The 57671-nt window shown below is 60.8% G+C and carries 48 protein-coding genes and 2 pseudogenes (1 of these 50 running past the window's edge); 27 read left to right on the top strand and 23 right to left on the bottom strand.

Going from position 1 to position 57671, the window contains the following annotated elements; all coding sequences use genetic code 11:
• Positions 1–290 (bottom strand): annotated as a pseudogene (locus IFT47_RS24930) (aldo/keto reductase) (it extends 680 nt beyond the left edge of the window).
• Positions 291–742: 452 nt separating this feature from the next.
• On the opposite strand from IFT47_RS24930, the gene IFT47_RS24925 reads away from it, so the two are divergent.
• A complete protein-coding gene (locus IFT47_RS24925) occupies positions 743–1078 on the top strand; it encodes a hypothetical protein (RefSeq protein ID WP_192174754.1) in 336 nt (111 codons plus the stop codon).
• Positions 1079–1157: 79 nt separating this feature from the next.
• Here IFT47_RS24925 and IFT47_RS24920 read toward each other — a convergent pair.
• From IFT47_RS24920 to ku, 3 genes and pseudogenes are all read right to left on the bottom strand, one after another.
• Positions 1158–1325 (bottom strand): annotated as a pseudogene (locus IFT47_RS24920) (carboxymuconolactone decarboxylase family protein); the annotation flags it as partial.
• A gap of 13 nt (positions 1326–1338) precedes the next feature.
• Positions 1339–4014: a DNA ligase D gene (ligD, locus tag IFT47_RS24915; RefSeq protein WP_192174756.1), complete on the bottom strand. Its 2676-nt coding sequence runs from the start codon at positions 4012–4014 to the stop codon at positions 1339–1341.
• A 60-nt stretch (positions 4015–4074) separates the two neighbouring features.
• The gene (gene ku, locus IFT47_RS24910) at positions 4075–4995 is read right to left on the bottom strand and encodes a non-homologous end joining protein Ku (protein ID WP_192174757.1); all 921 of its coding nucleotides are present in this window, start codon (positions 4993–4995) and stop codon (positions 4075–4077) included.
• A gap of 279 nt (positions 4996–5274) precedes the next feature.
• On the opposite strand from ku, the gene IFT47_RS24905 reads away from it, so the two are divergent.
• Entirely contained in the window at positions 5275–6459 is a 1185-nt protein-coding gene (locus IFT47_RS24905) for an MFS transporter (RefSeq protein ID WP_192174758.1), read from the top strand.
• 102 nt (positions 6460–6561) lie between these two features.
• Here IFT47_RS24905 and IFT47_RS24900 read toward each other — a convergent pair whose 3' ends face one another.
• From IFT47_RS24900 to IFT47_RS24850, 11 genes are all read right to left on the bottom strand, one after another.
• A complete protein-coding gene (locus IFT47_RS24900; protein ID WP_172611525.1) occupies positions 6562–6732 on the bottom strand; it encodes a hypothetical protein in 171 nt (56 codons plus the stop codon).
• A 281-nt stretch (positions 6733–7013) separates the two neighbouring features.
• Positions 7014–7712 (bottom strand): N-acetyltransferase, encoded by a 699-nt coding sequence (locus IFT47_RS24895; RefSeq protein WP_244656066.1) that lies wholly within the window; start codon positions 7710–7712, stop codon positions 7014–7016.
• 37 nt (positions 7713–7749) lie between these two features.
• Complete coding sequence (gene metC / locus IFT47_RS24890; RefSeq protein WP_192174759.1) at positions 7750–10491, bottom strand: cystathionine beta-lyase; 2742 nt, start codon at positions 10489–10491, stop codon at positions 7750–7752.
• Between the two features lie 31 nt (positions 10492–10522).
• On the bottom strand, positions 10523–11119 hold the full coding sequence (locus tag IFT47_RS24885; protein WP_192174760.1) for a cysteine dioxygenase family protein: 597 nt from the start codon (positions 11117–11119) through the stop codon (positions 10523–10525).
• Positions 11120–11158: 39 nt separating this feature from the next.
• Positions 11159–11998, bottom strand: coding sequence for an amino acid ABC transporter ATP-binding protein (locus IFT47_RS24880; protein WP_192174761.1), 840 nt, complete (start codon positions 11996–11998; stop codon positions 11159–11161).
• Positions 11985–12773: an amino acid ABC transporter permease gene (locus IFT47_RS24875; RefSeq protein ID WP_192174762.1), complete on the bottom strand. Its 789-nt coding sequence runs from the start codon at positions 12771–12773 to the stop codon at positions 11985–11987. The genes IFT47_RS24880 and IFT47_RS24875 overlap by 14 nt, the downstream gene beginning before the upstream one ends.
• Positions 12763–13497 (bottom strand): amino acid ABC transporter permease, encoded by a 735-nt coding sequence (locus tag IFT47_RS24870; RefSeq protein ID WP_192174763.1) that lies wholly within the window; start codon positions 13495–13497, stop codon positions 12763–12765. Before IFT47_RS24870 ends, IFT47_RS24875 begins: the two co-directional genes overlap by 11 nt.
• On the bottom strand, positions 13494–14711 hold the full coding sequence (locus IFT47_RS24865) for an aminotransferase class I/II-fold pyridoxal phosphate-dependent enzyme (protein ID WP_192174764.1): 1218 nt from the start codon (positions 14709–14711) through the stop codon (positions 13494–13496). The genes IFT47_RS24870 and IFT47_RS24865 overlap by 4 nt, the downstream gene beginning before the upstream one ends.
• Positions 14708–16147: an FAD-binding oxidoreductase gene (locus IFT47_RS24860; RefSeq protein WP_192174765.1), complete on the bottom strand. Its 1440-nt coding sequence runs from the start codon at positions 16145–16147 to the stop codon at positions 14708–14710. The genes IFT47_RS24865 and IFT47_RS24860 overlap by 4 nt, the downstream gene beginning before the upstream one ends.
• 16 nt (positions 16148–16163) lie before the next feature.
• Entirely contained in the window at positions 16164–17012 is an 849-nt protein-coding gene (locus IFT47_RS24855; RefSeq protein ID WP_192174766.1) for a transporter substrate-binding domain-containing protein, read from the bottom strand.
• Between the two features lie 52 nt (positions 17013–17064).
• Positions 17065–17907: a transporter substrate-binding domain-containing protein gene (locus IFT47_RS24850; protein ID WP_192174767.1), complete on the bottom strand. Its 843-nt coding sequence runs from the start codon at positions 17905–17907 to the stop codon at positions 17065–17067.
• Between the two features lie 320 nt (positions 17908–18227).
• Between IFT47_RS24850 and IFT47_RS24845 the strand changes: the two genes are divergently transcribed.
• Positions 18228–19082, top strand: a complete 855-nt coding sequence (locus IFT47_RS24845; RefSeq protein WP_192174768.1) for a LysR substrate-binding domain-containing protein — start codon at positions 18228–18230, stop codon at positions 19080–19082.
• Between the two features lie 23 nt (positions 19083–19105).
• On the opposite strand, the gene IFT47_RS24840 is transcribed toward IFT47_RS24845, so the two are convergent.
• From IFT47_RS24840 to IFT47_RS24830, 3 genes are all read right to left on the bottom strand, one after another.
• Complete coding sequence (locus IFT47_RS24840; RefSeq protein WP_192174769.1) at positions 19106–19828, bottom strand: alpha/beta hydrolase; 723 nt, start codon at positions 19826–19828, stop codon at positions 19106–19108.
• A gap of 127 nt (positions 19829–19955) precedes the next feature.
• Positions 19956–21281 (bottom strand): LLM class flavin-dependent oxidoreductase, encoded by a 1326-nt coding sequence (locus IFT47_RS24835; RefSeq protein WP_192174770.1) that lies wholly within the window; start codon positions 21279–21281, stop codon positions 19956–19958.
• A 15-nt stretch (positions 21282–21296) separates the two neighbouring features.
• Positions 21297–22238 (bottom strand): aliphatic sulfonate ABC transporter substrate-binding protein, encoded by a 942-nt coding sequence (locus tag IFT47_RS24830; protein ID WP_192174771.1) that lies wholly within the window; start codon positions 22236–22238, stop codon positions 21297–21299.
• 208 nt (positions 22239–22446) lie between these two features.
• Between IFT47_RS24830 and IFT47_RS24825 the strand changes: the two genes are divergently transcribed.
• The 4 genes from IFT47_RS24825 to IFT47_RS24810 all read left to right on the top strand — a co-directional run bounded on the left by IFT47_RS24825 (position 22447) and on the right by IFT47_RS24810 (position 29251).
• Positions 22447–22890 carry a hemerythrin domain-containing protein gene (locus IFT47_RS24825; RefSeq protein WP_192174772.1) on the top strand — a complete coding sequence of 148 codons (444 nt, stop codon included), beginning with the start codon at positions 22447–22449 and terminating at the stop codon, positions 22888–22890.
• Positions 22891–23303: 413 nt separating this feature from the next.
• Complete coding sequence (locus IFT47_RS24820) at positions 23304–27809, top strand: RHS repeat-associated core domain-containing protein (RefSeq protein ID WP_192174773.1); 4506 nt, start codon at positions 23304–23306, stop codon at positions 27807–27809.
• 241 nt (positions 27810–28050) lie between these two features.
• Positions 28051–28677: a hypothetical protein gene (locus IFT47_RS24815; protein ID WP_192174774.1), complete on the top strand. Its 627-nt coding sequence runs from the start codon at positions 28051–28053 to the stop codon at positions 28675–28677.
• 100 nt (positions 28678–28777) lie between these two features.
• Positions 28778–29251, top strand: a complete 474-nt coding sequence (locus tag IFT47_RS24810; RefSeq protein ID WP_192174799.1) for a DUF2947 family protein — start codon at positions 28778–28780, stop codon at positions 29249–29251.
• 1412 nt (positions 29252–30663) lie between these two features.
• Here IFT47_RS24810 and IFT47_RS24805 read toward each other — a convergent pair.
• Complete coding sequence (locus IFT47_RS24805) at positions 30664–31662, bottom strand: bile acid:sodium symporter family protein (protein ID WP_192174775.1); 999 nt, start codon at positions 31660–31662, stop codon at positions 30664–30666.
• 220 nt (positions 31663–31882) lie between these two features.
• A complete protein-coding gene (locus IFT47_RS24800) occupies positions 31883–32113 on the bottom strand; it encodes a hypothetical protein (protein WP_192174776.1) in 231 nt (76 codons plus the stop codon).
• Between the two features lie 469 nt (positions 32114–32582).
• On the opposite strand from IFT47_RS24800, the gene IFT47_RS24795 reads away from it, so the two are divergent.
• From IFT47_RS24795 to IFT47_RS24760, 8 genes are all read left to right on the top strand, one after another.
• Positions 32583–33998, top strand: coding sequence for a serralysin family metalloprotease (locus IFT47_RS24795; protein ID WP_192174777.1), 1416 nt, complete (start codon positions 32583–32585; stop codon positions 33996–33998).
• Positions 33999–34113: 115 nt separating this feature from the next.
• Positions 34114–34443 (top strand): AprI/Inh family metalloprotease inhibitor, encoded by a 330-nt coding sequence (locus IFT47_RS24790; protein ID WP_192174778.1) that lies wholly within the window; start codon positions 34114–34116, stop codon positions 34441–34443.
• Positions 34444–34466: 23 nt separating this feature from the next.
• Positions 34467–36254: a type I secretion system permease/ATPase gene (locus IFT47_RS24785; RefSeq protein ID WP_192174779.1), complete on the top strand. Its 1788-nt coding sequence runs from the start codon at positions 34467–34469 to the stop codon at positions 36252–36254.
• Positions 36247–37551 carry an HlyD family type I secretion periplasmic adaptor subunit gene (locus IFT47_RS24780; protein ID WP_192174780.1) on the top strand — a complete coding sequence of 435 codons (1305 nt, stop codon included), beginning with the start codon at positions 36247–36249 and terminating at the stop codon, positions 37549–37551. The genes IFT47_RS24785 and IFT47_RS24780 overlap by 8 nt, the downstream gene beginning before the upstream one ends.
• 13 nt (positions 37552–37564) lie before the next feature.
• Positions 37565–38911: a TolC family outer membrane protein gene (locus tag IFT47_RS24775; protein ID WP_192174781.1), complete on the top strand. Its 1347-nt coding sequence runs from the start codon at positions 37565–37567 to the stop codon at positions 38909–38911.
• Between the two features lie 193 nt (positions 38912–39104).
• Complete coding sequence (locus tag IFT47_RS24770; RefSeq protein WP_192174782.1) at positions 39105–39533, top strand: DUF2231 domain-containing protein; 429 nt, start codon at positions 39105–39107, stop codon at positions 39531–39533.
• On the top strand, positions 39530–40822 hold the full coding sequence (locus IFT47_RS24765; protein WP_192174783.1) for a PQQ-dependent sugar dehydrogenase: 1293 nt from the start codon (positions 39530–39532) through the stop codon (positions 40820–40822). Before IFT47_RS24770 ends, IFT47_RS24765 begins: the two co-directional genes overlap by 4 nt.
• A 145-nt stretch (positions 40823–40967) precedes the next feature.
• Positions 40968–41432, top strand: a complete 465-nt coding sequence (locus IFT47_RS24760; protein ID WP_192174784.1) for a GNAT family N-acetyltransferase — start codon at positions 40968–40970, stop codon at positions 41430–41432.
• Positions 41433–41516: 84 nt separating this feature from the next.
• Here IFT47_RS24760 and IFT47_RS24755 read toward each other — a convergent pair whose 3' ends face one another.
• The 3 genes from IFT47_RS24755 to IFT47_RS24745 form a co-directional block, all read right to left on the bottom strand.
• Positions 41517–42371, bottom strand: a complete 855-nt coding sequence (locus IFT47_RS24755; RefSeq protein ID WP_192174796.1) for a transglycosylase SLT domain-containing protein — start codon at positions 42369–42371, stop codon at positions 41517–41519.
• A 171-nt stretch (positions 42372–42542) separates the two neighbouring features.
• Positions 42543–44951 (bottom strand): type III effector HrpK domain-containing protein, encoded by a 2409-nt coding sequence (locus tag IFT47_RS24750; RefSeq protein WP_192174785.1) that lies wholly within the window; start codon positions 44949–44951, stop codon positions 42543–42545.
• Between the two features lie 235 nt (positions 44952–45186).
• A complete protein-coding gene (locus IFT47_RS24745) occupies positions 45187–45738 on the bottom strand; it encodes an RNA polymerase sigma factor (protein WP_122622931.1) in 552 nt (183 codons plus the stop codon).
• A gap of 270 nt (positions 45739–46008) precedes the next feature.
• On the opposite strand from IFT47_RS24745, the gene sctW reads away from it, so the two are divergent.
• From sctW to sctU, 12 genes are all read left to right on the top strand, one after another.
• Entirely contained in the window at positions 46009–47118 is a 1110-nt protein-coding gene (gene sctW, locus IFT47_RS24740) for a type III secretion system gatekeeper subunit SctW (protein WP_192174786.1), read from the top strand.
• Positions 47118–49253 (top strand): type III secretion system export apparatus subunit SctV, encoded by a 2136-nt coding sequence (gene sctV, locus IFT47_RS24735; protein WP_192174787.1) that lies wholly within the window; start codon positions 47118–47120, stop codon positions 49251–49253. The genes sctW and sctV overlap by 1 nt, the downstream gene beginning before the upstream one ends.
• Positions 49254–49271: 18 nt before the next feature.
• Complete coding sequence (gene sctD, locus IFT47_RS24730) at positions 49272–50258, top strand: type III secretion system inner membrane ring subunit SctD (RefSeq protein ID WP_192174788.1); 987 nt, start codon at positions 49272–49274, stop codon at positions 50256–50258.
• Entirely contained in the window at positions 50255–51604 is a 1350-nt protein-coding gene (locus IFT47_RS24725) for a FliI/YscN family ATPase (RefSeq protein WP_192174789.1), read from the top strand. The genes sctD and IFT47_RS24725 overlap by 4 nt, the downstream gene beginning before the upstream one ends.
• Before the next feature lie 4 nt (positions 51605–51608).
• Positions 51609–52064 (top strand): YscO family type III secretion system apparatus protein, encoded by a 456-nt coding sequence (locus IFT47_RS24720; protein WP_192174790.1) that lies wholly within the window; start codon positions 51609–51611, stop codon positions 52062–52064.
• The gene (locus IFT47_RS24715; protein ID WP_192174791.1) at positions 52061–52618 is read left to right on the top strand and encodes a type III secretion system HrpP C-terminal domain-containing protein; all 558 of its coding nucleotides are present in this window, start codon (positions 52061–52063) and stop codon (positions 52616–52618) included. Before IFT47_RS24720 ends, IFT47_RS24715 begins: the two co-directional genes overlap by 4 nt.
• Positions 52619–52737: 119 nt before the next feature.
• The gene (locus IFT47_RS24710; protein ID WP_192174797.1) at positions 52738–53505 is read left to right on the top strand and encodes a type III secretion system protein; all 768 of its coding nucleotides are present in this window, start codon (positions 52738–52740) and stop codon (positions 53503–53505) included.
• On the top strand, positions 53495–53971 hold the full coding sequence (locus IFT47_RS24705; RefSeq protein WP_192174792.1) for a FliM/FliN family flagellar motor switch protein: 477 nt from the start codon (positions 53495–53497) through the stop codon (positions 53969–53971). Before IFT47_RS24710 ends, IFT47_RS24705 begins: the two co-directional genes overlap by 11 nt.
• Entirely contained in the window at positions 53968–54621 is a 654-nt protein-coding gene (sctR, locus tag IFT47_RS24700; protein WP_065989234.1) for a type III secretion system export apparatus subunit SctR, read from the top strand. The genes IFT47_RS24705 and sctR overlap by 4 nt, the downstream gene beginning before the upstream one ends.
• 7 nt (positions 54622–54628) lie before the next feature.
• Positions 54629–54895 (top strand): type III secretion system export apparatus subunit SctS, encoded by a 267-nt coding sequence (gene sctS, locus IFT47_RS24695; RefSeq protein ID WP_192174798.1) that lies wholly within the window; start codon positions 54629–54631, stop codon positions 54893–54895.
• Positions 54896–55690 (top strand): type III secretion system export apparatus subunit SctT, encoded by a 795-nt coding sequence (sctT, locus tag IFT47_RS24690; protein WP_192174793.1) that lies wholly within the window; start codon positions 54896–54898, stop codon positions 55688–55690.
• On the top strand, positions 55687–56763 hold the full coding sequence (gene sctU, locus IFT47_RS24685) for a type III secretion system export apparatus subunit SctU (RefSeq protein ID WP_192174794.1): 1077 nt from the start codon (positions 55687–55689) through the stop codon (positions 56761–56763). Before sctT ends, sctU begins: the two co-directional genes overlap by 4 nt.
• The last annotated feature ends 908 nt before the right edge of the window (positions 56764–57671 follow it).

The following is a 57671-nucleotide window of genomic DNA, read 5'->3' as shown; positions in this document are numbered from 1 at the left end:
GCGGGCAGCAGTTTGTACGCATCGCTGCCGGGCTCGACATCGAACCCGCGATAGGTGCCAAGGCCGATCATCGGCAACGCTTCGCCGCTGGATGGAATGTCTCGCGTGAGCATGTTCCGCTCTCCTGATTGAACGGGCGATGTGCCGGGGTGTGGCGGTTCGGATGCTGTGGCGTGGACGCCTGCACTTGCATCACCGACCGCTGAGTCAAACACCAGCGCCGCCGACGCACCTGCCGCCAGGGTAAGCAATCGTCTGCGGGTGAGCAGGTGTGGGTCGGTCACGGGCATGTCTCCGGGTCGGGCTGACGTGAGCGCACAGTGAATGGTCGACCCCACGCAGGCGGCCTCGGTTCAAGTCCGCACGACCATCAGCGCAGATCGCGGGTTGGCGCTGGAACTCAATCATTCCTCCTATCGGCCCGGAATGACGCAGAGCGCCTCGGGATGCATTCCCACGCAGAGCGTGGGAACGATCGGACATCAGCGCCTGGAATGGCCTCTTCCCGGCTGAAGCCGGTCCCACTAAACAGCAGCGCGTGCATCCCATGGCATCGGCGGCGCACTGTAGGACCGGCTTTAGCCGGGAAGCTCTTGATCTGCGCAGCGCTTTTGATCTTCACAGTCTGCCTCCGGGCAGACGCTCTTGATCTCGGCAGATACTGCGACCATCTGCGCAGATCGCGGGAACGCTGGGCAGCCCCATGCGTCACAACTCCATCTTGAACACTGGAGGACACAAAATGAAAACCGTTATCACCCTGAACGAACTCGCCAACGCAGACCTGCGCCCCTACACCGAAATCTGGCTGACCTCACCGACCGCCGTTCGCGAACCCCATCACACCGATGACGAACTGTGCCTGTGGCGCGCCAACCAGGTGTTCTCCCACGACATGCTCAGCGAAGGCACCCATGGTCAGAACGTCATGCCGGTCTGGCTGGTGGTTGACGACATTGACGACTCCGAGCAGGTGCTCGAAGTCGAAACACAAGTGCGTGAACGCCTTCTGACCGCAGGGCTTGAAGGGGAGTTTTATCCAGCGGAGGTGGGCGAGCGGACTGACGGGGTCAAGTGATTTAACCGAGTGCGGAAGCGACGCGTAAGGCCGGCAAGCACCCCGCCAGCCTTTGCGTATCGCCGCGAGTTACCGCGATTTATGGCTTCAGCGCGTCATACGCTTCAAGCGCGTGCATCGAATAGATGTACGCAGCGCCCGCATTCAACGAGATCGCGGTAGCCAGGGCGGCGGCGACTTCTTCACGGGTCGCGCCCGCGGCGATGGCGGCTTGGGCATGGCTGGCCAGACACCCGTCACAGCGCGAGTGACTCAACGCTTCACGCCGGCGGCGTGGCGCCCAGACGCTTCCACATCGGTTTGGTCAGGCGCTGTGTGTTCTTGTAACCGGCCCACGGATCCGCTTTCAGCTTGCGCAAACGCTGCTGCAGGTTGGCGATGTTCCACTGCGCCGAGGACTTCACCTCGGTCAGCTCGTCACGGCTGATCGGCACCGACACCGGCAACCCCGGCCGCGCCCTCGCCGAATAGGCCACGACCGTACTGGCACCCCGGCTGTTACGCAGGTAATCGATGAAGATCTTGCCCACCCGGTTCTTCGGCCCGGACGTGGCGGTGAATCGGTCCGGCAGCTCCCGCGACATGAATTGCGCCAGCGCCTTGGCGAAGGCTTTGACCGACTCCCAATCCGCCCGGCGCGCCAGCGGCACGACGATGTGCATGCCCTTGCCGCCGCTGGTCTTGACGTACGCATCCAGGCCCAGCTCGTCGAGGGTCGACAACGTCAGTTGTGTGGCTTCGATCATGCTGCGCCAGGGCAACTGGTCGTCCGGGTCGAGATCCAGGACGAAGTGGTCTGGCAGCTCGATTTGATCGTAGGTCGCGCCCCAGGTGTGCAGTTCGATGGTGCCCATCTGCGCCGCACCGACCAGTGCCTTGACGCTGTCGATCTCCATCAAACGCGCGTGTCCGGGGTCGAGCTTGGGGTCCAACTGCTTGATGTTGGGGATCGCCATGCGCTCGGAATGTTTCTGGAAAAACTGCTCGCCCGCCACGCCTTCGGGGCAGCGCAACAGCGCCACGGGCCGATGGTCGAGGTGCGGCAAAATCCAGTCCGCCACTGATTCGTAATACTGCGCCAGCTCGATCTTGTGCAGGCCGCTCTCCGCGTCGATCACCCGTTCGGGGTGGCTGACCATCACGCCGGCCACGTCGATGCGGTCCTTGCCTGCACGTTTGCTGGCCGGCTTGGGCTTCTCGGCTGAAGGATCGGCGCGGGTCGCGGATTTCTTGCTCCGCGCTTTGGCTTTGGCGGCGCTGGGTTTGAACGGTGCCTTGATGTCTCTCGGCGTCCTGGGGTATTCGTGGACCACTTCACTGGCCGGCTTGTCGCTGCGTAGTGAGACAAACGCCGAGTGACGAATGATGCCGTCACGGGTCCATTCGCCGAACTCGACCTCCGCCACCAAGGTCGGCTTTATCCAGTGCACACCCCGGCCCTGGGCGCTGGTAACCTTCTTCGCCAGCGGCGAGGCGTCCTGTTCCAGCGGCTTCATCTGCTCAAGCACGTCGCCGAGCATCTGCTGATTGAACCCCGTGCCGACCCGACCGGCATACACCAGACCCGCGCCCTCCTCGTTCACCGCCAGCAGCAGCGCGCCAAAACCATTGCGCGCGCCCTGAGGTTTGGTGAAGCCGACGACGACGAACTCCTGGCGCAGCTTGCACTTGAGCTTGATCCAGTCGGCATTGCGTTTGGACTGGTACACGCTGCCGGCGCGCTTGCCGATGACGCCTTCGAGGGACATCAGGCTCGCGCTTTCGATGATGTCGCGATGGCCGGCAGAGAAGGCTTCGGAGAACCGCAGCAGGCCCTTTTTCTGTCGCCCCAGCACTTTCTTCAGCGCCGCACGACGGTCTTCGACCGGCATCTCCCGCAGGTCTTCACCGTTCAGGAACGGCACGTCAAACAGGTAATAAATGATGTCCATGCTGCGGTCGATGTCGAATGCATTCTGCAGCGCCTGAAAGTCCGGCAACCCGGCGTCGTTGAGCACCACCACCTCGCCGTCCAGCCAGGTGTTGTCCAGTTTCAAATCGCCAACGGCTTTGGCCTGCAGCGGCAATCGATCGGTCCAGTCATTGCCGTTGCGGGTAAAGAACTTCACCTCGCCATCGATGATGCGGGTCAGAATCCGATAACCGTCGTACTTGATTTCGTAGAGCCATGTGCCTTCGGGCGGGGTGTCCATGAGCGTCGCCAGCTGCGGCGAGAGCTTGGCCGGCACGCTGCTCTTTTTGGGCGAAGGCGTTTTGGCTTTTTTTTGCACTGGCTTCTTTGCGGGCGTCTTCGCGGCAGAGGTGTCGGCAGCGGGTTCAGATGCCGCCGATTTACGTTTGGCATTCTTGGCCGGCTTGCGTCCTTCGCCCACCGTCGCGCCACTGACTACGCTTGCCGGCTTGTCGGCCACGATGTCGTACTCCTCGCCCGAGCGCACGGCATCGTCCTTTTCATTGATCAACAGCCACTGCTCCTTGTCGCTGTTGCCGGGCAAGCGGGTCCGCACCAGCGCCCAGTCGCCGGTGAGCTTTTCGCCGATCAGGGTGAATTTGAGCTTGCCGGCCTTGTAGGTTTCCTGAGGGTCGCCGTGGGGCTGCCAAATGCCGCGGTCCCAGACGATCACGTCGCCTGCGCCGTATTCGCCCTCAGGAATGCTGCCCTCAAACGTGCCGTAGCCCAGCGGGTGGTCTTCGACGTGCACCGCCAGGCGTTTGTTCTTCGGGTCCAGGCTCGGCCCTTTCGGCACCGCCCAGCTTTTAAGTGTGCCATCCAGTTCAAGGCGAAAATCGTAATGCAGGTTGCGCGCGTCGTGCTTGTGAATGACGAAACTCAGCGCCTTGCCTTTCTTGCTTCGCGTCTTGCCCTCGCTTTCGGCCGGCTCGGACGTGACATCGAAGTTGCGCTTGCGGGTGTATTCACTCACAGGTTTTGTCATGACGATGAACCTCTGCGCATTGGAACGGTGCATCTTTTAACGCTACTACAGGACACGCGTTCAAGAGGCCTTGGTGGTCTTCTTTCGGGGCGGAGCACGGCGCTTCGCCGGCGCATCGTCCTTGGACTCGGCTTTGCTTTTGCTCGCCGGTTTGGCTTTGGCAGGCGCCGCCTTCGCTGCAGTGCCGCGACCGCCCAGGCTGCGCTTGAGCAGTTCGGTCAGATCGATGACATCAGCCGACTTACGCTCAGTGTCGCCAGCATCGGTCTCGACGTTCTCGATCTTGCCTTCGCGGGCCTTGGTTTCCACCAGCGACATGATCTGGTCTTGAAAGGTGTCGCGGTATTCTTCGGCGTCCGGCGTCCACTCGGTGCTCATGTCTTTGATCAGGCGCTTGGCCATGTCCAGCTCGCTCTTGCTGAGCTTGACGTCGGTGGCTTCCTTGGGCAGCTCGAGGCTGTCGAGCCCGCGCACTTCCGAGGGCCAGCGCAGCAGCACGAGCACGATCGCCGACTCCAGCGGCATCACCGCCGCCAGGTGCTGGCTGGTACGAATCACCACATGGGCCAGCGCCACCTTGCCGGTGTCGACCAGCGCCTGGCGCAACAACGCGTAGACCTTTTCGCCGCGCTTGTCGGGGGCGAGAAAGTACGGGGTGTCGATGTGCTGCAGCGGTATCTGGTCGCTGTCGACGAAACCGAAGATGTCGATGGTCTGGGTTGATTTGGGGTGCGCCGAGCGAATTTCGTCCTCGCTGATGACGACGTAACGCCCCTTCTCGTACTGCACGCCCTTGACGATGTTCTCTTTATTGATCTCCTTGCCGGAGACCTTGTTGATGCGCTTATAACCGACCGGGTCCATGCTGCGCTTGTCCAGCCAGTCGAAGTCGACACCCTGGCGGGACGTCGCCGACACCAGCGCCACAGGAATATGCACCAGTCCAAAACTGATCGCGCCTTTCCAGATTGCCCGAGGCATATTTTTATTTCCGATGGGGTGTGAGGGGGGTATGTGTAAGCAGTGACCGAAGCGCACGTGGAAAAGTTTCGGCCGGGCGACCGGAACGTCGCGATTGTCGTGGGCTGCACGGCTTTGGTGCGGGTAAGGCGTCACTCCATAACGTGCGCCGACCAACGCTGCGCCATTCCACTGCCACCCCTTCTTAACGCAACGAAAAAGCGTTAACCTCGCGCCACTCTTTTCTGCACGCCGTACCAGAATCGTTCTGCCGAGCCTGCAACCTCTCCAGGTATTCCCATGACGTCCATTTCTCCCGCGACCCACGGCGCCACCATGACCAAGGGCCTGGCGATGCTGTTCGCGTTCTGCTGCGGCGCGATCGTTGCCAACCTGTATTACGCCCAGCCCATCATTGGCTTGATCGCACCGGACATCGGCCTGTCCGGCACACTCGCCAGCTTCATCGTGTCGCTGACCCAGATCGGCTACGCGCTCGGCCTGTTCTTCCTCGTGCCGCTGGGCGACTTGCTGGAAAACCGTCGCCTGATGATCGTCACCACCGGCGTCGCCATGCTCAGTCTGCTCAGCGCCGCGTTCGCGCAGACGCCCAACCTGTTCCTGATCGCTTCTTTGCTGGTGGGTTTCAGCTCGGTGGCGGTACAGATTCTGGTGCCGCTGGCCGCCAACCTCGCGCCGGAAGAAACACGCGGGCGCGTGGTCGGCAGCATCATGGGCGGCCTGCTGCTGGGGATTCTGCTGGCCAGACCCGCTGCCAGCCTGATCGCCGACCATTTCGGCTGGCGCGCGGTGTTCGGCACGGCCGCCGTGGTGATGCTGCTGATCAGCGTGGTGCTGGCGACCACCATTCCGAAACATCAGCCTGCCCACAGCGCCACGTATGGCCAGTTGCTCAAATCGTTATGGACCCTGCTGCGCAAACAGCCGGTCCTGCGCCAGCGCGCGTTTTATCAGGCGTGCATGTTCGCCACCTTCAGCCTGTTCTGGACCGCCGTGCCGCTGGAACTGGCGCGCGATCACGGCTTGTCGCAAAGCCAGATCGCCCTCTTCGCCCTGGTCGGGGCCATCGGCGCCATCGCCGCGCCCATCGCCGGCCGCCTGGCCGATGCCGGCCACACCCGCGTCGCCAGCCTGTGCGCCATGCTGTTCGCCGCACTGAGCTTTCTGCCCAGCCTGATCGAACCGGCATACGCCGTGATCGGCATGGCATTCACCGGGGTCATCCTCGATTTCTGCGTGCAGATGAACATGGTCCTCGGCCAGCGCGCGGTATACGCCCTCGACGCCAAAAGCCGCAGCCGGCTCAACGCGCTGTACATGACCAGCATCTTCATCGGCGGCGCGATTGGTTCGGTGGTCGCCAGTGCGCTGTATGACCATGGTGGCTGGGTGTGGATTGTGATCGTGGGGAGTGTATTTCCGGTGTTGGCGTTATTAGGGTTTTTGAAGAACTCACGGCCATGAAGAATGGAACACAGCACCTCACGAATGCTGAGGCCATAGGGGTGAGGCGCTGATTGCCGCTCAAGAAAAAACCGCCGATATCGGCGGTTTTCTTTTGAGGAGTCAGCCCCTGAACCCAGCCATCGGGCCAGCTGGTTCAAGGTCTCTTCCAATTTCGATTGCTACGCGCAGAAAATGCAGCTGAGCTTGAGCATACTCCGCAGCACGCTTGTGCGCTTCGGCACTGAATTCCGTCATTTCCCGAATCTTGGCCTTGCGTTTTTTGATGTTCATAAGCACCTCCCTGCTGTGGTCCTGGGGACATCCTAGAACAACAAAACTGACGATGTCGGCGGTTTTCTTTTGAGGAGTCAGCCCCTGAACCCAGCCATCGGGCCGGCGGGTTCAAGCTCTCTTTCAATCTCGAGCGCTCCGCGCAGGAAGTGCATCTGCGAGGGGATTATTTCAACAGCGCGCTTGCGCGCTGAGGCTCGGAACTCAGCGATCGACTGCAGTTTTTCTCTGCGTTTCCTTGTGTTCATGAGCACCTCCCTGCCCTGGTTGAGAAAGTCATATTAGGAACGACCTGCCGAAATGACAAGGCATCCATCCGCATCGAACTGGAAACCCAACCTTTGGTAGTAACTCACCACACCTGGCTCGGGGCTCTCAATCTGGATGACTTCACAGCCCAGCATCCTTGCGTAAACACCTACCGCTAGAAACATCATCCGGGCCACCAGTCCTTTTAGGGGATGGTTCGTGTTCGGCTGCCCCTCGAGCAGGATGACCTTGATCCGCAAACGGCTCCTTCGCGGTGTTGCATAACACAAACCGCAAAGTTCATCGGCGTGCCAAAGGGCGAGATCAAGCCCTCTGGCATCTTTGCGCTTCCACCTCGGTACGTCCCCCCATGGATATGAGCTGCCATACCACCCATGACTGATCTCTATCGCGGCTGAATCTATAGGCGCAAAGCGTATTAACCCTCCATTAACACCCAGCGCGTTTAGCTTGAGCGAGTTGCCAACGGCGTTATTGACCTGCTGGCGCGCCTCCGATTTAAGGATCTGATCACGCAGTTTGGTGTCCTTTCCATGCCTTCCCATCGCCATATTCGTCCAAACCCGAGGCAGCGAATAATGGCGAAAGCATCCGACCAGCATGCGGTACATATTTATCGCGACCGAAATTTTGGCCTTTCGAACGATCAACTCTTTCGGGTTTGCCGCCTGCACGGCCTGGTAAAGACGTTTACGCAGCCGATCCAACATTTGCGGGGCTGGTCACGAATCAAGGCCTATTCGTCGATCAGACAATCGCCTCAAACCCCCTCCGCAAATCCTCAATCAACGCCTCCACATCCTCCAGCCCAATGTGCAGCCTCAGCAACGGATTCAGGGATTTGTCCGAAGCGTTATCACGGTCGCCGACATTCGCAACGATGATCAGGCTTTCGAACCCGCCCCACGACGCGCCCAGGCCGAACAGTTGCAGCGCGTCGATGAAACGTTCCAGATAGCGGGGGTCGGCGTCCGCGAGTTCGAAGGTGAGCAAGCCGTTGCTGCCGCTGAAGTCGCGCTTCCACAGGGCATGGCCCGGATGATGGGGCAGCGCAGGATGGAACACGTTTTTGACCTGCGGCTGTTCCAGGAGCCAGTGCGCGACCTGCAAGGCCTGGCGCTGGTGGACGTCCAACCTTGCCGCCAGGGTGCGGGCGCCGCGCAGCACCAGATAAGCATCGTCCGGGCTCACGGTGTTGCCGAAGGTGTCGGTCATGACGGCCAGACGCTGCCAGACGGCTTGGGTGGTACAGACGCTGCCCATGACCACATCGCTGTGACCGCTCAGGTATTTGGTCAGGGCCATGATGGAAATGTCGGCGCCCAGGGCCAGAGGCCGGTACTGATACCCGGAGCCGTAGGTGTTGTCGACTGCCAGCAAAATCCCTTTCGACTTACACAGCGCAGCAATCGCCGGAAGGTCGCACAGTTCATACAGCAGCGAGCCGGGAACCTCGGTGTAGACCATTCGGGTGTTGGCTTGCAGCTGCTGCGCCAAGCCGCTGCCGTCGGCAGAAAAGTAGCTGTACTGGATACCAAACGGCGCCAGAAATGCTTCGGCGATCTGCCGCACCGGTGAATACACCGCGTCAGTAATCAGCACATGGTCGCCTGGGCGCAGGTAGGCCAGAAATGTCTGCGCAACCGCTGCCAGGCCGGTACCGAACAGGCGAGTGCGGTAACCGCCCTCAAGCTCGGTGATCAGGTCTTCCAGTTCGAACGCGGTCGGGTTACCACGCGCGCCGTAGCTCAGGACACGCTCAGTGTCGCGGCGCTTGCGTGCGTCGCGCATGTCGCCAAGGCTATCGAATAACACGGTGCTCATTCGCGTGACCGGCGGGTTCACGCCGCGCGGCCCGTCGCCCTTTGCGCCTCGGGCGGCATGCACCAGCCGGGTACGAACGCGATCATCCTCCGCGATGGCCGGCAAGGGCTTGAGACTGGCGATCTCCTGCTCGGTCATTTGCCCCAGCAGGCCGATCTCCCAGGCCAGGTAATGCCGGGCCGCCGCTTTGTTGCCCGAATGACGGTCATGGGTGAAAAACAGAAAATCAATGCAGTCCTCGTCAGGCGGATCACCGGCGCTTTCGCTGAGGTTGAAACCTGCCGCCTGCCATGCATTGAAATCCAGCCAGCGCACCGAGCCGCGCAGCTCCTCCGGCAACTCCAGTGCAGCCAGCGCCGCCACGGCCGATTGCTCCGCCACCAGCACGACGGGGCTGCCTTGCCCAACCACATCGGCAGCCAAGCGAGGACGGATCGACCAGCGCGACCCCTCGATATGGCCTTTACGAAACGCCATGCTGCCGCGCAGGTCGATCAGCACGACCGTATTGTCTCGGAGCGCATCTGCCAGTTCGGCAGCGCCCACTTCAGCCAGGGGCGGCAAGACACCGGAGTTGTCGATCGGCAGGTGCAAGCCGCTGTTCAACCCGCCTTCCAGTACATAGGCGTCGTGGCCCAGCTGACGCAGCCAGGCGGCGACGATCGGCGCGCGCACGCCGTCGTTGTCCACCAGCACCAACCGCGCCTGACGCACACCGATGTACAGGTCGGTGCTCTGAATCAACTGCCCACCCGGCGTGTGTTGCGCGCCCGGCAAACTGCCCAGCGCAAATTCTTCCGGGGTACGCACGTCGCACAGAAACAGACTCCGGGATTGGTCGGCAGACCACGCCAGAACCTGCGGCGCATCCACCGCCTGCACCCCGGCGCGCCGGGCGAGATGTTGAGCCGCCTGACGTTGCGCCTCCAGCGAAGCGCCCGGCGGGAAGTTCGGGTATCGGCGCTCGCTGCCATGTTCCAGCGGCAAGTCGGCGAGGTACCAGCCCTGGGTGCCGTTTTCGAGGGCGTAGACCGGATTTCTTACCCCCAGGTCGATCAGCGTCTGCGCGCCGATGATGCTGCGCGTGCGGCCGGCGCAATTGACCACGATGGGCGTGGTGTCATCCGGCACCAGCTCGTTAAGCCGATAGCCCAGCTCGCCATTGGGGCAGCAGACGGAACCGGGAATGGTCATCTTGCGGTATTCATCGAACGGCCGGCCGTCCAGCAACACCAGTGGCGTGCCACTGGCTTGCATCGCCGCCAGCTCGGAGGCGCTGATGTGTGGCGTATGGCGGGCCTCTTCGACCAACTCGCCAAAGGCCTTCGACGGCACGTGTACTCCGGCAAACAGCTCCCGTCCGGCGGCGCGCCAGCCATCGGTGCCGCCCTCAAGAATATGCACGCCGCTATAGCCCAGCGCTTCAAGACGCTGCGCGGCACGTGAGGCGAGGTCGCCATCATTGCGGTCGTAAACCACCAGGCGAACCCGAGGATTGGGGGCCAGGCGATGCACGTCCAGCTCAAGGCGGCTATAAGGCAGATTTACCCCATGAAACAGATGCGCTTCACCGTACTGGCCGTGTTCACGAACATCGAAGACGGCGATTTCCTGCCCGTCGAACAGCCAGGCGTGTAATTGGTGCGGGGTGACTTTCTGGCTCATGACGTTCTCGTGATTCTGTTGTAGAGCGCCATCAGGCGTAGGCCTTGATCGACGGGGCCATTTGCGAGGCGTTGTAATTGAGCACCTTGCCTTCCTGGTTCACGCCATAGCGCCCGTTCAAGGATTCCAGCGGGCGCCCGTACAAGTGGAAATGCAGGGTCGGTTGCTCGCCCTCGACCTTGATGCCGTGCAGGTCTTCACCGAGGAAGCTGATGGGCGTTCCGGGCTGCACCACCACTTCCTTTTCCAGCGCGAGCCGGGCGATTGCCGGATCACTGCCGTCGTCCGTGCGCGCCCACACGTAATTGATCTCCTGCCCCTCGACCGCAACGATCACCGCCCAGGTTTCATGGTTGTGGGGCAGCGTACTTTTGCCCGGCAGCAGTGAGTTCATGTACAGCGTCGGGGTCTCGCCGTCGTCGTTCAGACGGTAGCGGAACGCGGTGTCGCCCTCCCCCGGCACGGGTGCAGGAAAGGTGTCGAAGTTGAACAGATCACGACGCTCCGCCAGTCCCTCGAGTAGCGTAACGATGCTTTTCAATGCCTCGCGATCGACGCCGCGCTGGTGAATCGCGCGTATCTGTTGCAGAAAGGCTTCGACGACTTGGCTGCGGTTCTCGATGCTCATCAGGTGCTCCTTATGTGTGTTCAGGCCAACAGGCCCGGCTCAGACCGACAGGCTGTAACGGCTGATATTGCTCAACAGAAACGGGTCGCCACTGGCGACCGGACGGCGTCCGGCGTCGCCCAGGGCATGGCGCAAAAACGTCTGGGTCCGCTCATGGGTCGGGCGCTGGAAGATGTGTTCGGGGCTGCCGTGCTCGACGATCAGGCCGTTTTCGGTGAAATACACGACATCGCTGATGTCCTCCGCGAAACGCATTTCGTGGGTGACCAGCACGCAGGTCATGCCCTCTTCGGTCAGCTCGCGAATCACCGCCAGCACTTCACCGACGGTCTCCGGGTCGAGGGCCGACGTCACTTCATCGAACAGGATCAGTTCCGGCCTCATCGCCAATGCCCGCGCAATGGCAACGCGTTGCTGCTGACCGCCGGACAGCTGACCCGGATAGGCATCGGCCTTGTGTTCCATGCGCACTTTGGCGAGCAGTTCGTGCGCGTGCTTTTCAGCGTTGGCCGCTGATTCGCCCAGCACTTTGCGCGGCGCGATCACCAGATTTTCCAGCACCGACAAATGCGGGAACAGGTTGTACTGCTGGAACACGAAGCCCACGCGTTTGCGCAGTTCGATGCGCTGCGCCTCGGTCTTGAGCGTGTGCACATCGGTGTCGCCCACGCGGATGCTGCCGCGCTCGGTCTGCAGCAAGCCGGTGATGCAGCGCAGGATGGTCGACTTCCCGGAACCCGAAGGGCCGATGATCGACACCGCCTGGCCGCGCTGCACGTCGAGGTCGATGCCCTTGAGCACTCGATTGCTGCCAAACGACAGGTGAATGTCGCGCAGACTGACCAGGGGTTGTCCGACGCGCGTTTCAGGAGAAGGCATAACGTCGCTCCAGGAATTGAGTGAATCGGGAAATCGGATAGCAGTAGGCGAAAAACAGGGCCAGCACGCTGAAGTAGATCAGCACCGTGAAGCCGGTCCGGTTGACCGTGTTGCTGGCAATCTGCGCGGTGTCGATCAGGTCATGCACACCCACCAGCGAGGCCAGCGCGGTGCCCATGGTGATCACCGCATAGAGGTTCATCCACGGCGGCAACATGCGCTTGAAGCACTGCGGCAGGATGATCGAACGGAAGATCTGACCGCGTGTGAAGGCCAGCGAGCGGGAGGCTTCCCACTGCGTGCCGGGTATCGAACCGATGGCGCCGCGAAAGATTTCCGCGACGTTGGCGCTGGCGGGCAACGCCAGGCCGAGGGTGACTTTCACCCAGTCCGGAAACGAGATCCAGGACGTACCGATGTGCAGCTCGAATGGGAAAACGTAGGTGGTGAAATAGATCAGCACCAGCCAAGGCGCGTTACGAAATACCTGCACCCAGATCTTCGCGGGCAGCCGGGTGATCCACAGCGGCGACACCGCCAGCGCACCCACCAGCAGGCCGAGCACGGAGCCGATGGCAATCGCCAGCAGGCTGATCAGAATGTTCTGGGCAAAGCCCGTCGCCAGCGCTGGCGACCACTCCAGGAGCGCCGCAAACACCGGGCTTTTCGGGGCGCCGAAGACCAGCCAGAGCAGCACCGCGGCCAGCAGCACCAGCGTGCCCGGATGCCGACGCGGCCACCCGGCCGGCACGCCCACAGACGAATCAATGGCCATAACCGGGCATCCTCAATTTGGCTTCGAGGGCACGGCCCACGCAGTTGACGACGAAGCTGAGCAGGCCGAAAAACGCCAGCAGCAGAATCATCAGTTCCAGCACGTTGTCGCTCTGGGTCCAGATCATGATCGAGGCGTAGGTGATGTCGCCTACGGCAATGGCCGACGCCACCGCCGTCATTTTCACCAGATCGATCAGGTTGTTGATCAGCGAAGGGAGCGCAAAACGCATCGCCAGCGGCAGTTGCACGTTCCATAGCAACTGGCGGCTGCTGAAGGCCAGGGAGCTCGCCGCTTCCAGCGTCACGCTCGGCACCGCTTCAATGCCGGCGCGCAAGGCTTCGGCGTGGAACGCGCCCTTGTGCAGGGAGATCACGATGACCACCCAGGCGAACGGCGTCAGCGGGTTCGCAGCGCCAACGGCCTGAGTCAGCAGCATGTTCAGCACCAGGAACGCGCAGTAGAGCTGCACCAGCGTCGGCGTGTTGCGGGTCACTTCGATGAACGCCCGCGCAGGTCTGGCCAGATAGGGCTTGCCGCTGGTCAGCATCGCCGCCAGCCCCACGCCCGCGATCAGGCTACCGATGAGGGTGAACACGCACAGCAAGACGGTGGTCAGCGCGCCATTGACCATCGAACCGCGCTGATAGGCGTCCAGCAAAAAGCTGTAGTTCAGGCCGAACGCGGCCGTCCAGTGCACGAACCCTTCAAGCCAATGACTCATGCCAGCGCCTCGACCCGCAACCGGGCGCAGGCGTTGGCGATGCGCCGTCCAGCCTCGATCACGCTGCTGGTGGCCGTTGCGATGGACAAACGGAACCACGGGGACAGACCGTAAGCACTGCCGGCCACCCCGGCCACGCCCTGCTCCAGCAGGTAATCCACCACGTCGCTGTCGTTAGTCAGGCGCTGGCCATCGGGACGAACGCGTCCCAATAATCCGGCACAGCGGACAAAGACAAAAAATCCACCTTCGGGTAGGAGCACATCAAGGCCGTCTACGTCGGTCAACGCGGCCACCAACAGATCGCGGCGTTGCCGGTAAGCCTGGATCTGGTCCGGCAAGAAACCCAGGCCGCCTTCGAACGCTGCCAATGCCGCCGCCTGCCCCACCGACGAAGCGCCGGACGTGGATTGCGACTGCATGACCGTCATCGCGCCGGTCAGGGCTTGAGGGCCGGCGCCGAAGCCGATGCGCCAGCCGGTCATGGCGTAGGTCTTGGACACCCCGCCGATCAACAGGGCACGGGATTGCAGGTCCGGCGCGACGTTGAGCAGGCTCAGCGCAGACTGACCGTCGAAACGAATGTGCTCGTACAGCTCGTCCAGCAGCACCAGCACGTGGGGATGACGACGCAACACCTCGGCCAGCGCCAGCAGCTCCGCTTCGCTGTACACCGCGCCGCTCGGGTTGCCGGGGCCGTTGAGGATCAGCCAGCGGGTGCGATCGTTGATGTGTTGTTCCATTTGCGCGGGGGTCAGTTTGCAGCCCTGTTCCAGGCCGCATTCGATGAACACCGGCTCGCCGCCGTTGACCCGCACGATGTCCGGAAACGACGGCCAGTAAGGCACCGGCACCAGCACTTCATCGCCCTCGTCCAGGGTCGCGGCGAAGGCGTTGAAGATGACCTGCTTGGCGCCGTTGCCGATGACAATCGAAGGCAGCGCGTAGTCCAACCGGTTCTCTCGCTGCAGCTTGCGCTGAATGGCCTCGCGCAACGCCTTCACACCGGGTGTCGGTGTGTACTTGGTCGCACCGCCATCGATGGCGGCGTACGCGGCCTGCTTGATGTGCTCAGGTGTGTCGAAATCCGGCTCGCCGGTGGTCAGGTCCAGAATGTCGCGACCGGCCTCACGCAAGGCGCTGGCCCGGGATTTGGCCGCCGCGTTGGCGGACAGCGAAACGCGCTGGATACGCTTGGACAAACGAACACTCATGGGGCGGTGCTCCGGCTTTCGACGCTCGCCAGGACCTTGCCTGGATTGAGCAGATTGAGAGGGTCCAGCGCCTGTTTAATGCGGCGCATCAGGTCCAGTTCGACGGCGCTTTTGTATCGCGGCAGCATGCTCAGCTTGCGTTGGCCGATGCCATGCTCGGCGCTGATCGAACCCCCATGCGCATGGGCGCTGTCGTGCACCCGTTGGCTGAGTTCGGAGTAATGGGTCATGTGTGCCTCGACGGTGGAATCGAGTGGGTGGGCGACGTTGTAATGCAGGTTGCCGTCGCCCAGGTGACCGAAGGTGAAATTGCGCACGCCGGGGAAGTGTTGTTGCAGCAAGGCGTCGGTGTGTTCGACGAATTCGACGATGCGCGAAATCGGGATCGAGATGTCGTGCTTCATGTTGCGTCCGGCCCGCTTCTGCGCGTCGCTCATGTTCTCGCGCAGCAGCCACAGCGCCTCGCTCTGGGCCAGACTTTCGGCAATCAGCGCATCAGCCAGCAGGCCCTCTTCGAAGGCGCTGCCCAACACGTCCTCGAACGCCTGACGCGCGTGTGCTTCGCTGTGGTTATCGGACAGTTCCAGCAAAGCGAACCAGGGTTGAGCGGCATTCGAAAACGGCTGCGGACCTTCGGGGAACTGCTCGCGCAACAACGCCAGGCAATCGGCGGTGAGCAGTTCGAATGCGGTCAGGCTGGCACCGAAACCGGCGCGGGCATGGGACAGGAAACTCACCGCCTGGCCCAGCGAATCGAACGCCAGAAACGCAGTGCTTTGCGCTTTGGGCAGCGGAAACAGTTTAAGCGTCGCCGCCGTAATGATGCCTAAGGTGCCTTCGCTGCCGATGTACAGGTCACGCAGGTCGTAACCGGTGTTATCCTTGCGCAGACCCCGCAGCCCGTGCCAGATCTCGCCCTCGGCGGTGACCACTTCCAGGCCCAGGGTCAGCTCGCGGGTGTTGCCGTAACGCAGCACCGCGGTGCCGCCCGCATTGGTACCGAGGTTGCCGCCGATGGTGCAACTGCCCTCCGCGCCCAGGCTGAGGGGAAACAGACGCCCTGCTTCCCGGGCCACCTCCTGAATGTTCTGCAGGATGCAGCCGGCCTCGACAGTGAGCGTGTCGTTGTCGGTATCGATCTGGCGCACGCGATTCAAGCGATCGAGCAGCAACAGCACCGAACGCCCGCTGGCATCCGGGGTTGCCGCGCCCATCAGGCCGGTGTTGCCGCCCTGCACGACAATCGGTGCCATGTGGGCGACACAGGCGCGGACCACCGCCGCGACCTCGTCGGTGTTGGCCGGACGCACGACAGCGAGCGCCCGACCGACGTAGCTGCCCTGCTTGTCGGTCAGTTGCGCCGCAGATTCGGCGCCCGGCCGCACATGGCTGGCGCCGATCAGTTGCTGCAACGTCTGGAACAGATCGCTGTTCATCGCTGGCCTCCTGGGGTCATTTGGTGGCAAGCGGCGCTGCGTTGCGGAACTGTTCGTGCAGGTCACGCAGGGCTTGAGAGGGGGCCATGCCAGTGCGTTCGCCGAGTTCGATCAGCCAGCCGCTGCGGTGCCAGTCGCGAATGATCGCGTCGATTTTTGCCTCGGTATCGTGCTCGCCCTTGCGCACCCAGATCACCGATTTCGACGGGATCAGGTCGTTGGCCAGCGGGAGGTTGTAGTCGGCCCACTCCGGATCATCCAGCAGCGCGCGCATGGTCGGACTGACGTGCACGGCGGCCACGCAGCCGTTGCCACGCAGGGACAACAGCGACTCGGACTGGCTGCGGAACGCTTTGATTTCAGCGCCGTAGGTTTCCTGCAATGGCTTGATGAAGTTGCTGCCCTGAGACACGCAAACCGGCTTGCCCTTGAGGTCCTCCCATTTGCTGATGCCCGCGCCCTTGCGGATCAGCGCGGCGCCACCGACTTCTTCGTAGGGCGTCGGCGCGTAGTCGAGAATCTCGGCGCGCTCATCGGTGTACTGCATGTTGGCGATCAGGATGTCGACCTTGCCCTGCTGCAGAAACTGCACGCGGTTGGGGGCCAGCACGGAAACGGTTTCGACTTCGACGCCGAGCTTCTGCGCGATCCCCTTGGCCAGCTCGACGTTGTAGCCCAGGTGCTCGCCGGTCTTCGGATCGATGGTGCCGAACGGCGGGCCGCTGAGGATCACGCCGATGCTGATTTTGTGGCGCTGATTGATCTTGTCCAGCGTCGCGTCGGCGTGGGCCAGGGTCGCCCCCATTGCCAGGCCGATCGAGAGGCCAATAGCGGACAGGGTCTTGCCGATGGAAAAGCTGCTCATGAACGAATGCCTTGTAGGAAACCTGAAAAACCGGGCGAAAAAGAGCAGCAACTCAGGCGCCCGCGGCCTGGAACTTGTCGTGCAGCTCGACCAGCGCTGGCGAGGCCGGGGTGATGTGGTGGCGCTTCTCGGCGTCGATCAGCCAGGCGGTCCGGTGCCAGCCTTTGACGATGGCGTCGAGTTTCGCCTGGGTGTCGGTCTCGCCGGGGCGGGTCCAGATCACAGACGGCGCAGGATTGAGTTCGGGACTGAAGGCGCGGTAGTTCTGCCATTCCGGGCTGTCGGCCACCAATGGATTGATCAGCGTGGCGTCGTGCACGGCCGCGACGCAGTTGTTGCCCCGCAAGGCGAGCAACGACTCCGAGGAGCTTTTGAATGCCTTCAGTTCAGCGCCGAATTCGGTGAGCGGCTTGACGTAGCTGCTGCCCTGGGACGTGCAGACCGGTTGGCCTTTCAGGTCTTCCCAGCGGGTGATCTTGCTGTCTTTGAGCACGGCCGCCGTGCCGCCGACGCGATAGAACGGGGTGGGTACGAAGCCCAGTTGCTGGCCGCGCTCGGCGGTCCACTCCATGTTGGCGATCAGCAGATCGACCTTGCCCTGCTGCAGGAACTGCACACGGTTGGCGGGCAGCACGGGCACCAGTTCCACGTCGGCGCCGAGCTGACGACCGAGGTCTTGGGCCATGTCGACATTCAGGCCCTCGGGTTTCTGCGTCTTCGGGTCAATGGAGCCAAACGGGCCGCCGGACAGCAGCACACCGACCACCAGACGATGGCGTTGCTCGATCTTGTCAAGCGTGGCATCGGCCTGCGCCGCCAAACTGGCGCCCAGCATCACGGCGGCGCCGATCATCAGCGGCAGGATACGAGCAATCGGCAAACGCGTGGACGGCATGGACTTCCCCTCAGATGGACATCGGCTCGGCGCTTGAGACGGGTTATGCGTCAGCGCCTTGTAATGAGCTGCATGCTAGGGAGGGAACTGCCGGAGCGGAAATGCAAATATCAAATATGGTTATAACTTTCTGATTTCGGGCCTTAAAACAAAAAAGCATAAGCGCAGTTTTGTTGAGTCTGATCGATATTTTTAGAGACAGGGCTTTCCCCATTCATAAAAAAACGTAATGTATTAGCCCGTTCAGCTGATGTAATACAAGCTCACTCCTACAAGGGATAGCGCTTCGGGTAATGAACCGTTTAAACGAGTAACCACCAATGTCCTCGACCCTAGACCTCGAACTGCTGCGCACTTTCGTCGCCGTCGTCGATTACCACAGCTTCGCTGGCGCGGGGGCGCACCTGTCGCGCACGCAGTCGTCGGTGACGCAACACATGCAGCGTCTGGAGCAGCAGATTGGCGTCAGCCTGTTCCAGAAACAGGGCCGTCAAAAGCAACTCACCGAACCCGGTCGGCAGCTGTTACGCCATGCCCGACAGATGCTTTCGCTGAACGACGACGCGCTCAACTCCCTTCGCGAAAGCACTATGAGCGGCGTCCTGCGCATCGGCTCGCCCCACGACATCGCCGACACCATCCTGCCGCCCATCCTCAGCCACATCGCCCGTTCTGCGCCGAAGCTGCGACTGGAGATCGACGTCGGTCGAAGCCCGTTTCTGATGGAGGATTTGCATCGGGGCAAGGTCGACATGGTGATCTCGACCCGCGAGGATTCGGCGCTGGAAGGATTCGCCCTGCGCACGTCGCCGGTCTGGTGGATCTGCTCGGCGCAGTACCTGCATGTCCCGGGCGAACCGATACCGCTCATTCTGGTGGACGAGCCGAGTATTTACCGGCGCTATGCCATCGAAGCAATGGAGCGCGCCGACATCGAGTGGCGTCAGGCGTACCTGGCGTCAAACCTGATCGGCATCAAGGCGGCCACGCGCGCGGGCCTTGGCGTCACGGCGCGCAGCATGGAGATGCTCGGGCCGGACATGCGGGTACTGGGGGAAGCCGACGGTCTGCCGCGAATGCCCGACGTCACTTATTACCTGTGGATTCGTCCCAATACGGTAAATCCGCTGGCGCGCCGGGCGTATGAATTGATTCGTGGCAGTCAGGGCCTATAGCGGCCCTGGCCTCTTCCAAGTGATTATTTTTGCAGTTGCGCTTCCAGCCAGTGCTTCAAGTCCGCCACTTCAGCCGTTGTAATCGTATGCCCCGCCCCGGCGTAGGAATGAAACTCCGGAACGATCAGCAGATTCTCCAGCACCGCCTTGGCATCGGTTGCGCCCGAGTAAGGCACGCGGGTGTCGGCGGAGCCATGGCCGATGAACACTTTCAGCGATTTCAGGCGCTCATCGGGCTTCAGGCGTGAATGGAGGGACGCGAGAATCTTGCCGCTCAGCGGTGCGATGCCGTGTACCAGTTCCGGGTATTGCAGGCCGATCTGGTAGCTCATCATCGCGCCCTGGCTGAAGCCGACCAGGATCACTTTGTCGGGCTGGGTCTGGTATTTCTCGGTGGCCTGCTGGATGAAGGTCCGCAGCAAGTCGGTGCTTTTGTCGACATCGCTGGTCACGCCTTCGTATTCGGCTTGGTCGGTGTCCTGGGTGAACCACTTGTAGCCGCCGCCGTCGACTTCCTGCGGCGCGCGCACGGAGAGGTAGGTGTAACCCGGGGAGAGATCGTTTTTGATGTCGAGCAGGTCGCGCTCGTCGCTGCCATAGCCGTGCAGGAAAATGATCAGGGGTTTGTCTCTGGATTCAGCGGGCGCCGCCGCCAGATACGGCAGCCCAAGGTCGGTGAGCAGCGCGGGTTCTGCGTGGGCCATGCCGGTAAACACACACAGCAGCGCGGCGAAAAACTTCATCATGAGCGTGAGCCTTTTTGCGAAAAACGTCGGGCTCATCATACGCAGCATGTCGCGAATGTCAGCCCGTCAATGATCGCGCAAAGCTGTCAGCTGGCTGTACGGAGTATGAATTTCTCAGGCGCAGGGTTCAGGAGTCCAGCGCCTCCAACCCCAGATGCTCACGCAGGGTCGAGCCTTCATACGCTGTGCGAAACAGCCCTTTGCGTTGCAGGTGTGGAATGACGCTTTCGACAAACTCGCTGAACGAGCCCGGCAGATATGCCGGGGAAATGACGAAGCCGTCGCAACCGCCCAGGGTGAACATCTCCGCCAGTTGATCGGCAATCTGTGCCCCCGTGCCGACCAGCTGCGGCACCCGTACGCTGCTGGCGAAAATCCGGCCCAGTTCCTCCAGCGTCGTGTCCGGCCCTTGCATCAGCAGCTTCTCCGCCGCAGCAGGCGGTATAGACGGCGAGCGTGCGATCTCTGCCAGCGTCGCAGACAGCGGAAACGGAGAGAGATCGACGTTCAGTTGCGACGCCAGGGTGACCAGACCCAGTTCCGGGCGCGCCAATGCGTTGTGCTTGTCGCGCTTGGCCCGCGCCTCGGCTTCGCTGCCACCAATAAACGGCATCACCGCCGTCAGCACCTTGCAGCTGTCGGCGTGGCGGCCTTGCTCGACGACCTGCTCGCGCACGTCCTGGCGAAACGCGTGCATGGCCTTGAGGTGCGGGTGAATGGTGAAAATCGCCTCGGCCCAGCGCGCGCCGAAACGCCGTCCACGCCCCGACGAGCCGGCCTGAATCAGCACCGGACGCCCCTGCGGCGTGCGCGGGATGTTCAGCGGCCCTTCAACCTTGAACCACTCGCCGTGGTGCTTCACCGAGGTGATCTTCGACGGGTCGGCCAGCACGCCGCTTTCCCGGTCCAGCTTCAGCGCATCCGGCCCCCAGCTGCGCCACAACTTCAGCGTCACTTCGACGAACTCGTCAGCGCGGTCATAGCGCAGGTCGTGCTCAAGGTGCTTGTCCTTGCCGAACAGGCGCCCTTCGCTGTCATTCATCGACGTGACGATGTTCCAGGCAGCGCGGCCTTTGGACAGATGATCCAGCGTGGCGAACTCCCGAGCGATGTGCGCCGGCTCGTAATAGGTCGTCGAGCGGGTAGCGCCCAGGCCGAGCTTGCTCGTTTGCCCGACCAGGTAGGACAGAATCGGCAGCGGGTCCAGACGCGTCGCATCCTGCGCGCCATACCGCAGGGCCACGTCCCGCGAGCCGCCCATCTGGTCACCCACCGCCAGCCGGTCGGCGAAGAACAGAAAATCGAACAGGCCCTCCTCCACCACCCGCGCCGTGCGGGCGTAATACTCGGGATCCAGGTAATGGCCGACCGTTTCGGGATGGCGCCAGACCGCATGACTGTGAATAACCGGCCCGGTCAGCAGGAACGCCGACAGGTGAATGTGACGACTCATGATCGCGCTCCTGACTTATTGGGCGTGCGGGGTCCAGACAGCGATGTCGGACACCTTCAGCGCTTTGGGGATCATCCCGGCTTCAAAATAGAAGTCGGCGATGCGCTGCTGTTCGGCCAGTTCATCCACCTTGACCGGGACGATGTCGTAGCTGCGTCGGCTGTTGGCCAGCTCGACGGTCTCAGGCGGGATGTTGCCCCACAGCGGCGCCAGATTCGCCGCGGCTTCCTTGGGATGACCTTTCACCCACTGCCCGGCCTGATGCAAGGTTTCGAACACCACTTGCAGCACCTCGGGATGGGCCTTGGCGAAGCTCGTGTTGGCCACGTAAAAACGGTTGTAGTTGGCAATGCCGCCGGAGCCGTCGGTCAGCACGCGAACATGATGCTCGCGTTGCTGGGTCGCCAGGAAAGGGTCCCAGATCGCCCAGGCGTCGACGTTGCCGCTGGCAAACGCGGCGACACCATCGGGCGCCTCCAGGTAAATCGGCTTGATGTCCTTGAGGGTCAGCCCGGCGCTCTTCAGGGCCGAAATCAACAGAAAATGACTGCCCGAGCCCTTCGACACCGCGACGGTTTTGCCCTTGAGGTCGGCAACGCTGCGAATCGGTGAGCTGTCCGGGACGATGATGGCCTGCGCTGTCGGGGAAGGATTCTCACGGGCGTAGTAGGTCAGCGGCGCATTCGCCGCTTGCGTGAACAAGGCAAACGCATCGGCGACATCGGCATGCAGGTCCACACTGCCGGCGTTCATTGCACTCAAGAGCCCGCTGCTGAATTCATGCCAGTTGACGGTGAAGCCCAGCGGCTTGAGCCGTTCCTCCAACTGGCCGTCGTTCTTGAGCAGAATCCACAGCGTGGACGAGCGCTGATAGCCGATGTTGATGACCTGCTCGGCGTGAGCGGTGAGGGTCGCCAGCATTAATGCTGCGGCCACGATGATCTTTCGCAGGGACATGAGGATCCTTGAACGGGCACAGGAGGAGCGCTCAGCGCAAAAACGAATGAGCACATCGAAACAGCTTCACTTTCATTATAAAAAACGACGTGGGTTATGAAAGAAACTTATAGATCTATGCATATGCCCGAAGCGCAACGGAACGGCTGAATACCCGCTGCGGTCTAGGGATAAGCACATCAGTCCGTCGCCGAACCAAGGAGCACCCGTGAACATTTTTGAAGCCCTGAGAGAGAGTCATGACCGGCAACGCGGCTATGCCGATGCCTTGATCCAAACCCATGGCGACAGCGAGGAGCGTGTCGAGGTCTACAAACAGCTGAAAGCTGAACTGCAGGCCCACGAAACCGCCGAAGAGCGCTTCTTCTATATCCCGTTGATGCAGTTCGACAACGGCGTCGACCTCAGCCGCCATGCCATTTCCGAGCACCATGAAATGGATGAGATGATGGAAGAGCTCGACGAAACCGAGATGTCCAGCCCGTCCTGGATGGCCACGGCCAAGAAGCTGTCGGAGAAGGTCCATCACCACCTGAAGGAAGAAGAGCAGAAGTTCTTCCAGTCGGCGGGCAAACTGCTGGACGACAAGCAGAAGCAATCGCTGGCCCGTGAGTATCACAAGGAGTATGAGGAGCAATTGGCCAAAGCTTGAGCCGCTCTGAATGCTGAAAAGCCCCGAATTTCGGGGCTTTTTTTTGGTCGTTTTTCGCTGCCGCATTTTGTTGGCGATGCCGTGTTTCGGGTGAAGAGCGGTTGGGTGCGGGTCTGGTGGAGTGCGCAAGAAGTTGCGCACTTGATTGCGTGCTTTAGAGGCCCTACAGCTCTAGAAGCCACGTCGTTTTTGGCCTGCAGGCGAGTGCGCAAGACGTTGCACAGCCGTGCGCAACTTCTTGCGCAGGCTTTATGGGTTCTCTGGTTTGGCGTTCGCTCAAACCTTCCGCATTCCTCCTTAACTCATTGATTTTTATCGACTAAATCATAGCTGGCACAGCCCTTGATATCTCCGTGGCCCCCGGATTGGCATTCAGGCCTTTTCGGATGGTTTCTTGAGCACGGAGAGCATCGTTGGCAAACCCCGCAGTTACGTCCGGCAGTGACGCAAAAAACGAGCCTCAGGTGGCGATCGTTCCGCTTGATCTGATTCAGCTTGAGGACGTTGGCGCCGGTGCGGCGAACGTCGATGCCTGGCTGCAGGACATCAGCGGCGGGGTCGTTTCGCTTGAGCGGATCAAGAACGCTGCGGGATTTTTGCCCGTGGTGGGCAACATCATGGCACTGGTCGATGCGCTGAATGACATCGTTCGGCTGGCCACGAGCGAGAATCGCGACCCGCTGGATTGGGTCAGCTTGGGCATCAATCTGATTGGCGTCTTGCCGACGCCGCCGACCATGGCGGCAGCGCGAATGAGCCTGCGGCCGACGCTGTTTCTGGTGCGCCAGGAGATGCGTCAGGCGGGCAAGATGGTGCTGGGTGATTCGCTGATCGAGGTGCTGGTCGGGCACCTCAATGCCGACATCGTCGGGACCCTTGATGATTTTGTGACCCAGGCGCAGGGGAAGCTTGCTGGAATTCTCGATGACGCGGGGAAACTCGGCGAAGGCGTGCTGAATGAGATCGCCAAGGGTCTGGAAAGCGTGGTCAACGGCGATCTCGATGCCGAGGGCAATCTGCTTGAGGCGGTGCAACTGATCAGCGATGGGCGCAAGCAGTGGGACTACGATCCCAAAGGCGCGATTTCCAACATCTTCATCGCGGTTGCCGATGTTTACATCGCCGCCGGCCAAAAAATCGTCAACGGCACCATCGAACATCTTGTGCCTGAAGCGCTGAAAGACCCGATCCGCAGGCAGGTCGAGTCGTTGCGTGCCATGGGGTCAGAGCTTCGGGTCCAGATTAATGGTCTAGCGGATCCAGGGGTTCAGAACTCGATTGGGGCGTTGCTGCAGACGTTGGCTGGGGCAGTCGTCAGTTGGCGTTCGCGCAATGGGCATGGGCAAGCCTTCAACATCAAGCCGGGGGTTGTTAATCAGGCCAGGCGCCAGGGCGGCGAAGGGAAGCTGGAGACGGTTGGATTCGAGAAGCCTGCGAAAGCCCGGCCTAACAAGCGGAAGAACTGTACGTGTCCGTGCCCTTGTGAATGTGCCTGTGGGTCGACGGCGAGGAGCATCAGTTTTGCGATGGGTTCGGAGTCGGTAAGCCATACCGATTTCAGCCTGCCGGGGCCTTTTCCCATTGAGTGGACGCGGACTTATTGTTCGAGTCTGGATGCTTACGATCAGGACGTCATTGGCGCACGCTGGATCACGCCGTTTACTACACGCTTCGATCTCGTCGGCGACGGTTTAGTGTTTCATGACTTCGACGGACGCAGCCATGAGTTCCCCCTTCCCAAGGTCAAGCTGTTTCACTTCAACGCCATTGAAAATCTGACCGTCATTCGCCTCAGCAAGGATCGGTTGGTGCTGATGCGGGGCCTGGAGCACAGGGAGACCTATGTTCGCCGGGGTGACCGTTTTGTTCTGATCAACAAGGTTTTGCCCAATGGCGCCGGGGTGATGCTGCATTACGAGCATCGGCACGGTGGGGGGTTGGTGCTCTCCGAGCTGGTCACTTATCGGGAGAAGGACGCCCGTAAAGTCCATCTTCGCCTGGGCACGTTGATTGATGACCAAGGGCGTCTGACGGGCCTTTGGGAAGTGCGTGATGGCGACGTCAAACGCCAACTGTGCGCGTATCGATACGATGATTTTGGTGACCTTGTTCTGGCTCAGGACGAGAACGGCGCTGCCTGGCGTTATCAGTATCAGGACCACCTGATTACTCGTTACACCGACCGTACCAGTCGTGGTTTGAATTTGCAGTGGCAAGGCACGGGCCCCGACGCGAAAGCCATCCGCGAATGGGCGGACGACGGCAGTTTTGACACGCGATTGGCGTGGGATGAAAACATCCGTCTGACCTACATCACTGACGCTTTGGGTCATGAAACCCGGCATTACTACGATAGCCTGGGTTACACCTACCGCATTTGTCATGCCGATGGCCGTTCCGAATGGTTCTTCCGCGACGCCGCGAAAAACATCATCCGCCACGTTCATACCGACGGCAGTACCGACCGCTATCGCTACGACAAACTCAGCAACCTGACCGAGCACACCCGCGCTGATCACAGCGTGATGAATTACGCCTACGACGAAAAAAGCCATCTGATAAAAATCAGCGATGGCGAGGGTGGGCTGTGGAAACGGGACTATGACCTTCGCGGCAATCTCGTTGAGGCGATTGATCCGCTAGAGAACGTCACTGAGTACGCCTACAACTCGTTTGGTCTTCCTACGGCGATCAAGGACGCCAACGGCAATACCAAGTCGTTGGCCTACAACGACGCGGGTCAGCTCGTTAAGTACACCGACTGCTCGGGCAAGGTCAGCACTTGGGAATACGACGAACGCGGCCAGATGGTTGGCTTCACCGACCCGGCCGGGCATAGCACGACGTACGAATACAAAGCCGGCCAGTTGGTGTTGATCAAGCATCCGGACAAACCCGAAGAACGTTTTAGCCGCGACGCCGAAGGTCGTTTACTCGCCCATTCCGATGGCCTGGAGCGCTGCACCACCTGGCGCTACAGCGCTGCGGGATTTATCGCCGAACGTGTCGATGCCGCCGAACAAACCTTGCGTTACCGCTGGGACAAACTTGGCCGGCTGGTGGCGCTGGAAAACGAAAACGAACGCAGTGCGCATTTTCACTACGATCCTGTGGGCAGGCTGCTGGAAGAGCGAGGTTTCGATGGGCGTTCTAGCCGCTATCAATATGATCCCGAAACAGGAAGGCTTGCTCAGACGGTGAATGGCCAGCGCACGATTGCGCTGACCTTCGACCCCATGGGCCGCCTGGCCAAACGCCATGCGACCCTCGGCGACAAGTCGCAAAGCGAAACCTTCGCCTATGACGGCAACGGAAATCTGGTCATGGCGACCAACGCGGCCAGTCGCCTGCAATGGTTTCACGACCCAGCTGGCAATTTACTGCGCGAGCACCAGCATTACTCGAACTTGGATAAACCACTGGTTGCCGTCTGGCAGCATGAGTACGACGCGCTCAATAACCGCTTCGCGACCATTCGCCCGGACGGCCATCGCGTCAGCTGGCTGACCTACGGCAGCGGCCATCTGCTCGGTATGAAGCTCGACGAGCACGAACTGCTCAGTTACGAACGCGATGACCTGCACCGCGAAGTGGCCCGCCATCAAGGCAACAGCTTGCTGCAAACCCAAACCTGGGACCCAGCGGGACGCTTGCAGGAACAATTGTTAGGGCGCAGCGACGATAAATCCGTCCTGATCAAACGTGCTTACCGATACGACGCAGCTGGCCAACTCACCGACATCAATGACAGCCGTCGAGGCCCGCTCTCATACCGCTACGACCCGGTCAGTCGCCTGCTCAGCGCAACCAGCCGCTTGGGCGTGGAAACCTTCGCCTTCGACCCTGCGAGCAACCTGCTCGATGACAGCGCCGCACCCGCGCGCCGCCCACTAGACCCCGAGCCGGCTCAAAACAAACTCGTCGACAACCTGCTGCGCGACTACGCCGGCAACCACTACGAATACGACGAACGCGGCAACCAGACCGAGCGCTGGACCAACGGCCTGCGCAGCGAACTGCACTGGGACCTCTTTGATCGCCTTGTGCATTTTCGAGATCCGCGTCTGACTGTGGACTTCGGCTACGACCCCCTCGGACGCCGCCTCTACAAATTCTCGAAAGCGCAATACAGGCCACGTCCCGAAGCCGGCACAGGCTGGAACGAAAACGAACACGCCAGCAAAGAGCGCGAACTCGGCTGCGGCTTCACCCTGTACGGCTGGGACGGCGACAACCTCGCCTGGGAAAGCAGCCCTCCGCCCCACGCCGGAGCCCTCGGCCGCACCGTCCACTACATCCATGAGCCCGGCACCTTCGTTCCCGTGGCGCAGGCCATCCGCCACGAAACCATCCGCCTCGTAAGCCAACCCACTTACGAAGGGCGCTACAACTTCAAAGAAGATCCGCTCTGGACCTACAAGCCAGTCGCACTGCCAATCGACGCCCTCGCCTGGTACCAGTGCGACCACCTCGGCACGCCCCAGGAAATCACCGATCAAAACGGCAACACCGCCTGGAGCGCCCAATACAAAGCGTGGGGTGAAGCAACCGAACAGCGCTCCGAGTTCGCCCAACAAGTCGGCCTGACCAACCCGATCCGGTTCCAGGGCCAGTACCACGACCACGAAACCGGCCTGCACTACAACCGCCATCGGTACTATGATCCAAAGGTCGGGCGGTTTATCAGCAAGGATCCGATAGGTTACACGGGGGGGTTAAACCTCTATACGTACGCAGCCAATCCAGTCGGCTTTGTTGATCCTCTGGGACTTGCGGGTCACGAAGTAAAAGCACAAACCGCCGGACCGGATGTGCTAGCGCGAGGTGTACACGTCAATGTTTACGGACCAGGCCTATCGCCGAAAGGGTGGCCATATAACTTTGATACCGGATACAGAAGGCTCGCATGTGATACTTGAGCCGGCTGATAGAGCGACACGCAACATGAGCAAATCTCACTGGCGCAAAGCATGTAAGTGTGTGGCCAGCTATCTTGACGACTCGAAAAATGTGGATCGCCTGGTCAAAGCTGCACAGGCAGGAATTTCGCATAACCCAAACTCCGGAAGGGTCACTGAGCTAAACGAGGTAGGTAGCATCTTGAAGAAACATTACGCCAACGGAACAAATCCAATCTCTAAATAAAAAAATGGAGCCATCATGAAAGCATTAAAATTATCTTTTTTCGAGATCCTCTTACTCTTTTTAAAGGATGCCACAATCAAAAGCCCTGAGGCACTCGGACTCAAGAGCTTTTCACCAGACGAACTTATCGCTCACGACTACGAGCTAGCAGGCGAAGTCGATGACTATCACTTTTTTGAGCAACTCTACAATGTAACTCACAAAACAAGCTCTGTAGGTGTGGTATTCAAGCGCTATTTTTTTAAGGACCAGCAAGTAGGGAGTGGCTTCAGAGTCTTGAAAGGAGTTAGGCTTACATCCTTATTAAAGGAATACATTAGCTACAGTCAACACTATCCTGAACTTATTAAACCGCTGACGTTCTATTTTTTTCATGACAAAAAAGATGGTGCGGTAATTTTCGATGATTCACTGGTAGTGCGGTTTAGCCATAAAAACCAGAGGGATGGCTATCAGGTTGAGACTCTAGAAAGTGATTATGATGAAATGGGGATACTAAACAAAGCTGCGACCAACGCTATAAAATATACAATGGACTTTCACATATTTGAACGGAGTCGCATTACTCTGAAGAAGCGGCACTATTCGTCCGCTTACCGTCGCCTAGTCAAGGCTTTGGAAGCTAAAGACAAGCATGTTTAAGCAGACGAATTAAGGGGACGGACCCCTTTAGCTCCTCCCTACATCAAGTGGAAAGACTGGAGTGCGGGCAAGAAAACAGGTGAAGCAGGGCACATATTCCATGACTAAAAATGCTTATTTTTTTGATGTCGAGACATACCCTGTCGCTTGGCGATTCAACTCTAATGATTGCCTGCTGTCTGACCAGGAAAAGGCAAGCATTATTTTGTTTAATGAACCCCAATCACAACGGCTCTGGGACGCATTTATTCCCACAAAAAACCTGATGGAGCTAACTAGTAACAATTTCAAGCGCCATGAAAAATCTACACTAAGCTTTTCTGAAAGTGCTGAGTCAGCCGAGTTCTTCAAGTTCAGATTAAATGAGGCTGGCTTTATTTGGTTTGTCTGGGGTGGACGCTCAGCGGCGATAGTTCCCAAGGATATATTTATAAAAGCCTGGGACGATTTTTTCTACCCATCGGATGAAGACTCCCTTCTGCTAGTGGTCAATAGCTCGAAGGCTATATATTCTTTTGAAGACACATTTTTTTATGGCGATTTACTGACCCCTGGCACGGGCCTTGATGGCTAAAACTTCCTTAACTAAAGGGGCTGACCCCCTTTAATATTACAACTCTATAACCTCATCTTGCAAACCAGGAAGTTCACTTGCTTAACGCTATAAATAAATCTGCCCCTTTCCTCCCAACAGCTAAGTTAGCTAGAGGCAAAACTTCACAAAAAGGATCTCGACGTCCGTGAGAATGCTTTCAGAAGAGCGGGAAAATACATCAACAATGGGGCAAAGTGCGGGGGTGTAGATGCTTCGATCAGTCGCACCTTTAAGGTGAAAGACGCCAAGCACGAACGTATTGATATTGAAATTATTACTGGCAAGGCGTTTACGGAATAACTTCATGTTCGACGATTACTTGAATGACGAGCAGTTGTATGTTCAGCTGGAGCAATACCTATATGATTATTTCTTAACTGAGTGTCACGCGAGCGGAGTAGATTCAAAAAACTTCAAGGCACCTTTTTATAATACTGCCTTTTCAAACGGCACGCCGTTTAGGGACGGTAATCCTATATTCTCGGCACGAAATAAAACTACCAGTAAAATCCTTAGGATAGTGCTCGATGAGGACACTGATTCACTAGTATCGTATCGCGACAAGGACATGGGTTGTGTACTCGTAATCATAGCAAGGGTGTCTCTGTTGGAGCTCATCATCAAAAAAATGGTTGAATGGGTTAGATCTCAGTAACGTTTTTGCATAGATCAAAAGTGGCTGGGCAAGGACGCTTTCAACTTCACTTACCCTACTTTTACGCCCATAGAAATTTCTTATACGGGTATAGCTGGTCGTGGGCGATAGGGGCTAAAAGGGGACGGCCCCCTTTAATACTTTTAACCTGAGGTTAAACGGCTTAGCCCATCGACATCCAAAAATTTCATATGCAAGGCAAACATGATCACATCGGCTGAAGAATTTGTAACCCTACGCGCTAGCCGTCTCAAGGCTGAATAGGACAGGTCTGCCATGGAGGACGCGCCTCTTGCTGTATGGCGTGAACTGATCTAGAGATATCCCGATTACGTGCAATGGGTAATACACAACAAAACAATTCCACTTGAGATCCTAGAAGAGCTATGCGAGTCGCATCCTGAAAGCAGGTATTTCATAGCAAGTAAGCGAAAACTGTCGCTGGAGTTGTTTGCGTTCCTTTCGCAAGATCCTGATCCTATGGTGAAAAGTGGAATAGCTTTGAACAAAAAGACTCCTTTGGAAGTACTTGTAAACCTGTTAAGTGCTGAGGATGAAGATGTGGCTGACGCTGCCAGGAGGCAATACGAAACCAGGAAATCAGTCTGACAGCGACAGTCCTTTTAGACTGATGCAATCAACCATTTCAGACTAACTGACCATCGCCCCCCTCCAAACGCAAAAAGCCCCGAATCATCGGGGCTTTTCCATCACGCCAGTCAGTTGATCACCAGAATCAAGGATCAACCTGCGCCATCAACTCCGCCACTGGCTCCGCCCGCTTCGCATACCGCTGGGCCACCACCGCACACACCATCAGTTGAATCTGGTGAAACAGCATCAGCGGCAAGATCAACAACCCAATCGTGCTCCCCGCAAACAGCACTTGCGCCATCGGCACGCCGGTCGCCAGACTTTTCTTCGAGCCGCAGAACAGGATGGTGATGCGGTCTTCCTGATTGAAGCCGAACAGCTTGGACAGCAAGGTCGCAGCCACGAGCACCAGCGTCAGCAGCAGGCAGCACACCAACACCAGCCCGGCCAAGTCCCAGATTGGCGTCTTCTGCCAGATGCCTTCGTTGACCGCCTCGCTGAACGCGCCGTAGACCACCAGCAGGATCGAGCCCTGATCGACGAATTTCAGCCAGTTCTTGTTGCGTCCGACCCAGGCGCCGATCCAGCGCCGCATGATCTGGCCGGCAATGAACGGCAGCAGCAACTGCACGCTGATCTTGACGATCGCATCGAGGGTCGAGCCGCCTTCGCCGTGGACGTTCAGCAACAGCGTGACCAGCAGCGGGGTCAGGAATATCCCGAACAGGCTGGAGGCCGCCGCGCTGCAGATCGCCGCCGGGATATTGCCGCGCGCCAGTGAGGTGAAGGCGATCGCCGACTGCACCGTCGCGGGCAGCGCGCACAGGTACAGAATGCCCATGTACAGGTCTTTGCCGATCAGGGGCGACAGCACGGGTTTGAGTGCCAGGCCGAGCAAGGGAAACAGGACGAATGTCAGCCCGAACACCAGCAAATGCAGGCGCCAGTGCCCCGCGCCGGCGATGATTGATTCGCGGGACAGTTTGGCGCCGTGAAGAAAGAACAACAGCGCGATGGCGATGTTGGTCAGCCAGCCAAAACCGACGGCCACCTGCCCGGTGGCCGGCAGGAAGCTCGCGATGATCACCACGGTGATCAGCATGAGGGTGAAATTGTCAGGGAGAAAACGGGGGCGGGTCATCTGCGTCATCCGAAGGTGCCAGGAACATGCCCGTCACTTTAGCGCGCAATGTACCTGCCGACTAACGCCAATATGGCGATCAATAGCGGCTAACGGACACTCCGGACGATCTGGACCTACCGATGACCCATTCCCGGTTAAAGCCGGTCCCACTAGAAGCAGCGGGAGCCGCTTGCCAGACATTGCGTCGACAAGCGGACCAACCACACCCCGGGTAATGTCAGGCCAGACCGCCCTGAATGACGCGCATCACGGTTACGCGACGCTGACCGGGATTGTCTGCAATGAGCCGGGACAACGCGGCCTGCCACTTCACGATGTCTTTCTCTTTCGAGAGCATCATCAGTTGTTCCCAACCCATCGGTCCACGGGGGCCAGCCTGCGCAGCGGCTTTCTCGGGACTGTCTTCGCGTTTCAAAAGGTTTGCTGCAATTTCCGAGAGAGTACTCATGGCCGGCTCCGGGCATGCGCGTCGTAGGGCATGCCGATTCAAAACTAAAGGTAATTTCAGGAGTGCCTTCGCGCCAATTTTCTGTGATCGAGGCCGCCTGTAACAGGGCTGTAGCAAAGTTCAGACCAACAGAAGCATGGCCATCCATTACTCGTTTGCCCATCAAAGCGGTCTGGGAAAGACCGGTTTATCACCCTCAATTTCCCCGTCGCTGACAACCCTGTCGCGCAGGGCTGCTGACCACCCCAAAACTCAGAAGGTGTAACGCCAGCGTGTCACCTGAGTACAAATTTTTGTCGAATTTGTTACAGATTTGAGAAATCTTGATACATTTTCGATGAAATCGCTGGACCATCGTCCCAACCCTGTGCCAGTTTTTCCTCGCTTCATGCACCAAGCGAGTGATTGGATGACCTCGCACCTGAGGTCATTCGGTCGTTTTTTTTCACGCAGACAAGGATATGTCTGAATGTCGAAACTTAAACTCAATGCCCTCAGCGTCACGCCACAGGGCCCAAGCGCTGCATACAACCAGATCAACACGTTCAGCCACCAGTACGACCGAGGCGGTAGCCCGATCAATGGAAAACCGTCGTACACGGTGGACCAGGCAGCCGACTACATCTTGCGCGACCATGCCGCATGGGCAGACTCAAACAGGAGCGGCACCATCGAGTTGACCTACACCTTCCTGACCAGCCGACCCGCCGATTTCGATCGCACCCTGGGCACGTTCAGCGCCTTTTCGGCACTGCAACAATCCCAGGCCAAGCTTTCGATGCAGTCGTGGGCCGATGTAGCGAAAGTCACCTTCACCCAAGCCAACTCCGGCGGTGACGGGCACATGACGTTCGGCAACTACAGCGGTGACAACGGCGGCGCGGCGTTTGCCTATCTCCCGGATAGCGGATCGTATGCAGGTCAGTCCTGGTACATGATCAACAGCAGCTACCAGGTCAACGCCAACCCTGGCACCAACAATTACGGGCGCCAGACCCTCACCCACGAAATCGGCCATACACTGGGCCTGTCGCACCCCGGCGATTACAACGCCGGCAACGGCAACCCGACCTATGCCGATGCCACCTACGCCCAGGACACTCGCGGCTACAGCGTGATGAGCTACTGGAGCGAAACCAACACCGGCCAGAACGCCAAAGGGGCCTACGCTTCGGCACCCCTGCTCGACGATATTACCGCCGTACAAAAGCTGTACGGTGCCAATCTCGCGACACGCGCCGCAGACACCACCTACGGGTTCAACTCCACGGCAGATCGTGACTACTACTCGGCGACGTCTTCGTCGTCCAAGTTGGTGTTCGCGGTATGGGATGGCGGTGGCAAGGACACCCTGGACTTCTCCGGCTACACCAACAACCAGAAAATCAACCTCAACGAGGCTTCGTTTTCGGATGTCGGCGGCCTGGCGGGCAACGTGTCCATTGCCAAAGGTGTGGTCATCGAGAACGCCATTGGCGGCTCGGGCAATGACCTGATCATTGGCAATGGCGCAGCCAACGAACTCCGTGGCGGTGCCGGCAACGACATCATCTTCGGTGGCGGCGGTGCCGATAAACTGTGGGGTGGTACGGGCGCGGATACGTTTGTATTCGCGGCCAGCAGCGACTCACGGCCGTCGACCCCGGACCAGATCATGGACTTTGTCAGCGGTCAGGACAAAATCGATCTGTCGGCCATGCCGGAGTTTGCGACAAGCCACATTCCGCTGACGTTCGTCAGTGCGTTCAGCGGCACGGCAGGTCAGGCCGTGTTGTCCCAGATCAGCACCGGCAGCGCCTTGTCGATTGACTTCACGGGTGACCGTGCGGCCGATTTCCTGGTTAACACCGTAGGCCAGGCCGCCACGACAGACATCGTGGTTTAAGCCTGAGGGGGCGGCGTGCAAACGCCGTCCCTGCCTGATCCGGAGCAGATCAATGAACTGGAAGACCGCGGCGTGTCTGTTCACGACGCTTTTCACCTTAAGCGGAGCCCCCCTCATGGCCAGCAGCCTACGTCTCGCGAGCCCCGCCGAACTGGCCGGTCCCTGGCAGTTTTACCCCAAGGACGATGCGCAGAAACCCTGCACATTGATTCTGCAAGAACAGGACGGACAGCTTGCCGGGGATCTGGCCTGCGCCGGCCATTGGCTGGGCGGCACACCGGCCACCTGGTACCCGACGCCTGATGGCATCGCGCTGGTCGACAACCACGATGAACTCCTGGTGCACATGGGTCGCCAGCGAGAAGGGTTCTACATGGCCCGACTGCCCGACGGCCGCACCCTTTTTCTGCAACGCGACGCCGCAAGCACCACCCCACGCTCCTGACTCTTTTTCAAGGATGAACCCCCATGACCCAAGGCCGGCCAAGCCCCCTGCCGCGCGCGCCCATGTGGGCCACGCTCAAGGCCTACAAAGGCATCCTGCTCAGCATCGGCGCCTTCACCGCGCTGATCAACGTGTTAATGCTGGTGCCCTCGGTCTACATGTTGCAGGTTTACGACCGGGTGCTGTCATCGCAAAACGAAACCACGCTGGCGATGCTGACCGTGATGGTCGTCGCCTTTTTCATGTTCATCGGGCTGATGGAAGCCATACGCAGCTTTGTGGTGATCCGTATCGGCAGCGATATGGAGCGACGCCTGAACCTGCAGGTGTACCAGGCGGCTTTCGAACGCAACCTCAGCCTGGGCGAAGGCAATGCTGCACAGGCCCTGGGCGATTTGACCCTGGTCCGGCAGTTCGCCACCGGCCCGGCGTTGTTCGCCTTCTTCGATGCGCCGTGGTTCCCCATCTACCTGGCGGTAATCTTTCTCTTCAACCCCTGGCTGGGCGTGTTTGCCACTGTGGGTGCGGTGATCTTGATCGCCCTCGCCTGGCTGAATGAAACCCTGACCCGCAAGCCACTGGCCCAGGCCGGGCACTTTTCTGTTGCATCGAGCCAGTTGTCCGGCAGCCACCTGAATAATGCCGAAGCGATCCAGGCCATGGGCATGCTGGTACCGTTGCGCCAGCGATGGTTCGCCGTGCACAGCCGTTTTCTGGAGCGGCAAAACCGGGCGAGCGACATCGGCGCGCTGATCGGTTCGTTCAGCAAATGCCTGCGTTTGTGCCTTCAATCACTGGTGCTGGGGCTGGGTGCCCTGCTGGTCATCGAAGGCCAGATGAGCGGCGGCATGATGATCGCCGGCTCCATCCTGATGGGTCGTGCGCTGGCCCCGATCGATCAACTCATCGCGGTCTGGAAACAGTGGAGTTCCGCGCGGCTGGCATGGCAGCGCCTCGACGCCCTGCTGATCGCCCACCCCGAACGTCCGACGCCCATGCCCCTGCCCGCTCCCACCGGGCATATCAGTGTCGAGCAACTCAGTGCCGCACCACCGGGGCGGACCACCGTGACGCTGCAGCAACTGAGTTTCACCGTGAATGCCGGAGAAACCCTCGGTGTGCTGGGGGCGTCCGGCTCTGGCAAGTCAACCTTGGCCCGGGTCTTGATCGGAGTCTGGCAACCCCTGGCCGGGGTGGTTCGTCTGGACGGTGCTGAGTTGCACCGCTGGGACCGGACCGCGCTGGGCGCCCATGTCGGTTATCTGCCCCAGGATATCGAACTGTTCAGTGGCAGCATTGCCGACAACATCGCACGCTTTACCAGCGCCGATCCGCACCAGGTGGTGACCGCAGCCCGACTGGCAGGCGTGCACGAAATGATCCTGCGTCTGCCCCAAGGCTATGACACGCAGTTAGGCGATGGCGGCTCCGGGCTGTCCGGCGGTCAGAAGCAGCGCGTGGCGCTGGCCCGTGCGCTGTACGGCGAGCCGAAGCTGGTGGTGCTCGACGAACCCAACTCCAACCTCGACAGCAACGGCGAAGCCGCATTGGCCGCTGCCATCGCGCAGCTCAAGGCTCGCGGTTGCACGGTGATTCTGATTACCCATGGCTCTGCCGTACTGAATCAGGCTGACCGTCTGCTGGTGCTCAACGACGGACGGCTGCAATTGTTCGGCCCGGCGCGTGATGTTTTGAAAGCGCTCTCCGGTACCCAGCCTGCGCCTGAACGGTCGCAAGGGGTGCAAGGGGTGCAAGGGGTAAGTACCAGTCGCCAGCTTGGCGCGCAGCAAGGAGGCCAGCGCCATGAATGAACACATCATCAAACCCGAACGCAGTGCACAGTTTTTCGTCAGCGCAGGCTGGTGGCTGGCCCTGCTCGGTGCCGGCAGCTTTTTCCTCTGGGCTGCACTTGCCCCGCTCGACCAAGGCATCGCCGTGCCTGGCACAGTGGTGGTCTCCGGCAAGCGCAAAGCGGTGCAGTCGGTGGACAGCGGCGTGGTCAGTCGCATCATGGTGCGCGAGGGCCAATTAGTGCATCAGGGCCAACCACTGTTCCAGCTTGACCACACCCAGGTGCAGGCCGACGTGCAATCGTTGCGTGCCCAGTACGAACTGGCCCAGGCCAGCATCGCCAGGCTCCAGGCAGAACGAGACGGCAGTGTGCAGGTACGCTTTCCCGAGGCCCTGTTACAGCAAGCGTCTCCACAGCTGCTCGGCGTGCTGGAAGGCCAGCGGCAGTTGTTCAGCAGCCGTCATCAGGCGTTTCAGCGATCCCAGGCAGGCATCCATGCAAGCATCGAAGGTGGCATTGCCCAACTCGCCGGCATGCGCCAGGCGCGCAATGACCTTCAAGCCCAGGCCGAGTCCTTGCGCCAGCAACTGGAAAACCTCCGGCCGCTGGCCGAACGAGGCTACATCGCCCGCAACCGCTTGATGGACTACGACCGGCAACTGTCTCAGGTGCAACGTGATCTGGCACAGAACACCGGTGACACAGGCCGGGTCGCTCAGCAAATCGAGCAATCACGGCTGAGCCTGCAGCAAGGTGTCGAGGAGTATCAAAAGGAAGTGCGCGGGCAACTGGCCGATGCCGAGCTGAAAAGCATCACGCTGAGCCAGCAACTGGCCTCGGCACAATTCAGTCTGACCCACAGTGAAATCAACGCTCCGGCCGATGGCATTGCCGTGAACCTCTCGGTGCACACCGAAGGCGCGGTGGTGCATGGCGGTGAATCGCTGCTGGAAATCGTGCCCCAGGGCGAGGGCCTCGAGATCGAAGGCCACCTGCCGGTGAACATGGTCGACAAGGTGGCCGAACAGCTGCCAGTGGATGTGCTCTTCACCGCGTTCAATCAGAGCCGTACGCCGCGCGTGAATGCCACGGTCAGCCTGATTTCCGCCGATCAGTTGCTCGACGAGCGCAGTGGTCAGCCGTACTACATCGTGCGCAGCACTGTCACCGACCAGGCGCTGGCCACACTCAAGGGCCTTGTGATCAAACCCGGCATGCCGGCGCAGATGTTCGTGCGCACAGGCGAGCGCTCTCTTCTCAATTACCTGTTCAAGCCTTTGATGGATCGCGCAGGAATGGCACTGACCGAGGAATAGGATGTTTCGGTACATGAAAATCTGGCTGGCAGCACTGCTGTGGATCAGCGCCAACATGCAGGCCCAGGCAATGGGCTTGTTTGACGTTTATGAGCAGGCCTTGCGTAACGACCCGGTGTTCCTCGGCGCCATGAAGGAGCGTGACGCGGGGCTGGAGAATCGTAATATCGGCCGTGCCGGGCTCTTGCCCCACGTGGCCTGGAACTACAACAAGGGACGCAACGACTCGAGGGCCACCTACAAAAGCGACGATCGCCCCAACTCCCGCGAGGACCGTCACTACAACAGTTTCGGTTCGACGCTGAGCGTGCAGCAGCCGATCATCGACTACGAGGCCTACGCCAACTACCGCAAGGGTGTGGCACAGGCCTTGTTTGCCGACCAGGCCTTTCGAGGCAAAAGTCAGGAGTTGCTGGTGCGGGTGTTGTCCGCTTACAGCCAGGCGCTGTTCAGTCGCGATCAGATCGAGATTGCCGAGGCAAAGAAGAAGGCGTTCGAGCGGCAGTTCGAGCAAAACCGACAGATGTTCGATCAGGGCGAAGGCACCCGCACCGACATCCTGGAAGCCGAATCCCGTTACGAATTGGCCGGAGCCGAGGAAATCGAAGCGCAGAATGAGCAGGACGCAGCGTTGCGCGAGCTCGGGGCCTTGATCGGCGTGCCTGAGGTGCGCATCGACGAACTGGCGCCTCTGCGTACGCCGTTCAACTTCCTTGCGCTGACGCCCGCCACGTACGAAGCGTGGAATGCCATCGCCTTGAGTGAGAACGCCGACCTCGCCTCCCAGCGCCAGCTGCTGGAAGTCGCGCATCAGGAGGTGAAACGCAACGTCGCCGGGCATCTGCCCAAGCTCAACGCTTACGCCACGGTGCGCAGCATGGAATCCGACAGCGGCAATACCTACAACCAGCGTTACGACACCAATACCATTGGCCTGGAAATCAGCCTGCCGCTGTACGCAGGTGGTGGGGTCAGCGCCTCCAGCCGCCAGGCCAGTCGTAGCCTGGAGCAAGCGGAGTATGACCTTGAGGGCAAAACCCGTGAGACGTTGATCCAGTTGCGCCGACAGTTCAACGCTTGCGCCACGGGCGTACGGAAAATCCGCGCTTACGACAAGGCGTTGGCTTCAGCGGAGGCATTGGTGGTGTCCACGCAATACAGCATCAAGGGTGGCGAGCGGGTCAACCTGGACGAACTGAATGCGCAACAACAGCTTTACAGCACCCGTCAGGACCTGGCCAAGACTCGATATGAGTACTTGATGGCCTGGATCAAGCTGCATTACTACGCCGGCACCCTGACCGGTGAGCAGTTGGCGCGGGTCGATGAGGCATTTGGCGCGGGTCGGCCGTCACGCTAAACATCAGTGGCCATATGGGTAACGTCCAGTTCACCTCCGTGGCCACCGAATGTGCAGTTGTAACTGCATATTCGGAACGCCCAAATAGCGTGAACTATGTTCCTGACCAATTGATCCCAAACGATGCGCACCCTGCGCGGCCCTGATGGGTCAGTTCAGCACAGCATAAGCGTCAGTAAAATAGGGAGCCGTCGTGAACACTACCGCCCATCTTGTCTACCGAAACCCGCCAGGCCCGCTACACGCGATATTGCTGGCCGGCACCGTCCCGCTGTTTCTCGGCGCATTGCTGAGCGACATCACCTACTACCAGACCTATCAGATCCAATGGAGCAACTTCGCGTCCTGGCTTATCGCCGGGGGGCTGGTGTTCTGCGGACTCGCCGTACTGTTCGCGCTGGTCAATCTGATCCGGGCCGATCGCAAAGCCGGGCGCCCCATGGTCTACCTCGTCTTGTTGGTGGTGACCTGGGCACTGGGGCTCGTCAACGCCTTTGAACACGCCAAGGATGCCTTCGCCAGCATGCCGTCGGGCCTCATTCTCTCCGCACTGACCACGCTGCTGATTGCCGTGACGGCGTGGCTGGGACTCACCAGCCTCCGTTCGGGAGAAGGACAATGAGCCACTCGATCAAACTGACCGCGATCAGCGTCGCGTTGTTGTTAAGTGGCTGCGGTGACGCCGGGGATGCCACCCAGGCATTGGGGCCCGATCCAAAATTGCCGGCTGCCCAACGCGGTCTTTTACCCAGCATGAAGATTGCCGAACCGGCGTTGTGGGGTGACCAGAAGCCCACTGTACCTGAGGGCTATAGCGTGACGGCCATCGCCGCCAACTTGCAGATTCCCCGCCAGACGCTTGTGCTGCCCAACGGCGATATCCTCGTGGCTGAAGGCCGTGGCGGAAACGCCGCGAAACTCAAACCCAAGGACGTGATCGCGGGGTACATCAAGGCCCAAGGCAACACCAAGGTCAAAGGCGGCAATCGCCTGACCTTGCTGCGGGATGCAGACGGTGACGGCGTCTACGAGACGAAGACGGTGTTCGCGGAAAACCTCAACGCGCCCTACGGGCTGGCGTTTGCCAACGGCAAATTGTACGTGGCCAACCAGGACGAATTGGTCCGTTTCGATTATCAAGAGGGCCAGACCAAGGCCAGCGGCCCACCGATCAAAGTCACTGACTTGCCCGCTGAAATCAACCACCACTGGACCAAGTCACTGGCTGTCAGTGACGACGGGCGCACCTTGTATGTCGGCATCGGATCGAACAGCAACGTGACCGAGCGCGGTATGGAGGTCGAACTCGACCGGGCCAGGGTCTGGCAGGTAGATGCCGAAACCGGTGCCCACAAAGCGTACGCGACCGGCATCCGCAACCCGACGGCGTTAACCATCCAGCCGCAAACCGGGAAGTTATGGGCGGTGGTCAATGAGCGCGATGAACTTGGCCCGGATCTGGTCCCGGACTACCTGACCTCGGTTCGCGAGGGTGGATTTTACGGGTGGCCTTACAGCTATTGGGGTCAAAACGTCGACACGCGTGCCCAGCCGCAGAACCCTAAAATGGTCGCTGCCGCCATCAAACCCGACTACAGCCTCGGTTCCCACGCCGCCGCGCTTGGCGTGGATTTTTCCATCCCGGCGATGGGTGAAAAGTATGCCGACGGCGTATTCGTGGGCGAACACGGCAGCTGGAACCGGGAAAGTCCAGTCGGGTACAAAGTCATCTTCGTGCCGTTCAGCAATGGCCGTCCGAACGGTGCGCCGATTGACTTTGCGACCGGCTTTCGCGGCGCCGACGGGAAAACCCGCGGGCGGCCAGTCGGCGTGACGGTGGACCCGCGCGGTGCACTCATCATCGCCGACGACCTGGCGAACACCGTCTGGCGGGTCACTCGTAATCGGTAAAGCATGATTCCAGGCAGGGCAAGCCTGCCTGGAATGCACAAAGGCGTTTACTGCTCCACTGGCGTGGATTGATTCATGGGACGTGATCGAGCGAATATCCGTCGCATCCCATTGATCTGGCATCTGGCCAACGGAGCGCAGGCGTTTGAATCCACCCACCGTTTCCCTTGAATCACCCGACCAGCCGGAAGTGATCGCCCTCATTGAAGCGCTTGATGCCTATCAGGTGCCTCTCTACCCGGCTGAGAGTCATCATGGCATCGATATAAAAGCGCTTTCTTCGAAAAATACAGGCTTCGCCGTTGCCCGCTCCAGCGATGGAGAGGCCGTGGCTTGCGGGGCGCTGGTGGTGCACGCGACTCACGGCGAGCTGAAGCGGATGTTCACTCAACCTGCCTTCCGCGGGCAGGGCCTTGCCGGCAGGATTCTGGGTGTTCTGGAAGATGAGGCTCGGAGACGAGGCTGCGGGCGAGTCATGCTTGAGACCGGGTATCTGCAACACGAAGCCATCTCGTTTTACGAGCGCAACGGGTATCAGCGTCGAGGGCCATTCGGTGATTACCAGGATGATCCCAACAGCGTGTTCATGGCAAAGGCTCTGATCTCTTAACGCCCATGTGGGTCGGTGGCACTTCACGCTGTGGAAGGAGCGCGACATCTGCGCGCCCCGCCCCCTATGGATTCACACCGAACATCAGGCCGGCAATTGCCCCTGACCGCTTTCGATGATTTTTGCGAAGTTCATGACGTTCTCGACGTACTTCGGATCGCCCACGCCGCCAGCATCCGCGAGGTTGCCCTTGTTGACTTTGTCCGGGCCCGAGTTGTAGGCGCGCAGCGCCGAATCCCAGTCACCGAAGGTCGCTTTCTGATCACGCATGTACAACGCGCCGGCCATGATGTTGTCGTGGGCGTTGTTGACGTCGGCGTTGCCGAGCTCTTTGGGGTTGTCTCGCTTGAGGGCCGCAAACGTGTCGGCGTTGACCTGCATCACGCCCGCATCGGTCTTGCCGTTGACGTTGGTGGTGTCTTGGCCCAACTGGCCACGGGACTCTGCCCAGATCTGTCCGGCCAGAATGCTCGGCGGTACGCCGGTGGCCCTGGACGCATCCATGATGTCGTTGCGATAGGGCTCGAGCTGTTGTGGCAGATGCAAATCGCCTGAGCCGCTGAGAGACGTATCGTTCGACACCGCACCAGCATTGGCCGCAGGCGCTGCAGCCGCCTGAGCAGCGCCAGCACCTTCGGCACCACCGCCGGCACCTTCCGCCGCGCCAGCACCATCGCCACCGGCTGCACCCTCGGTCGCGCCGCCACCACCTCCCCCGCCGCCGGTCACTGCATTATTCTGCGCAGCGGGATTGCCGGTCTGATTGGGGTTGTTCTGCATCAACATTTGCATCAACTGGATGATCAACGCCATGAGTTGCTGGGCGATGCCGTTCTGGTCTGCGCCACTTGTGAGGGGATTAGCGGCGTTGGTCGTCGGGTCCTGATTTTGAGGGGAACCGAAGTTGACCTGGGACTGCCCGGCATGGGCAAACAGGATCGAACTGGCGTCGAGGGCCTGACCGGCGCCGCCGCCACCGCCCAGGGAATTGCTCTGGCCGGGCTTGCCGCTCAGGGAGGAGAAATCCGGGTGGGCGGCGGGATCGTTCAACGGCCGAACCTGGGAAATACCGATACTCATGATCACTTACCTCTTTCGGGTCAGGAAACATCAATGGGCTTTGGGGATGCCGAACTGATCGAGGACCGGGTCGACGTTGTGATCGAAGGCCTTCTGGGCCTTGTGTTTCTTGACGGCTTCGATGATGGCGGAGATGCCGAAACCCAGGCTCATGGCGGCGTCGGCGATCCAGCCGATCACCGGAATGGACGCACCAATGGCAGCGCCGGCGGCCAAACCTGCTGCCTCTCCCACGACCATGCCGGCAACGCGACCGCCAACTTTCGCCGCCACCTCGCCCAGCCCCGCGCGCCCGGCGGATTTCGCCACGGCGTCATAACCGTGCTTAGCCGCAGAGAGGCCGGATTTGGTGCTGTCGTAAATGGTCTTGGCGGCATCGGTCTTGTCGCCGCGGGCGAGCATGTCTGACACCGAGGCAAAGCCTGCCACCGAGCGCAGCGCCGAAGGACCCATATTCGAGGCGATCTGTGCGGCCATCGACGGCGCGTGGTCTTTATCGCCCTTGGCGTTTTCCAGCACCTTGCGACCGCTCTTGGTGTCTTCCAGATGGTGGAAGGTCGAATCCACATAGCGCGATTGCTGGCTCTGCACGAAGGTGTCGGGCATCACGCTGTCGTAGGCGGCCTTCTGCGCGTCGGCGGTTTGCAATGCCTCTTCACCGTCGGCTTTCTTCTGATCGAGCAACTGCCGGACGGCGCCGCCTTCGCTGAAGTTACGCACGTACGAATCCTGAATCTTGCCCTGCAGATCAGGCCGCTGACCGAGTACCTGTTGCGCGGTCGGCACGTTCGCGTTGTCACCGAGCAGGTCTTTCTGCATCTGCAACTGCGCCGACAATCCGCCCAAAGCGCTGCTGTAATCGGCGTTCGGCTTGTCCTTCTTGGTGGCCTTGTCAGCCGTGTTCAGGTCCGCTTGCAGGGCCTCGCCGCTGTTAACCTTCTGCATCTGCTCGGTGACGGCTTTCTGCAACGATGGCGTGCTGGCGACCAGCGCGCGGGACTGCTGCGGTATCTGTTTGTCGAGGAAGGCTTGCACCTCAGGATCGGCCTGGAGCTGGCCGATCTTCTCGTTCAACGCCTCTTCGGTCTTGCCGGTCTTGCGCAGGTCCTGGCCGGCGACGACGCTCTGCTGGGTCTGTTGCAGCTTGATCATGACCGCGGCTTTCTGCTCGCCGGTGTAGGCGGACGGGTTGTCGAACACATCCTTGCCCAACTTGGAAATATCGACATTGGCCACTGAGTTGAGGGTGGCGGCATCGCTGAGCACGCTGGCAAATTCGCCGCCATTGGTGGGCGCCTGCTTGCTGATCCAGTCGCTGATGTTCTTGGCGTTGAACAGCTTGTCCGGGCTGTGGGCCGCCAGCGAACGACCGCTCAGGCCGCCCTGATCGATCTGCGTGAGAAAGCCGGGTTGCGACCAGGTCTTCGCCGCCTGCTTCAAAGGCCCGGCCAGGCCCGGGTTGTCGTTCTGAATGGCCTTGAGGCCGTCGGCGCTGGTCAGGCCATCGACCTTGGTTTTGCCGTCGGCGCCCAGGGCATGCTTGGGATCGGCGGCCTTGGTCAAGGGTTCGTTGGCGCGCATCAACGCGGCGCTGCGGATCATTTCCAGGGATTGAGGGTCGGCGTCCGGATGGTCTTTCTGGTAGTTGGCAATGTCCTTGTCCGCGCTGTCGGCGGCTTTTTGCATGTTCTTGGCGAAGGCTTTGAGGTCGCCGTCGGTGATCTTGCCGTCCGCTTTGCCGCCGTGCTTGCCGGTATCGACTGCCGTTTTCAGCGACGGGTTGGCGTTGATGAAGTCCATGGCCTTGGCCGCATCCGGGCCTTTTTCAGCGGCCATGCGCGCGGCGGCGATGGGTCGATTCAGCTCTTTGGCCGCCTGCTCGCGCTGGTCCGGCGGCAGGTTGGCAACCATCGGCGCCCAACGCTCAAGCTCCTTGGGCGACGAGTATTTCGAGTCATCGAGAAACGCTGCTTCGCTGGCTTTGGGTGCTTCGGATTGAGCAGCTTCGGCGGGTTTTGCGGCCTCGACTGGCGCTGCGGGGGCAGCGGCCGTGACTGGAGCGGCAGGTTGCGGACTGGCTGCGGGAACGGCACCGGAAGCGGGTGCGTTTTGCGCGGCGGCGTCAGGGGATGACGTGGCGGATTCGGGCGACGATGGCGCCTGTCCCTTGAACAGCTGCGTGAGTTGGGTCAGCAATGAAAGCAGTTGCTGTTCGATGCTCTGAGCCTTGCCCGCAGCGCCTGTGCTGCCAAGGCTATTGCCGGCAAATGCACCGTTCGCCGGCGATGGCTGGGTCGACGCGCCGAAGCGAATAGTCGGATCGACGCCCCCCTTCAGTAACAGCGCCGGCTTGGCGTCAGTCAGCGGCAATCCCTGGGCGGTATCGGCGCCAGCAGATTGGGAAGCAGCGGCGTTGGGAGGAGTGCTTAAGATACGCATGAGTCGTCATCCGGGCGTGAAGGATGGCAACTGTGTGGCTGCTGCGCCGCGTCGGTTCCGATAAATGTTTCAGCTTGTTACTCGGACACGGAGCAGGCTGCTGCTTTTTAGTGGGACCGGCTTCAGCCGGGATGAGGCCTTTTTGAACACCATCCATCCTGCGGCGTGACGCCCGACGTCTTCCCGGCTAATGCCGGTCCCACAAAGTCCGCGTCCAGCCAGCCCCACTGGATACTCAGGCAAACGGGTCCATCTGCCGCTTGAGTTGCTCCCGGGCCCGGGACAGGCGTGAGCGCACGGTGCCGATCGGCACGCCGAGGGACGACGCGGTTTCCTGATAATTGCCGTCCATTTCCAGCGACACCTCGATCACCCGCTGCATGTTCGACGGCAGCGTGCCGATGGCCCTGACCACCTGCATCAACTGACGATGGCCGTCGACCTGATGGCCGATGTCGCCATGGCTGTCGGGCTCGGAATGGGTGTGGTCTTCCCAGCTTTCCTGATACGGCTGGCGGTACATCTTGCGAAAGTGATTGCGGATCAGGTTCAGCGCAATGCCGCACAGCCAGGTCTGGGGTTTGCTTGCGTGTTGAAACTTGTGCTCGCTGCGCAGCGCTTCCAGAAAGGTGCTTTGCAGAATGTCGTCGACATCTTCCGGGTTCATGACCCGCTTCTGAATGAAGCCGCGAATCATCTTGATCTGATCACTGGTCAGGTGACGTATCCCTTGGGCGGGACGGCGCACTGGGGAGTCAATGTCGAGAATCGCAAGGTTGGAAAACATCAGGGCTCTTCCTTGTTTTGAGTGTAATAGCCCTATAGCGATATGCGTGCCATCCAAGGAAATAATGTAAGCCCTTGATTTATATGTACAAATAAAAATAAAAAGAACAACGCTGTGCAAATCTTTGCGCGAACACGCTGTTTCTCCGACGAGATTTGGCACAGATCGGTCTGCCCCACGTCCGCGCACAAATAGATGGAACCGCATTGCGGCTGCGCTCCACTCAGGACCCATGACCAGGCCCCGAACCGAGCTATCCAGAGCCGACTTATGAAGATCGCCGCCCCCATTGCCCCACAGGCATTGCAAACACCCGCGATCGCGCCGGCAAAAATGCAGGCGCCTGCGCCCGCGCCGCTGCATGTCAATCCGCCGAACGTCAACGGCACCTCGCCGCAACAGGTCGCGCGGTTCGCCTCGGCACTGGTTCAGCAGAGCCGCAGCCTCAGCCAGCGGGAGCTGCTGGCCAGCGGCAACGCGCTGCAATCCCGGGCGGTGAAACTGGGCGAGCTGTATCAGCTGTTGATGGGGAGCCAGGACAAAGGCCTCGACGACGCCGCGCGCAACTTGCGCAAGCAGTTGCAAAACCAGAACGCGTCGAGCCTGGCGCAGATTCTGAGCTACACCGACGGCGACCCGGCCAAGGCCCATGTGATGCTGCAGGCGGCGAGAAAGCAGGCCCAGGCCGACGGCGAAATGGGCGAGCACGTGGTGCTGAGCCAGCAGCTCAAGCAACTGCGTCGCCAATACGGCAAGCGCACCCGGGCCGGCATCAATAGCGCCAAGGCGTTTTCCCGGCCGACCTCGGAAAAACGCCGCGGCACCCTGCGCAATCTGTACAGCGTGGCGGTGGCCGGGCAGCAGAACATCACCGGGCTGATCGACGCGCTGATCAACGAACAGGAAGAGCCCGGCGAATTCGAGCTGAACCTGCGGGACATGCGCAGCGCCCTCGCCGACGATCTTTCATCCCTCACCCCGTCCACCTCGCCGGCGCAACTGCGCACCTTGATGCATGGCCTGAACACCGCGCGGCACGTCACCACCCTGCTGCGCAGTTGCGAGCATCTGCTGGGCCGCATGCGCAACAAAAATCCCGGGCTGCAAGTGGATGCGGCGGCCTTTCTCAAACACCTGCTGGCGCTTTCGGGCAAGGGCATGAGCCTGGGCGAAACCCTGCAGCTGACGCAACACATCGGCGGCAAGCAGCTCAAGCATCAACTGGCGTTTCTCAACGGGCTGCGGCCCATGCTGCAACAACTGCCGATTCTGCTCTGGCGCGACCTGAAAAGCCGCCAGAACGCCTTGGGCAACCTGCTCATTCTCATGGCCGAACTGACTCGGCAGGAACAGAACCAGCTCCAGGGGGGCCTCGCCTGATGGATCGTGTCATTAACCTGCTCAATGCGATCGCGCTTGCCGCCATGCGCCGCTCGGAAATCGTCGGTGCGTTCGTGGTCATCGCCATCGTGTTCATGATGATCACCCCGCTGCCCACCGGCCTGGTGGACGTGCTGATCGCCATCAACATCTGCATTTCCTGCCTGTTGATCATGCTGGCGATGCACCTGCCGCGCCCCTTGGCGTTCTCGACCTTTCCGGCGGTGCTATTGCTGACGACGATGTTTCGTCTGGCGCTGTCGATTTCCACCACCCGCCTGATCCTGCTCAATCAGGACGCCGGGCACATCGTCGAAGCGTTCGGGCAGTTCGTGGTCGGCGGCAACCTGGCGGTAGGCCTGGTGATCTTCCTGATCCTCACCGTGGTCAACTTTCTGGTGATCACCAAGGGTTCGGAACGGGTGGCGGAAGTCGGAGCTCGGTTCACCCTCGACGCGATGCCGGGCAAGCAGATGTCCATCGACAGCGACCTGCGCGCCAACCTGATCAGCGTCCACGAAGCGCGCAAGCGGCGCGCCGAACTGGGCAAGGAAAGCCAGCTGTTCGGCGCCATGGACGGGGCCATGAAGTTCGTCAACGGCGACGCCATCGCCAGCCTGATCATCGTCGCCATCAACATGATCGGCGGCATCGCCATCGGCGTGGTACAGCACAACATGACCGCCGGCGACGCCTTGCAGGTCTATACCGTGCTGACCATCGGCGACGGCCTGATCGCCCAAATCCCGGCGCTGCTGATTTCGGTCACCTGCGGCATGATCATCACCCGCGTGCCGAGTGGCGAGAACGGCGTTGAAGCCAACATCGGCCGGGAGATCGCCGAGCAGATCACCAGCCAGCCCAAGGCGTGGATCATCGCGGCGGTGGCGATGCTCGGCTTCGCCGCGTTGCCGGGCATGCCGACGGCGGTGTTCGTGGTCATCTCGATCATCTGCGGCGTCGGCGGCCTGCTCCAGCTGCACCGCGCCAAGCCCAAGGCCGAGCAGGCCCAGGCCGTGGCCGTCGCGCCGGAAATGAACGGCCGTGAGGACTTGCGTACCTTCTCCCCGAGCCGTCAGTTCGTGATGCAGTTTCACCCCAGCCAGAACCCTGCGCAGATCGAAGCGCTGGTCAGCGAAATCCGTCAGCGACGCAATCGGCTGGTCGTGCAATACGGCCTGACCCTGCCCTCGTTCATCATCGAAACCAGCGAGCTGTTGCCGCCGGACGAGTTTCGCTTTTCGGTCTACGAGGTCCCCCTGCTCCGGGCCACGCTCAGCCAGACCCACGTGGCGGTCGATGCGCGTTCAGTGGAAGGCCTGCCGGAGTCGGCCTCGCTGGAGTCAGCGGTGTACGGCAGCCTCGAGCGCGAGGAAGGCCAATGGTTGTGGTTGCCGACCGACGCGCCGCAACTGCAGGAAGCCCACATCGAACGCATCGACGCGACCACGCTGATCATCGAGCGCATGGAGCGCGCGCTGCAGTCGTGCGGGCCGCAGTTCATCGGCCTGCAGGAGACCAAAGCGATTCTCGGCTGGCTGGAATCGGAGCAGCCGGAGCTTGCCCAGGAAATGCAGCGCGTGCTGCCGCTGGCGCGCTTCTCGGCGGTGCTGCAACGCCTGGCCTCGGAGTGCGTGCCGCTACGGGCGATCCGGGTTATCGCCGAAACCCTCATCGAACACGGCCAGCACGAGCGCGAAGTCACGGTGCTCGCCGACTACGTGCGCATCGCCCTGAAATCGCAGATCTACCACCAGTATTGCGGCCCTGAGGGCTTGCTGGTCTGGGTACTGACGCCGGAAAGCGAAGGCATTCTGCGGGACGGCCTGCGCCAGACCCAGACCGAAACCTTCTTCGCGCTGGACAACGAAACCAGCCAGTTGCTGGTCCAGCAGCTGCACATCGCCTTCCCCCTGCGCACCGCCCAGCGCGCGGTGTTGCTGGTCGCCCAGGATTTGCGCAGCCCGCTGCGGACCTTGCTGCAGGAGGAGTTCTATCACGTGCCGGTGCTGTCGTTTGCCGAAATCAGCAATGCGGCGCAGGTGAAAGTGCTAGGTCGCTTCGACCTGGAAGACGACTTCGAGAGCGATCACGAAGACGATCCGCACGCGCTGGATAACGAGTACGCCGCTTGAGTGCCTGGAGAGCGTCACATGTTTGAATTACGCGTATTGACCGGCCTGCACCAGGGCGCCGCGCTGCCGCTGGTGGGTGAGCAATGGGGCATTGGCGCTGACGCCGATCAGGATCTGGCGCTGCATGATCCCGGCGTCGAACAGCTGCACTGTCGCCTGCAACGCCAGGGCGAAGGCTGGCGGCTCAACGCTGCCGACGGTTCTATCGCCGATGAAGAGGGACACCTTCATGCCAGCACCCTGCTCACCCCCAACACCGCCTTTGTGCTGGGTTCGGTCTGGCTGTGCGTGTCCCCGGCGCAAGACCCCTGGCCTTCGCTGCCGGCGGTGATTCCTCAAGCGAAGTCCGAGCAGACGTCCCAGGCCGAAGCGCCGGCCAGCGCGCCGCTGGAAAAGGTCGAGTCGCGCTCGCGCTTTTTCAACCGCACCACCGGCGTGGTCATCGGCGTGTTGCTCGGCATTGCCGGCAGCGCCTGGAGCCTGAGCCGCAGCGCTGCGCCTTCGTCAGACGCGATGGCAATCAGTACGCCGGCGCAGCAGCTCGCTAAACAAGAGCCCGTCAGACCTTCGACCACGAAGGGCAAAACAACCGATCAGCCGGCGAGCAAGCGGATCCGGCTGACCAGCGTCGATGACGTCAAGCGCCAGCTCAACACCATGCTCAGCGAGCGTCTGCTCAGCGAAGTCAGCGTGGAGCAGACGCCCGACGGTCTGGCGTTGAGCGGCAACCTCAAGCCTGAATCGCAGTTGGTGTATCAGCGCATGCTTCAGCGCTTCAGGGACCGCTATGACACGCCGGTCGCGTTGATCGACAACGTCGCCGCCGGCACCAGTGGCCTGCCGTTCACCATCGTGCAGATCATGTCCGGGCCCCACGCCCATCTGGTCACGGCGGACGGTCGGCGGCTGTACGTCGGCGACGAGCTGGCCGGGCTGCGCCTGACCCGCATCGACGACAACCGCATCCAGTTCGACGGCGACCGCCATTACGAGGTGAGCTGGTGAACGCGGCGCTGGATCAATGGAAATCCGCCCACCATCAGCGCCTGAAGGGATTTTCTGCGGTGAAGGTCAGCGGCCGGGTCAGTGCCGTCAGCGGCATCCTGCTGGAGTGCCAGATCCCCGCAGCCAAGGTCGGTGACCTGTGTGAAGTGAGCAAATCCGATGGCAGCACCATGCTCGCGGAAATCGTCGGTTTTACCCGGGATTGCACGCTGCTCAGTGCCCTCGGCACCCCGGACGGCATTCAGGTCGGCGCGCACATTCGGCCGCTGGGCATGGCCCACCGCATCGGCGTCGACGACCGTTTACTGGGCAGCGTGCTCGACGGTTTCGGCCGGCCGCTGCTGGGGGATTCAGAAGGCGCATTCGCCGGCCCCGGTGATCGGCGCGTCACCCTGCCGGTAATCGCCGACGCCCTGCCGCCGACCCAGCGACCACGGATCAGCAGAGCGTTGCCCACCGGCGTGCGCGCCATCGACAGCGCGATTCTGCTCGGCGAAGGCCAGCGCGTCGGTTTGTTCGCCGGGGCCGGTTGCGGCAAGACCACCTTGATGGCCGAGCTGGCGCGCAACATGGACTGCGACGTGATCGTCTTCGGCCTGATCGGCGAGCGGGGCCGTGAGCTGCGCGAGTTTCTTGACCACGAACTGGACGCCACCTTGCGCGCACGTTCGGTGCTGGTCTGCGCCACATCGGACCGATCGAGCATGGAACGGGCCCGCGCGGCCTTCACCGCCACCGCCATCGCCGAAGCCTTTCGTGAGCGCGGCCTGAAAGTGTTGTTGCTGCTCGACTCCCTCACCCGCTTCGCCCGGGCCCAGCGCGAGATCGGCATTGCCGCCGGCGAACCCCTCGGGCGCGGCGGCCTGCCGCCTTCGGTCTACACCCTGCTGCCGCGCCTGGTTGAACGGGCCGGCATGAGCGAGAAAGGCTCGATTACCGCGCTCTATACCGTGCTGATCGAACAGGATTCGATGAACGACCCGGTCGCCGACGAGGTGCGTTCGCTGCTCGACGGCCACATCGTGTTGTCGCGCAAACTGGCCGAGCGCGGGCATTACCCGGCCATCGACGTACAGGCCAGCATCAGCCGGATCATCAGCAACGTCACCGGCCGCGAGCACCAGCAGGCGAACAACCGGTTGCGCCGTTTGATGGCGGCCTACAAGCAGGTGGAAATGCTCTTGCGCCTGGGCGAATACCAGCCCGGCAGCGACCCGGTGACCGACTGCGCGGTACGGCTGAACGAGCCAATCAATGCGTTTCTGCGCCAGGACCTGCGCGAGCCGGTGCCGCTTGAGGAAACCCTCGCCGCACTGATGCAACTCACCTCGCAACTGCCGGAGTGATGGCGTGGAAGAAGAGCTTGAAGTCGATCCGCAAACCCTCGCCATGGAACAGGTCATCAGCGTGCTCACGCCGCTGCGTCAGCATCGCCAGGCCAGCGCCGAACGGGCGCAACGGCAGGCGCAAAAAACCCTGGAGCACTTGCACGAGCATCTGCAGCAGACTCGCGATTCGTACGCGCAAGAACGCCATAACCAGCGCGAACGCCGGCAGGTGTTGAGCAGCGCCCACGTCAACAAGTCGATGTCGCTGGACGACCTCGAACGCTGGCACGAGAAGGAAAACCGCATGCTCGACCGGCTGGCTTATATCCGCCAGGACATGGCTCGCCAGCAGTTGGGCATCGAGGAGCAACAGCAGCGGCTGGCCGAGGCCAAAAACGCAGCGAAAGCGTCCCAACGGGCCGTGGAAAAACTCGCCTGCCTGGCCGAGGCCCTCAACGAAGAAGGTGAATCGACATGAACAGCCCGGTGCAACACCCGCCTCGCCCGCAACCGCAGCCCCGTGCCGAAACGTCGCGCGCGCCCTCGCCATCCCCTGCCGCGCCGGGCGACACGCGCCAGCCGTCGTCCCCTGTGCGTCGCGCCGATGCCGAACGCCTGCGCCGGCTGTGCGATGAATCCGCCTCGCCTGCCTCGTTGAGTGCTGACGGGATGTTTTTCTCCCAACTGTTGGTGCCGCCGGTGACGGAGCAGCAGAGCGAATCGGGTTTCGCCGGCAGCAGCTTCAGCACGTTGTTCCCCAGTGAAGGCGTGCCAACGCAGCTCATCGACGAGCTCGCCCAACGCCTGCCCCAGCAACCGGACGGCCCGTTGAGCCTGACCTTGCTGATGCCCAATCTCGGAAAGGTGCAGGTCAACGCCAACAAGCGCGACAACCAGTGGAGCATCGAACTGGGCTTCACCCGACGTGGCGTGCTGAAACGCTTGCAGCCCCATCAACGCAACTGCGAAAGCGCGCTGGAGCAGGCGCTGGGTTGTGACGTTGATCTGTCCTTTGAGGAGGCGCAGGGATGACGCCGGACATGAACTCGACCATGAATTCGGAGAGGAACTCGGGCATGAACGTGGGCACGAGCGACCTGAACACCGTAGGACCGGCTTTAGCCGGGAACCCGCCATTCAGTCCGCTGAAGATGCGGGAAGTCAGCGGCGATTTTGCCGAAGCCTCGCGTCTGCTCGGCGCCGGCGTGAGCTGCGGCTACACCGCCCAGGGTCAGCGCGGCGAGCTAACCCTGCGATCGATGCCCAACGATACAAACCGGGATGGCTCGCCCCTCGTAGGGCCGGCTTCAGCCGGGAGCGCGTCGTCGCTGACCTGGTTCGACAGCGCCCTCGGCCCCTTCGCCCTGAGCGACGCCGAAGCGGTGCTGAGCCTGCTCGGCGAGCTGCCGGTCACCCTCGGCGGCGAACATCAGCCGTGGTACTGGCAACTGGTGAATCAACGCATGAGTACCGAACTGGCGGAACTGCTTTGCCCTCTGCGGCCACTCAGCGATATCACTGCGCTGTCCGCCGAAGGCGAAAGCCCGAATACCGCGCCGATGACCTGCCGATTGCAACTGCGATTGGGTTCGCAGGTGTTGCACGCACAGCTCTGGGCCGAGGCGCGGGTTTTGCTGCAACTGCTCGGCAGCCATCACTGGCAGCCGCACCGGCAGAACGTCGCGTCAGACTGGCCCATCCGACAGCCGCTGGTGCTGGGCGAGCTGTCGTTGAGCCTCGACCAGTTGGCGTCGCTGCAACCGGGGGACGTGCTGCTGCCGTCGTTGTGTCATTTCGACGAAGAAGGCGGCGGCCGCCTGCAACTGGCGGGTCGGCAATGGGCAGTGCAGACGGACAGCCGCGCCCAGCAGCTGTATGTACGGTTCAGCCACGAGGAAGACTTGGGACATGGTCAATGAAGAATTGTACGAAGACGAGATCGAGGACCTTGCCGACGATGAGTCGACCGAGGACGCACTGAACAATGGCGCCGGCTACAGCCCTGAAACTGTCGACCGTGGGACCGGCTTTAGCCGGGAAGCTTTTCACGACGCCGAGCATCAAACCGCCGAAAACGAGTGGCAGGATGAAACCGCCTCCGATGGCTACGCGGACGAACCTTACGAGCCTCAATCAACAGAAACCCAGACATCCCTCGATTCCCTTGACCAACTGCCGCTGGCCCTGACCCTGCGCTGCGGCAGCCTCGAACTGACCCTCGGCGACCTGCGCCGCATCGCGGCCGGCACCGTATTACCCGTCAACGGCGTCACACCCGGCTTCGCCACCCTGTGCCACGGCGAGCGCGTCGTCGCGGAGGGCGAGCTGGTCAGCGTCGAGGGCCGCCTCGGTCTGCAGATCACCCGCATGGCGTCTCAAGCATGATCATGGACGGGATGAACCCGGTGATGCTGGCGCTGTTCCTCGGCGCCCTGTCGTTGATTCCGTTTCTGCTGATCGTCTGCACGGCCTTCCTCAAAATTTCCATGACCCTGCTGATTACCCGCAACGCCATCGGCGTGCAGCAAGTGCCGCCGAACATGGCGCTGTACGGCATCGCCCTGGCCGCGACCATGTTCGTCATGGCCCCCGTCGCCCACGAAATCCAGCAGCGGGTTCACGACCGCCCGCTGGAGATGGGCAGCACCGAGAAATTGCAGGCCAGCGCCAACACCGTCATCGAGCCGTTGCAACGGTTCATGAGCCGTAACACCGACCCGGAAGTCGTTGCCCACCTGCTCGACAACACCCAGCGCATGTGGCCCAAGGACATGGCCGACCAGGCCAGCAAAAGCGACCTGCTGCTGGCCGTGCCCGCCTTCGTTTTGTCCGAGTTGCAGGCCGGTTTTCAGATCGGCTTTCTGATCTACATCCCGTTCATCGTCATCGACCTGATCGTCTCCAACCTGCTGCTGGCGCTGGGCATGCAGATGGTCTCGCCGATGACCATTTCGCTGCCCCTCAAACTGCTGCTGTTCGTGCTGGTGCAAGGCTGGACGCGCCTGCTCGACAGCCTTTTCTACTCGTACATGTGAGGCGGTGATGGAAGCGCTGGCGTTGTTCAAACAGGGCATGTTTCTGGTGGTGATTCTCACGGCGCCGCCGTTGGGGGTGGCCGTGCTGGTGGGCGTCATCACCTCGCTGCTGCAGGCGCTGATGCAGATCCAGGACCAGACCCTGCCCTTCGGCATAAAGCTCGCCGCCGTCGGCCTGACCCTGGCCATGACCGGGCGATGGATCGGTGTCGAACTGGTCCAGTTCATCAACATGGCCTTCGACCTGATCGCCCGCTCCGGCGGCGCGCACTAGATGCCCTTCGACGCTCAGGGGCTGTTCGAACTGATGCTGGGCATGGGCCTGGCGGCCGCGCGCATCCTGCCGTGCATGATTCTGGTGCCGGCGTTCTGCTTTAAATACCTCAAGGGCCCGCTGCGTTACGCGGTGGTGCTGGTGGTGTCGATGATCCCGGCGCCGAGCATCAGCCGCGCCCTGTCGGGCATGAACGACGACTGGTTTTCCATCGGCGCGCTGCTGCTTAAAGAGGCGGTGCTTGGCACCCTCCTCGGCCTGTTGCTGTACGCGCCGTTCTGGATGTTCGCTTCGGTGGGCGCATTGCTCGACAGCCAGCGCGGCGCCTTGAGCGGCGGTCAACTGAACCCGGCGCTGGGGCCTGATGCGACGCCGCTGGGCGAGCTGTTTCAAGAGACGTTGATCATGCTGGTGATCCTGTCCGGCGGGTTGTCGCTGATTACCCAGGTGATCTGGGACAGTTATCAGGTCTGGCCGCCCACCGCCTGGCTGCCCGGCATGACCGTCGACGGGCTCGACCTGTTTCTCGAACAACTCAACCAGACCCTCCAGCACATGATGCTCTACGCCGCGCCGTTCATTGGTTTGCTGCTGTTGATCGAGGCCGCGCTGGCGATCATCGGGCTGTACGCGCAGCAACTGAACGTGTCGATCCTGGCCATGCCGGCCAAGAGCATGGCGGGTATCGCCTTCCTGCTCATCTACCTGCCGACGCTGCTGGAACTGGGCAACGGCCAGATCATGCAGCTCGCCGAGCTGAAGCATTTGCTCGGCCAACTGGTGCATGTGCCGTGAGCGAAAAAACCGAAAAGGCCACGCCCAAACAACTGCGCGACGCCCGCGAAAAAGGCCAGGTCGGGCAGAGCCAGGACCTGAGCAAACTGCTGGTGTTGCTGGTCGTCAGCGAAGTGACCTTCGGCCTGGCGGACGAAAGCGTCGCGCGCTTGCTGCACTTGATGACGCTGTCGTTTCAGGGCGTTGGCCAGCCCTTCATGCACACACTGGAGCAGGTCGCCAGCGAAGGCGCGAGCGTGTTGATCGGCTTCGTCCTTAGCAGCGTCGGCATCGCGATGTTGATGCGGCTGGTGGGCAGCTGGATACAGATCGGGTTTCTGTTCGCGCCCAAGGCGCTGAAGCTGGACTTCAACAAACTCAACCCGTTCGCCCACGCCAAGCAGATGTTCTCGTCGCAAAGCCTGACCACCTTGCTGCTCAGCATCCTGAAAGCCACGGCCATCGCGGCGACGCTGTATGTGGTGGTGAAGCCGTCGCTGGGCACGCTGATTTTGCTGTCGAGCACCGACCTGACGACGTACTGGCATGCGCTGTTGCAGGTGTTCCGGCACATTTTGCGGGCGACGCTGGGGCTGCTTTTGGTGATCGGCGCGGTGGACTTTGCGCTGCAGAAGTACTTCCACGCCAAGAAGCTGCGGATGAGCCATGAGGACATCAAGAAGGAGTACAAGCAGTCAGAGGGCGACCCCCATGTGAAGGGGCATCGTCGGCAGCTGGCCCATGAGTTGTTGAACCAGGCGCCGACCGCGCCGGCCAAGCCGGTGGAGGATGCGGACATGCTGGTGGTGAATCCGACCCACTACGCGGTGGCGCTCTATTACCGGCCCGGCACGACGCCGCTGCCGCAGATTCACTGCAAGGGTGAGGATGATGAGGCGCTGGCGTTGATCGCGCGGGCAAAAAAGGCGGGGATTCCGGTGGTGCAGAGTATCTGGCTGGCGCGGACGCTGTATAAGGTCAAGGCCGGCAAGTACATCCCGAGGACGACGCTGTTGGCGGTGGCGAATATTTATCAGATCGTGCGGCAGCTTGAGGAAGTGACGGACGAAGTCATTCGGATTGAAGATGTTTGACCTGCGTCTGGCAAGATCACGATCTAAAGCAAGATCAAGGGCGTCTGCCTAAGGGCAGACTGTTTCGCCTTCGGCGAGTTACTTGATAAAGCCCCAAGTAACCAAGGGCTTGTGCTCCTGGTTGGGCCCCTCCTGCGTCGGGGTTCCTTCACTCCGGTCTCGCTCCGTGGGCCCGCGCCGAACGGACATCCATGTCCTGACGGCGCTCTCGCCGCATCCATGCGGCTCGACCCGCTGCGCGAGACCTGCGTTCAGCCTGCACCCAAGTCGCGATTTGTGTCGCTTGGACTTCCTGCGTAGAAGATCAAAAGCAAAGGCGAGAGCGAAAGCAAAAGCAAAAGCTTCCCGGCTGAAGCCGGTCCCACAGGGTGTTCGCGTTGCTTTTTAGTGGGACCGGCTTTAGCCGGGAAGAGGCCGGTATGGGCGCTGGCAGTTTTGCAGACCGGACTACCTCCCTGTGGGAGTGAGCTTGCTCACGAAGGCGTTTGTACATCCGCTGAGTAGTGATTGTTTGCACTGCAGCATTCGCGAGCAAGCTCGCTCCCACAGGATGGGTGTCCGACCGCAGATTACTGATCGTTCCCACGCTCCGCGTGGTAACGCCACCCCGGACGCTCCGCGTCCCGCAGACGACGCGCATTCAGGCCTTGGGAGGTGACGCGGAGCGTCACGGGATGCATTCCCACGCGGAGCGTGGGGACGATCGAACGTCAGCGTTTGGACGGACCTCTTCCCGGCTAAAGCCGGTCCCACTAAAAGCACCGCTTGCAGTCAGTTAAACCGGCGCCGCCCCCCGTAGGACCGGCTTCAGCCGGGAAGAGGCCGGTGAAGTGGTCAACTTTTTCCGGACACCTCAATCGGTGATTGTCAGACCGCTTGCCGCTCGTACTGATTGGGCGTCATGTTGC

Origin of the sequence: Pseudomonas sp. CFBP 13711, from assembly GCF_014842265.1 — a bacterium.
Taxonomy (GTDB): domain Bacteria; phylum Pseudomonadota; class Gammaproteobacteria; order Pseudomonadales; family Pseudomonadaceae; genus Aquipseudomonas.
This window is presented reverse-complemented; position numbering and strand designations above follow the sequence as displayed.

Coding starts and splice junctions, on each gene's coding strand:
- sctV (WP_192174787.1), top strand. CDS start 47,118: ATGGATCGTGTCATTAACCTGCTCAATGCGATCGCGCTTGCCGCCATG.
- IFT47_RS24900 (WP_172611525.1), bottom strand. CDS start 6,732: ATGAACATCAAAAAACGCAAGGCCAAGATTCGGGAAATGACGGAATTC.
- IFT47_RS24715 (WP_192174791.1), top strand. CDS start 52,061: ATGAACAGCCCGGTGCAACACCCGCCTCGCCCGCAACCGCAGCCCCGT.
- IFT47_RS24925 (WP_192174754.1), top strand. CDS start 743: ATGAAAACCGTTATCACCCTGAACGAACTCGCCAACGCAGACCTGCGC.
- IFT47_RS24790 (WP_192174778.1), top strand. CDS start 34,114: ATGGCCAGCAGCCTACGTCTCGCGAGCCCCGCCGAACTGGCCGGTCCC.
- IFT47_RS24885 (WP_192174760.1), bottom strand. CDS start 11,119: ATGAGCATCGAGAACCGCAGCCAAGTCGTCGAAGCCTTTCTGCAACAG.
- sctD (WP_192174788.1), top strand. CDS start 49,272: ATGTTTGAATTACGCGTATTGACCGGCCTGCACCAGGGCGCCGCGCTG.
- IFT47_RS24810 (WP_192174799.1), top strand. CDS start 28,778: ATGACTAAAAATGCTTATTTTTTTGATGTCGAGACATACCCTGTCGCT.
- IFT47_RS24860 (WP_192174765.1), bottom strand. CDS start 16,147: ATGAACAGCGATCTGTTCCAGACGTTGCAGCAACTGATCGGCGCCAGC.
- IFT47_RS24795 (WP_192174777.1), top strand. CDS start 32,583: ATGTCGAAACTTAAACTCAATGCCCTCAGCGTCACGCCACAGGGCCCA.
- ligD (WP_192174756.1), bottom strand. CDS start 4,014: ATGACAAAACCTGTGAGTGAATACACCCGCAAGCGCAACTTCGATGTC.
- ku (WP_192174757.1), bottom strand. CDS start 4,995: ATGCCTCGGGCAATCTGGAAAGGCGCGATCAGTTTTGGACTGGTGCAT.
- IFT47_RS24880 (WP_192174761.1), bottom strand. CDS start 11,998: ATGCCTTCTCCTGAAACGCGCGTCGGACAACCCCTGGTCAGTCTGCGC.
- metC (WP_192174759.1), bottom strand. CDS start 10,491: ATGAGCCAGAAAGTCACCCCGCACCAATTACACGCCTGGCTGTTCGAC.
- IFT47_RS24840 (WP_192174769.1), bottom strand. CDS start 19,828: ATGATGAAGTTTTTCGCCGCGCTGCTGTGTGTGTTTACCGGCATGGCC.
- IFT47_RS24780 (WP_192174780.1), top strand. CDS start 36,247: ATGAATGAACACATCATCAAACCCGAACGCAGTGCACAGTTTTTCGTC.
- IFT47_RS24835 (WP_192174770.1), bottom strand. CDS start 21,281: ATGAGTCGTCACATTCACCTGTCGGCGTTCCTGCTGACCGGGCCGGTT.
- IFT47_RS24865 (WP_192174764.1), bottom strand. CDS start 14,711: ATGAGTGTTCGTTTGTCCAAGCGTATCCAGCGCGTTTCGCTGTCCGCC.
- IFT47_RS24875 (WP_192174762.1), bottom strand. CDS start 12,773: ATGGCCATTGATTCGTCTGTGGGCGTGCCGGCCGGGTGGCCGCGTCGG.
- IFT47_RS24745 (WP_122622931.1), bottom strand. CDS start 45,738: ATGTTTTCCAACCTTGCGATTCTCGACATTGACTCCCCAGTGCGCCGT.
- IFT47_RS24850 (WP_192174767.1), bottom strand. CDS start 17,907: ATGCCGTCCACGCGTTTGCCGATTGCTCGTATCCTGCCGCTGATGATC.
- IFT47_RS24710 (WP_192174797.1), top strand. CDS start 52,738: ATGCGGGAAGTCAGCGGCGATTTTGCCGAAGCCTCGCGTCTGCTCGGC.
- IFT47_RS24775 (WP_192174781.1), top strand. CDS start 37,565: ATGAAAATCTGGCTGGCAGCACTGCTGTGGATCAGCGCCAACATGCAG.
- sctS (WP_192174798.1), top strand. CDS start 54,629: ATGGAAGCGCTGGCGTTGTTCAAACAGGGCATGTTTCTGGTGGTGATT.
- IFT47_RS24815 (WP_192174774.1), top strand. CDS start 28,051: ATGAAAGCATTAAAATTATCTTTTTTCGAGATCCTCTTACTCTTTTTA.
- IFT47_RS24905 (WP_192174758.1), top strand. CDS start 5,275: ATGACGTCCATTTCTCCCGCGACCCACGGCGCCACCATGACCAAGGGC.
- IFT47_RS24895 (WP_244656066.1), bottom strand. CDS start 7,712: ATGTTGGATCGGCTGCGTAAACGTCTTTACCAGGCCGTGCAGGCGGCA.
- IFT47_RS24705 (WP_192174792.1), top strand. CDS start 53,495: ATGGTCAATGAAGAATTGTACGAAGACGAGATCGAGGACCTTGCCGAC.
- IFT47_RS24765 (WP_192174783.1), top strand. CDS start 39,530: ATGAGCCACTCGATCAAACTGACCGCGATCAGCGTCGCGTTGTTGTTA.
- sctT (WP_192174793.1), top strand. CDS start 54,896: ATGCCCTTCGACGCTCAGGGGCTGTTCGAACTGATGCTGGGCATGGGC.
- IFT47_RS24785 (WP_192174779.1), top strand. CDS start 34,467: ATGACCCAAGGCCGGCCAAGCCCCCTGCCGCGCGCGCCCATGTGGGCC.
- IFT47_RS24870 (WP_192174763.1), bottom strand. CDS start 13,497: ATGAGTCATTGGCTTGAAGGGTTCGTGCACTGGACGGCCGCGTTCGGC.
- sctW (WP_192174786.1), top strand. CDS start 46,009: ATGAAGATCGCCGCCCCCATTGCCCCACAGGCATTGCAAACACCCGCG.
- sctR (WP_065989234.1), top strand. CDS start 53,968: ATGATCATGGACGGGATGAACCCGGTGATGCTGGCGCTGTTCCTCGGC.
- IFT47_RS24805 (WP_192174775.1), bottom strand. CDS start 31,662: ATGACCCGCCCCCGTTTTCTCCCTGACAATTTCACCCTCATGCTGATC.
- IFT47_RS24750 (WP_192174785.1), bottom strand. CDS start 44,951: ATGCGTATCTTAAGCACTCCTCCCAACGCCGCTGCTTCCCAATCTGCT.
- IFT47_RS24800 (WP_192174776.1), bottom strand. CDS start 32,113: ATGAGTACTCTCTCGGAAATTGCAGCAAACCTTTTGAAACGCGAAGAC.
- IFT47_RS24830 (WP_192174771.1), bottom strand. CDS start 22,238: ATGTCCCTGCGAAAGATCATCGTGGCCGCAGCATTAATGCTGGCGACC.
- IFT47_RS24855 (WP_192174766.1), bottom strand. CDS start 17,012: ATGAGCAGCTTTTCCATCGGCAAGACCCTGTCCGCTATTGGCCTCTCG.
- IFT47_RS24845 (WP_192174768.1), top strand. CDS start 18,228: ATGTCCTCGACCCTAGACCTCGAACTGCTGCGCACTTTCGTCGCCGTC.